The sequence below is a fragment of the Streptomyces gamaensis genome, assembly GCF_042656465.1.
Classification (GTDB): Bacteria; Actinomycetota; Actinomycetes; order Streptomycetales; family Streptomycetaceae; genus Streptomyces; species Streptomyces gamaensis.
On record NZ_JBHSPB010000007.1, the window covers coordinates 341,995 to 386,668 of the forward strand.

Sequence of the window (44,674 nt, forward strand, 5' to 3'; positions counted from 1 at the left end):
CGACTCGCGCAGCGGCCGCACCAGCGGGATGGCGCCGGCGACCGCGGCCTCGTAGTACAGGTCCGCCCCGTGCTCCTCGGCCTTGGCGTGCAGCGCGGCGCCGTCCTCGGCGAGCAGGGCCTTGTTGGCGGAGACCACGCTCGCGCCGTGCTCGAAGGCGGTCGAGATCAGCGCGCGGGCGGGCTCCAGGCCGCCGATGACCTCGACGACCACATCGATGTCACCGCGCTTGACGAGCGCGGTGGCGTCCGTGGTGATCAGGTCGGCGGGCACCCCGGCCCGCACCCGGCCGGGACGGCGGACGGCGATGCCGGCGAGCTCGACCGGCGCCCCGATGCGCGCCGTGAGGTCGTCAGCGTGCGTCGTCATGATGCGCGCCACCTCTGAGCCGACCACACCACAGCCCAGCAGCGCCACTTTCAGCGGACGCGTACGCATCATCCGACCCCTGCTTTTCATGAGAGACAGCCCCAATACATCGTGGGTAGTGCACCAGTCTCACTCACTGGACGGGGGTTTCCCTCCCCCGTCCAGTATCCGAGACCCATTTCTCCACCTGCCGGCGGCCGTGCGGCAGGCCCGGGCCGCCGGCGGGCAGAGCGTCAGCCGACGTCGAGACGGAGCAGGTCCTCCTCCGTCTCGCGCCGGACGATCACCCGTGCCGCGCCGTCCTTGACCGCCACCACCGGCGGCCGCAGCGCGTGGTTGTAATTGCTCGCCATGGAGCGGCAGTAGGCGCCGGTGGCAGGCACGGCGAGCAGGTCGCCGGGGGCCAGGTCGGCGGGGAGGAAGGCGTCGCGCACGACGATGTCGCCCGACTCGCAGTGCTTGCCGACGACGCGCGCGAGCATCGGCTCGGCGTCCGAGGTGCGGGAGGCCAGCGTGACGGAGTACTCGGCGTCGTAGAGCGCGGTGCGGATGTTGTCCGACATGCCGCCGTCGACGCTGACGTAAGTCCGCAGCCCGGGAAGCTCCTTGACGGTGCCGACCTCGTAGAGCGTGCAGGTCGTGGGACCGGCGATGGCCCGCCCCGGCTCGACGGACAGCCTCGGCACGGCGAGCCCGGCCGCGGCGCACTCGCGGGTGACGATCTGGCGCAGCCCCTCGGCGATCTCGCGCGGCTCCCGCGGGTCGTCGTGCTCGGTGTAGGCGATGCCGAGCCCGCCGCCCAGGTCGATCTCGGGCAGTTCGACGCCGTGCTCATCGCGGATCTCCTTCAGCAGGCCGACGACGCGGTGGGCCGCGACCTCGAAGCCGGAGGTGTCGAAGATCTGCGAGCCGATGTGCGAGTGCAGACCGACCAGTTCCAGCCCGTCGAGCTTGAGCGCCCGCCGCACCGCCTCGGCGGCCTGGCCGTCGGCCAGCGCGAGACCGAACTTCTGGTCCTCGTGGGCCGTGGCGATGAACTCGTGGGTGTGCGCCTCGACACCGACGGTGACCCGCAGCTGCACGCGCTGGCGCTTGCCGAGGCGCTCCGCGACGTGCGCGACGCGCACGATCTCCTGCATGGAGTCCAGGACGATCCGGCCGACGCCGGCCTCGACGGCGCGGGTGATCTCCTCGGTGGTCTTGTTGTTGCCGTGCAGGGCGATGCGCTCGGCGGGCATCCCGGCGTCCAGCGCGGTGGCCAGCTCTCCCGGGGAGCACACGTCGAGGTTGAGGCCCTCCTCGTGCAGCCAGCGCACAACGGCCCGGCACAGGAACGCCTTGCCCGCGTAGAAGACGTCCGCGTCGTCGCCGAACGCCTCCTTCCAGGCGCGGCAGCGGGCCCGGAAGTCGTCCTCGTCGAGCAGATAGGCGGGGGTGCCGAACTCCTCGGCGAGCTTCTTGACGTCCAGCCCGCCGACGGTGACGACGCCGTCGGCGTCGCGCACGGCCGTACGGGACCAGACCTTCGGCGCAAGGGCGTTGAGGTCCTCGGGCGGGGCGGTCCAGCCGGTCTCGGGCAGCACGTCGGCGTGGCGGGGTCCGGCGGGGTGGGCGGAGCGGCTCATGGCGCGGATCTCCTCTTGCGGCTCTTACAGGCGGTCGGGGGCGGTGATGCCGAGCTGGTGCAGGCCGTCGGCCAGCACCGCTCCCGTGGCCTCGGCGAGGGCCAGACGGGCGCGGTGGACGGCCGAGGGTTTCTCGTCCCCGCGGGGCAGCGTGGCGCAGCGGGCCTGCCAGCGCAGAAAGGCGTCGGCGAGGCGTTCCAGGTGCCGGGCGAGCCGGTCCGGATCACGGCGGGCCGTGATCCGGGGGTGGTCGGCGAGGAGGGCGAGGAGCGGTCCGGAGCCGGGGCCGTACGGGCCGGGGTGCTGGCGTGCTTGGTCGGTGCCGGCTTGGTCCGTACTGGCGCTGTCTGTTGCGGGTCTGTCCGTACCGGCGTTGCCTGTACCGGCCGTGTCCGTACGGGCAGCGCCCGTACGGGCGTTGCCCGTACCGGTGGCCGGGCACGGGCCGAACCCGAGGTCGGCGGCGTTGCGCAGCAGGGCCCGGCAGCGGGAGTGCGCGTAGCGGACCTTGAACAGCGGATTGCTCTCACGCTGCACGAGCAGCCCGGCCCGGTCGAACCCGGGCGGGCAGAGCAGACTCCAGCGGGCGGCGTCGGGGCCGAGCCGTACGACGGTCTGCGGGTCCGGCTCGTCGAGGGGCAGCGGCTCTGCGGGGTGGTCCCGCAGCCGCAGCGCGCTCCGTACGACCTCTTCGTGGGAGGCGGCCACGTCCGCGAGCGTGATGTTGAGGAATCCGGGCCCCGCGATGTCGACCCGGGCGATCCCGGGCTCACGGACCAGTCGGCGCCGCAGCACTTCGGCGACCTCCCTGGCGGGCCGCCCGGCCGCCTTGGCCAGCGGCAGCGCGACGCTCGTCGCGTAATCCCCGCACCCCGGGTGCGGAGGCACCCGCACACCGACCCGCGCCGGCACGTCGGCACGCAGCTCATCGGCCTCGACGGCACGGCGCACGGTGTGCAACACGGTGCGCGAGAGATCGGCGGGGGTCACAGGGGCAAGCCTAGGCGGTTTCCTGTACGGGCGTGGGGGCTGCCCCACCCCGAGATCTCCCGGAACGCCCGGAAACCGCGAATTCCCGGAACAAATCCGCGAAATCCCGGATCGAACCCGCGGAACGAACCCGTAGAACGAGCCCCGGTAACGGACCCGTGGAACGAGCCTCCGAAACGAGCCCGCAGCACGCCCCCGGGAACAAAGCCCCGGAATCCCGGAACCGGCTCCTCCGCGCTCTCCCCCGCTCTCCCCCTCGCTCGCTACTCCACCCCGTGACCGGACTCCGCGCCGCAGACCGCTTCCGGGCCCCGCCCGGCCACCGCGTCACCGGGGGCCTCGGCCCCCGCCAGGCCGTCGTCACCGTCTCCCCTGCGGTGCCGCATCAGCCTGCGCACCAGCCGCACCATCTCGGCCGGCTCGAACGGCTTCGCCAGGAACGCGTCGACCCCCGCGGACCTGCCGCTGTCGACCTCCAGCTGCGTACAGGCGCTGATGATCGCGATGGGTATGTTCCGCGTACGGGCGTCGGCCCGCAGCCGGGCAGCCGTGTGCAAGCCGTCGAGCCGGGGCATCACGACATCCAGAGTCACCACATCGGGCCGCACGCGGTGCACGACCTCCAGGCACTCGGCACCATCGGCCGCGGTCACGACCTCGAAGCCCTCAAGCTCCAGGTTGACCCTGATCAGCTGCCGGATGACCTTGTTGTCGTCGACGACAAGGACCCGGCCGGACAAGCCAGGCACACCCCGAGGGTAAGCGTGCCCACCACGCTGCGTCCGGGTTTTCCCCACTTCCACCCCCAGCGAGCGAGCCCTCCCCGCACGCCCGCGCACGCCGCCCCAGGCCACGGCCCGCAAGCGCGTTGCAGAACACCCTTCTGGAGCTGGTAGTGTTCTACCCGTCGCCGCGAGAGAGCGGAAGACACGCCCCCGTAGCTCAGGGGATAGAGCAACGGCCTCCGGAGCCGTGTGCGCAGGTTCGAATCCTGCCGGGGGCACTTCGCAGGAAGTGCCGTGAGAACCCCGCCCAGTGACAACTGAGGCGGGGTTCTGGCGTAGACCCCCACCGGAGGGCACCGTGAGCGCACAGCCCGAAGACCCCTACGGGCCCCTGATCCCGATGCCCGAACCCACCCCCGACGCCCTGCGCGCCGCCGTCGCCCGGATCGCCCCCAGCCAGATCCCCGCACTCACCCAGCACCTCTTCGAAGCGACCACGAACGCCCAGCAGACCCAGAGCCTCGCCCCCCTGAGAGCCTTCGTCCACTCCTGGGCCGTCTTCGTCGCCGTCCACCGCCACCCCGAACGCGCCGCCCGCCTCCGCACGCTGGAACGGACCGTCGACTCGGGAGAGGGAGACGTGACCGCGGCCATCACCGAGATCCGCGAAATCCGCGAAGCGGCCGAGACAGAGGCCGGACTGTGACCGATTGGTCCTGGGAGTACAACCCGAGCGAGGAGCACGTCGCCGACGGCCTCCCGCTCGGTGTCATCGCGGAAGTGGAGCGGCTGGCCACCGAGATCGCCGCACTCGGATACGACGCGACGAAGATCGGCAGGCCCATCGACCGGGCGGGCGGATTAAGGGAGTTCGACATCCTGGGTGGGCGCGGCTTCATCAATTTCCTGGCCGTACCGCGTCATCAGTGTATTTACGTCTGCAACATCACGTGGTACGGCTGACGATCCATCGGATGCCCCGTCCTGAAACTGCTTGTTGCGCACCGCTGTTGATTGACGCCTCGCTCAGCGGCACCGAACTCTTGTGTATCGCAAGGAAAGGAACTCCCGGAACTCCCGTTTCGAGCACAGGAGGCGCACATGCAACGCCGGAAACGGAACAGATCCCGCTGGGCCCTCGCCGCGGTCGGCACTGCCCTGGCTCTGGGGGCAGGTGTCGTCACCCCCGCGTCCGCCGCGCCATCCGCGGCCTCCGCGGCCGACGGGCGGTACGTCGCGCTCGGTGATTCCTACACGTCCGGGCCTCTCATCCCCCGCCAGGTGCACCGCAAGTGCGCCCGGTCCGACGTCAACTACCCTTCGCTGACGCGCGCGGCGCTGGGCTTCACGGACTTCGCCGACGTCAGCTGCGGCGGTGCCACGACGGACGACATGTGGGAGCCGCAGTCCGGCAAGGACAACCCCGCGCAGTTCGAGGCGCTCAGTGAGGACACCTCCCTGGTCACCATAGGCATCGGCGGCAACGACATCGGGTTCGGCGAGATCCTCGTCAAGTGCTCGACCGCGCTGGCCAAGCCTGTCCCCCGCGACAACCCCTGTGAGCGGTACTACACGCAGAGCGGCGCCGACGAGCTCCAGCGGCGCATCGATGCCACCGCCCCGAAGATCGCCGCCGTTCTGGAGGCCGTTCACCAGCGGGCCAAGCACGCCCGCGTCGTGCTCGTCGGGTACCCGGTCGTGGTCGGCGACGACACCGAGGGCTGCCGCCAGTCCCTGCGCATCGCCGACGGCGACCAGCCCTACCTGCGGCGCACTCTGCACCGTCTCGACGCCATGCTGCACCGCGAGGCGGACACGCACGGTGCCCTCTACGTCGACACCACCGCCGTCACCACCGGCCATGATGCTTGCCAGCCGTTCGACGACCGCTATGTCGAAGGCCTCTTCCCCCGGTTGACCCGCCCGGCCGTCGCCGTGCACCCCAACGCCAACGGCGAACGGGCCATGGCCGAGGCCGTGCTCGACGCTCTCCAGGACGGTCCCCGGACCCGGCGCTGACGGCGCCCGTCAGCCCCTCACACCTCCCCCCGCAACACCTCCCTCCGCATGCACACCCTCCCCCACCTCTCCAGCCCCGCTTCCGCCTCCCTCCTCCGCACTTCCCTCAGCCCCTCCGTCCACTCCGTCTCCCCCAGGACCCGGAAGCCGCAGCGCTCGTAGTAGGGGGCGTTCCAGGGGACGTGGGGGAAGGTGGTGAGGGTGAGGGCGGTGAGGCCCTGGGTGCGGGACCAGTGGGCGAGGTGGTCGATCAAGGAGCGGCCGATGGAGCGGCGGGCGTGGGACGGGTGGACGGTGACCTGTTCGATGTGGGCGGCGCCGTCGACGATGTCGGCCAGGAGGTAGGCGACGGGGTGGTCGGCGGGGGTCGTGGCGGTCCAGGCGCGGCCCGACCGCTGGTAGCCGGTCAGGACGGGCAGGGACGGCGGGGCGTCGTCGGCGATCGCGTCCATGCCGAGGGCGCGGAACGCCTCGCCCGCCGCGCGCTCGATGTCCTGCAGGACGGGCAGGTCGTCGGGCGTGCACAGGCGGATCTTGGTGGGCATGCGGGGATGGTAGGGGTGGTTTCGTTCCCGGCGCCTCCGGATATCCGCGCCTCCGGATATCCGCACCCCCGGATATCCGCACTCCGGATGTCCGCGCCTCCGGGTATTGCACCTCCCGATGTCCGCGCCTCCGGACAGACCTCACGCCTTCGGATAGCTGAAGGCGTAGCCCTGCTGCTTCAGCCACGGCAGGAGTTCGCCCAGCGCCGCCACCGTCTGGCTGCGGTCGCCGCCGCCGTCGTGGAAGAGGATGGTGGGGCCCTCGCGCAGTCCGCTTTTGACCGTGGCGATGATGCGGTCGGCGCCGGGGCGGGTCCAGTCGCGGGTGTCGATGTTCCAGCCGAGCGGGCGCATGCCGTGGGAGGCGGCGAGTTGCCGGCTGTAGGGGGTGAACGCGCCGCCGGGGGCCCGGTAGTAGCGGACCTTCGTGCCGCCGGCCGCGTCCTCGATCATTTTCTGGGCGTCCAGTATCTGCTGCCGCTGATAGTCCTCGGGGCGTTTGTCCATGGCGGTGTTGTGGTCGACGGAGTGGTCGCAGAGGCGGTGTCCGGCGGCGACGACCTTCTTGACGAGGTCGGGTTGCGCTTTCGCCTGGGGCCCGATCATGCAGAAGGTGGCGTGGGCCTGGTACTTCTGCAGGAGATCCAGGACTTTGGGGGTCCAGGTCGGGTCCGGTCCGTCGTCGATGGTGAGGTTGACCGCTGTGCCGGGGCTCTCGCTCTCGTGCGAGATGTCGGGCGAGACGTTCGCCGGGGGCGTGGGTGATACGGGGGGCGCGGTGGGTCGGCCGCTCGTGGGTGGTGCCGGGGTGCGCGAGCCGTCCCCGGGCCGTTCGTTGTCGCTTTTCCCCTTGTTCCCGGGAGCGTTCCCCGGAGTGTTCCCCGGGCTGTTTCCCCGGGTGTTTCCCGGGGCGCCGGCCGACGCCCCCTCGGAGGCGTTTCCTTGATTCCTCGTGGCGGGCTTCTGCCCGCTGTCCGGGTCCTCGGTGGCCTGGGCCACGCAGCCCGGTACGGCGGCGGCGAGCGTCAGCAGCGATGCCGTCACGATCACAAGGCGCCGTCGCCTGGCGGTCGTTGGAGTCATCGGTTTTCCCCTCCCTCGGTGCGGGTCCCCGATGCGTGCCTACCCACGGACGCTCCCGAAGACGTCCATACCGAAAGGAAGGTTCCGAGGAAGTACAAGACCGTTCAAGCCCACCGCCTCGGCGGCAACTCCTCCGCTTCTCTGCGAAAGGCCATGGATGGCTATGGAAACGGTAAATCGCGACAACTTTGCGGGAGTTGTGTCGGCAGTGGTTTCTCAGCCCTCGCCGGGAGACCCTCCGTCCGCCTTCTCCACCTCCTCCGCCGTCTCGTTCTCCGCTGCCCCGCCCGCCTCGATCACCGCTGCCACCTCGGCCCTGCGGGCCGCCTCCTCCCGTGCGAAGCGCTGCGCGTCGAGCTGTTCCGCGAGCTCCTCGTCCTGCGCCATGAGCCGGTCCAGGCTGGAGTCGCCGAGTTCGAGGACGCCCAGATCGACGTAGGCGCGCTGCAGCCGTTCGCCCCACAGGCCGATGTCCTTCACACACGGAACGATGCGGCTGAAAAGGAGTTTGCGGAAGAGTTTGAGGTTGTCGGAGTGCTCGCTGAGTTCCGCCGCTTCCTTGGCCGGAATGCCGAGATCGGTCAGGACGATCTCGCCGCGCAGCCGGTCGCGCATCAAGTAGCAGCCCTCGATGACGAATTCCTCCCGCTCGCGCAGTTCGGCCTGGCTCAGCTGCCGGTAGTAGTCGCGCAACGCCATACGGCCGAAGGCGACATGGCGGGCCTCGTCCTGCATGACGTAGGCGAGGATCTGTTTCGGCAGCGGTTTGCTCGTGGAGTCGCGGAGCATGCCGAAGGCGGCGAGGGCGAGTCCCTCGATGAGCACCTGCATGCCGAGGTAGGGCATGTCCCAGCGGGAGTCGCGCAGGGTGTCGTCCAGCAGCGACCGGAGATTGTCGTCGACCGGGTAGCCGACGCCGAGCTTCTCGCGCAGGAAGCGGCTGAAGAGTTCGGTGTGCCGGGCCTCGTCCATGGTCTGGGTGGCGGAGTAGAACTTCGCGTCCAGATCGGGCACGGACTCCACGATGCGGGCCGCGCAGACCATGGCGCCCTGTTCCCCGTGCAGGAACTGACTGAACTGCCAGGCGGCGTAGTTGCGGCGCAGTTCGCGTTTGTTGCGCTCGTTCATACGGTGCCAGTAGGGGGTGTCGTGCACGGGGAGGTGCTCGTCGGACACCCCGAGCGGGTCGTAGGGGTCGACGGGCAGGTCCCAGTCGATGCGGGTGACCGCGTCCCACTGCTTGTCCTTGCCTTTTTGATAGAGGGCCAGCAGTCGCTCGCGCCCGTCGGCGTAGTCCCAGGTGAAGCGGGCCGCCCCGGTCGCCGGTACCTGCCACCCGGGACTGCCGGGTTCGTGTGCGTAGAACTTCCGCGTCCGTGCCGACGCCATCGTCCTCACCATCCTCACCGTCCCTCGCCGTACACAACGCCCGCACTCAACTCCCGTACTCAACTCCCGTACGGCGCCCCGCCGCGCGGGCACGGCCGGGCATGCGGCAGGGTCACACGCTGGTTACCGCCGGGTCAATGACCGCTGCGCGGGCTGCGACGGCCGTTCACCGGGCCGCGGGCGCCGGGGGATTGACGAGCTTGCTGACAAGCAGTCTCATAAGACGGTGACCGCGGGTAATCCGACCGGCGTCCCCCACGAGGTGTCCACCGCCATGACGACCGTGACCCAGCACCAGCCGCTCTCGGACGCGCTCGGCCCGCTCAAGGACCGCGAGCTCGTCGCCGAGAGACTGCTCGCGTCCTCCGCCCGGCACTCCTTCGACCCGGACGCCGAACTCGACTGGGACGCCCCGCTCGTGGACGGCAAGTGGTTCTGGCCGCCGGAGCTGATATCCCTCTACGGCACGCCGCTGTGGCGGCGGATGTCCGAGGAGCAGCGCATCGAGCTGTCCCGGCACGAGGCGGCCGCGCTCGCCTCCCTGGGCATCTGGTTCGAGACGATCCTGATCCAGCTGCTGGTCCGGCACATCTACGACAAGCCGGCGACCAGCGCGCACGTGCGCTACGCGCTCACCGAGATCGCGGACGAGTGCCGGCACTCGAAGATGTTCGCCCGGCTGATCACCAAGGGCGGCGCCCCCGCGTACCCGGTCTCCCGGCTGCACCACAATCTCGCGCGCGTCCTCAAGACCGCCTCGACGACGCCCGGTTCCTTCGCGTGCACCCTGCTCGGCGAGGAGATCCTCGACTGGATGCAGCGGCTCACCTTCCCCGACGAGCGGGTGCAGCCGCTGGTGCGCGGCGTGACCCGCATCCACGTCGTGGAGGAGGCGCGCCACGTGCGCTACGCGCGCGAGGAGCTGCGCCGGCAGATGGTGAACTGCCCGCGCTGGCAGGCCGCGTACACCCGCTTCGGCTCCGGCGAGGCGGCCCGCGTGTTCTCGCTCGCGTTCGTCAACCCGGCCGTCTACACCAACGTGGGACTGGACCGGCGGGAGGCCGTCGCCCAGGTACGGGCCAGCGGCCACCGCCGTGAGGTCATGCAGACGGGCGCCAAGCGGCTGACGGACTTCCTGGACGACGTGGGGGTGCTGCGCGGGGTGGGGCGGCGGCTGTGGCGCCGCTCGGGGCTGCTGGCCTGAGGCGCCTGAGGCCGGCCTGCCCTGCGTTGCGACTGCCGTCGCGCTTTCGTGGCCGCGGTCCCGTAAGGGTGGTGGCCCGTTCCGCGCGGGGTACGCGCTCGACGGTACGGCGGCGCACGGCCGTTGACCGACAGGGGGCGGGCGTACGCGCCCCACGGCGCGCGCCCGTCCTCCGGGCGCCGGGAACCCGTCGCCCCGCTCCGCTCCCCCGCCCGGCGCGGCTACGCTGCCCCGCATGAAGCGCAGCGGAACCGCCCCGGCAGGCCCGCCCGCGCCGTCCCGTGCCGCGTACCGCAGGCTGAGCGTGGAGGAGCGCCGCGCGCAGCTGATCGCCACCGCGCTGGGGCTCCTCGCGCACCGGGCTCCCGAGGACGTCTCGCTCGACGACGTCGCGGCGGCCGCCTCGGTCTCCCGGCCTCTGGTCTACCGCTACTTTCCCGGCGGCAAGCCGCAGTTGTACGAGGCGGCGCTGCGCAGCGCCGCCGACGATCTCCAGCTGTGCTTCGCCGAGCCGCAGTCGGGCCCGGCCACGGTGCGGCTCGCGGCCGCGCTCGACCGCTATCTGGCGTTCGTCGACGAGCACGACGCGGGTTTCGCGGCCCTGTTGCAGGGTGGCAGCGTGGCCGAGACCTCCCGTACGGGCGCCATCGTCGACGGGGTGCGGCGCGGGGCGGCGGCGCAGGTCCTCAAGCACCTTCAGGTCCCGGACCCGGGGCCCCGGCTGCGCCTGATGGTGCGCACGTGGCTCGCGGCGGTCGAGGCGGCCTCGCTGATCTGGCTGGACGAGGGCAAGCGGCCGCCGGCGGCGGAGCTGCGGGACTGGCTCGTCGACCACTTCCTGGCACTGCTGGTGGCGACGGCGGCGAGCGATCCGCAGACGCGGACGGTGGCGGAGGCCGTCTTCGCGCTGGAGCGGCCGGACGGGGCGGCGGGACGGCTGGTGCGCGGGGTGACACCGGTGGTCGCGGGGGCGGAGCACCTGCGGTGAGCGGCGTGACGTACGGGCCCCGAGCCACGCACCCCGCCCGCCACGGAATCCGGGCAACGCGCCCCCACGTTCCGCGCACCCCGGCGACGTACCCACCCCGTCCGCCCCTGGCGCAGACTGGACCCGTGAGAAGCGAGAACACGCCCTTCGTGGGCGGCCCCCTGGACGGGCGGGTGCTGCCCGTGCTGGTCGGTCCCACCGGGCATCCGCCGAAGGTCTACGAGGTGCCGGTGCCCGACGGCGCGGGCGGTCCGCCCCACGTGCTCGTCTACCGCCGGGAGCCCGCGGGCGCAACCCGGCGGCTCGGCCTGCCGAAGGGCTGGCGGTACGTCCACGACCCGCGCGGCCGGGGCCCCGCCCGGGGCCCGAAGTGGCCCTTCACCCGGCGCGGGCCCGGCCGGAACACCCCTCGGGAGGCCCGTGGAACGGGCCGGAGCGCGGGTGAAGAGGAAGCAACCAAGGGGTGAGCGGGTTAGGCGGATCCGACCACAGCACTGCCATTGGCCCGACCGTCATGGCACGATTCCTCCTTGGGCGGACCGATCACGCCCCTTTACCGGAGGTGAGCCCGTGTCAGGACGGTTCGTGCGCCAGATATGCACGGCGGCGCTGATAGCCGGCGCCGTGTCGCTCGTACTGCCCGCGCCGCAGGCGGGGGCCGCGCCGGCCGACCCGCCCGACCAGTCCGTCAGTGCCCTGCTCTCGCAGCTGCAGACGCTCTACCGGAAGGCCGAGGAGGCCACCGAGAGATACAACGCGACCGACGAGAGACTCAAGCAGCAGCGCGAGAAGGCCGGCAAGCTCGGCGACGACCTCGCGACGACCCGGATCGCCCTCGCCGACGCCCGCAAGGCCATCGGGCAGCTCGCCCGCGAGCAGTACCAGGGGGGCTCGGGCGCCGCGCTCTCCCCGTACCTGGGCGTCATGCTCAGCGACAACCCGCAGCAGGCCCTCGACCAGGGCCACCAGATCTCGCGGGCCGCCGGCCAGCAGGCCGCGACGGTCAAGCGGCTGGAGGACAACGAGAAGAAGGCCTCCGCGCTCGCCGCCCAGGCCCGCGACGCCCTCAACGAACAGCAGGCCCTCGCCGCGCGGCAGAAGCAGGAGCGCGACACCGTCGTCAAGAGCCTGGACCAGGTCGAGAAGATGCTGGCCTCGCTGAACGAGCGGCAGCTCGCCGAGTTGCAGCGGCAGGAGGCCAAGGACGTCGGCCAGGCCCAGGACAAGCTCCTCGCCTCGGGGCGGCTGAGCGGCGCGAAGGCCCCGTCCTCGATCGGCAGCAAGGCCGTCGAGTTCGCCTACCAGCAGCTCGGCAAGCCGTACGTGTGGGGGGCGGCGGGCCCGGACTCCTTCGACTGCTCGGGGCTGACCTCGCAGGCGTGGGCGCGCGCGGGCGCCGCCATTCCGCGCACCAGCCAGGAGCAGTGGCAGTCGCTGCCGAAGGTCGGCCTGGACGAGCTGCGCCCCGGCGACCTGGTGATCTATTTCGAGGGGGCCACGCACGTCGCGCTGTACATCGGGGACGGCCTGGTGATCCAGGCGCCGCGCCCGGGCGCGTACGTGAAGGTCTCGCCGATCGCCTCGAACCCGCTGCTGGGTGCGGTACGGCCGGACGCGGGCCGGCCCGCGCTGTCCGGCTATGTGCCGCCGCGGCTGCCGGAGGGGGCCCGGTCCGGTTCGGACGCCGGGTACGGCTCGGCGAGCGCGCCCGGCCGGTGAGTACGGGGCCGGGGCGGTCCGTCGCGTACCGGTGACGCCCGTCCCGGCTCAGGCGCGGCCCGCCGCGACCCGGGAGACGTAGGCGGCGGCCCGCCGGGGGTCGTAGAACCAGTCCCCGAAGTCCGAGGGGTCGTCGTAGCCGTTGGCGATGCGGTCGGCCACGCTCTGGTGGTCGGCGGCGGCCGTCATCAGGCCCAGGACGTGCGGACGCAGCGGCGCGAGCATGGTGTTGGTCCACTCGGTGACGTGCCGGGCGCGGGCCTCCCAGTGGTGCTCGAAGAGGGAGCGCATCCAGCGGGCGTCGAAGGGCCGCTCGGCCCGTTCCACTATCGCCGCGAGGTAGGCGGCGGCGCATTTGGCGGCCGAGTTGGCGGTCTGTCCGGTGACCGGGTCGTCGGTGACGACGACGTCGGCGGCGCCGAGGACGATGCCGCCCGACGGCAGCCGGCCCACGGGTCTGCGGACGACGGGGGTGGCGCGGCCGGTGAGCGTGGCGCCCGCGTCGGTGAGCTCGACGTGGGTGGCGCGCGCGTACACCCAGGGCGCGTAGCGCTCCAGCAGCTCCAGGGTGCGCGCGAGGTGCTCGGCGGGGGTGCGGGGGTCCTGGAAGACGTCGAGGGGGCCGCCGGGTATGCCTTCCCAGAAGAGGATGTCGGCGGGCCCGGAGGCCGTCAGGGTCGGGATGACCAGGAGCTCTCCGGCGCCGGGGACGAGCGTGCAGTGGACGGTCTCCAGCCCGGGATGGCTGTGGCCGGGGCCGAGCCCGTGCACGTAGGAGACGGCCAGAGCGCGCTGCGGGGCGGCGTACGGGGAGCGGGCGGGGTCGCGTTCGAAGAGGGAGGCGAGCTCGCCCCGGCCGGTGGCGACGATGACGAGGTCGTAGCGGCTCGCGAAGAAGTCCAGGTCGGAGACGGTGGCGCCGTGGATGACGAGCCGGCCGCCGCGTTCGGTGAAGGTGTCCAGCCAGCCGGCGGTCTGCACCCGCTGGTCGACGGACCGGGCGCGGCCGGCGAGCCGGCCCACCCAGTGCGCGGCGGGCGCCGCTCCGCCGGCGCCGGGACCGGCCACGCAGATCCCGAGGCCCTCGATGCCGGGGGCGTGGCCGGACCAGAAGTCGAGGCCGAGGGCGCGCTCGTGGGCCAGGGCGGTGCGGAAGGCGCACGGGGCGGACATGACGCGGCCCCCGCGTATCTCGTCGGCGGTGCGGTGGGACATCAGCGTCACGTCGTAGCCCCGGGTCTGCAGTCCGAGGGCGAGCAGGAGCCCGGACTGGCCGGCTCCGACGATGAGGATGCGTCGCATGGGAGTGCTCTTCGTGTCCTTCTCGGGGGTACGGCCCAGGGGTTCGGGCCGCTACACGGGGGTGTCGTCCAGGGCCCGGCCGACAAGGGCGAGCAGGGTGTCGACGACGGAGACCCGTTCCCGGGCGTCCATGGTCAGCACGGGCACGTGGGCGGCGACACACAGGGCCTCGCGCACGTCCTCCGTCGCGTAACCGCGGGTGCCCTCGAAGCGGTTGACGGCGACGACGTACGGCAGGCCGGAGCTCTCGAAGTAGTCGAGGGCGGGGAAGCCGTCGGCGAGGCGGCGGGTGTCGACGAGGACGACCGCGCCGATCGCGCCGCGCACCAGGTCGTCCCACATGAACCAGAATCGTTTCTGACCCGGGGTGCCGAACAGGTAGAGCACCAGGTCGGATTCGAGGGTGATGCGCCCGAAGTCCATGGCGACCGTGGTGGTCTCCTTCTCCGGGATGGCGGTGGCGTCGTCGACGCTCTCGCCGGCGACGGTCATGACCGCCTCGGTGCGCAGCGGGGTGATCTCCGAGACGGAGCCCACGAAGGTGGTCTTGCCGACGCCGAAACCGCCCGCCACGACGATCTTCGTGGCGTGGGGGGCGCGGGAGCGGTCGGTCTGCCAGCCGCGCACCTCGCCGTCGACGGCCGGGGGCGGGGGCATCCGGTCGGTGGGCGCGGTGCTGCGCTCGCCCGGGGCGGGCCGGCGGCCGCTGCCGCGCCGCTCGGGGCGTTTCTGCTTGCGGCCGGTGGTACGGGCGGCGGCCCGCTCCAGGGGGTCCGTCCCCTTCGTCCGGGGCGGCTCGGGGGCCGACGGGCCCGACGGGCCTTTCAGTGTGGTCGGTTCAGAGCCTGTGGAGTCCACCCCGCACCCTTTCCAAGGTCACGCGGTCGGGCCGGCCGGGGGCGTGTCCGCTGTCGAAGAGGCGGATACGGCCCTGGTCGGCGAGTTCGAGAAGCAGGACGCGCACGACGCCCAGGGGCATCTTCAGCAGTGCGGCGATCTCCGCGACGGAGCGCAGCCGACGGCACAGTTCGACGATGGCCCGGCCCTCCGGCAGCAGCCGGGCGGCCGCCGCGGCGGGCCCGGCGGGCGGCTGCGGTCCGCCGAGGGCGCCCCGCGCGCGCGGCGGGGCCGTGGCGCGGGGGTCGTCGAGGGCGGCGACGAAGGTCTCCAGGAGCAGCACCGTGCAGCGGCGGGGGCCGGGGCCCGCGCAGGGACCGGTGAGGGAGTACGGGCGTACGCGCGCGGGCCTGCGGCGGTGGGCGGCGACCGCGCCCGGGTGGAAGGTCATTCGGCGGCCTCCACCGACTGGCGCAGCTCCCTGCGGAGTTCGGGGGTCAGGACGTGGCCGGCGCGGCCGACGAAGAGGGCCATGTGGTAGGCGACGACGCTCATGTCGCAGGCCGGGTCGGCGTGGACGCCGAGCAGGGAGCCGTCGCTGATGGTCATGACGAACAGGCTGCCCCCGTCCATCGCGACCATCGTCTGTTTGACGAATCCGCCGTCCATGAGGGCCGCGGCGCCCGTGGTGAGGCTGCCCAGGCCGGCGACGATGGTGGCGAGATCGGCGGTCGAGCCGCGCGGGCCCGGGGGCCGGCCGGTGCCGTCGGGGGCGGGGTGCTCCGGCTCGGAGGACAGCAGCAGCAGTCCGTCGGAGGAGACGACGGCGACCGAGCGCACTCCGGGGACCTCCTCGACCAGATCGGTCAACAGCCAGCGCAGATTGCGGGCTTCGTCGCTCAGCCCGAACGCGGCGGGGCCGACAGGGGTGACGGGGGTGGCCCCCCGGGACATTGCAGTCAACCGCGTGCCTCCTCGACAGTGCCGCCGTCGGCCGGCGACCCCGCTTGGTTCCGGGATGGGTTCCGGTCTGTGGTGCCTGCCGCCCACTCGGCCTCGGCGGCACGCCGTCCGTCACGTGCGCCCTGCTGGAATCCGGCGAGCTTGTCCCGCAGGGCCTGCGCGTCGACACCCTGACGCGGCCGGGCCGGCTCCGGGCGCGGGGGGACGGGCTGCGGGATGCGCCGGGGCAGGCCCTGCCCGGTGAGATCGACGCGCTCCCAGCCGGGGGGCTGCGCCCCGGGGGAGGCGGACGTCTGCGGGCGGGCGTGGCGTCCTTTGGGCGACGCCCCGGAGGGCTCCCCCGCCCAGGGAGGCCGGACACGGCCGGGCCGGACGGGATCGATGGGCTGGAACGGCGGCGCGGAGGGGCTCTGCCCGGTGCCGGTGCCTGTGCCTGTGCCGGGGAAGATGCCGAGCCGCATCGTCGTGTCGACGGACCACTCCGTCGGCGAGGTCCCGGCAACACCGGGCAGCCCGACGGGCCGGAAGCGGGGCGGCTGCGGCTTTCCGGTACGGCCGGGGGTGCCGATGGCGCCGGGGGCGCCGGGATATCCGGGGGAACCCGGGGTCGCGGTCGGGCCGTTACCGCCCGAGGCACCGGGCAGGCCACCGGCTCCGGCGGAACCTCCGGCGCCGCCGGTAGTGCCGGGATATCCGGGGGAACCCGGGGGCCCAGTAGGGCCGTTACCGCCTGGGCCGCCCGAAGCACCGAGCACGCCACCGGCTCCGGCCGAACCTCCGGCGCCGCCGGAAGCACCGGGGTATCCGGACGAACCCGGAGCCCCAGCAGGGATGTTGCCCGGATCGCCAGGCGTGCCGCGGGTCCCGGCGGAACTCCCGGTGCGGGTGGGGGCGCCGGGAAATCTGCCGGTGGGGCCGTTGCTTCCCGGCGCACCGGGATACCCAGGCGACCCCAAGGTCCCAGGGCCGTCGCCGGAACCATCGGGGGCGCCGGGCAGGCCGGGCGTCCCGGCAGAATTCCCGGCGAGGCCGGAGGCACCGGAATACTCGGACGAACCCGGAGTCCCGGTAGGGCCGGTGCCGCCCGCGCCGCCCGAAGCACCGAGCAAGCCACCAGCTCCGGCCGAACCTCCGGTGCCGCCGGAAGCACCCGGGTATCCGGGCGAACCCGAAGCCCCAGCGCGACCGTTACCGGAACCGCCAGAGCCGGCAGAACCCCCGCCGCCGCCAGAGGCGCCGGAGTATCCGGACGAACCCGGAGTCCCAGCAGCACCGTTACCGGAACCGCCGGCAGGGCCGATGGCTCCCGGCTCACCCGTACCGTTTCCCGGGGCATCGGGGTGTCCGAGCGAACCAGGCGGGCCCGTGGGGCCCGTACCGCCGCCGGTCAGGCCGTCGGGCGCCCCGGACGCCCAGCCGCCGCCGAACCCCGGGGATGACGCCCCAGCGCCGCCAGGCGCCCCCGCATGCGTTCCGGAGCCGCGGCGTGAACGCCCTCGCGGTGCGTAGGAGTCGGACTCGGCGAGGGAGCCGGGGAGGTGGAGGGGGCGGACGGCGGCGCCGGGGACGGGTGGGGTGTCGCCGAGGCCCGTGACCACGGGCGGGCCCGCGACGTGGAGGGTGTCGGGGAGGATGACGACGGCCGTGATGCCGCCGGCGGGCTGCTCGCGCAGTTCGACGTGGATGCCGTGCCGGGCGGCGAGCCGGGCGACCACGTGGAGGCCGAGGCCGGCCGCGGGGCGCCCCGCGCCCGTACCCGTACCCGCGGCGGGCCCGGAGCCGAAGGCGCCCGGCCGGCCGCGTGCCCCGTCCTCCCCCGTGGCCTGCGCGGGCAGGAACAGGGGCAGGGGTCGGCCGTCCGTTCCCGCGTCGGCGAGCAGGGAGTTGAGCTCGGCGAGTCTGTCGGGGGCGACGCCGATGCCCTCGTCCTGGACGGAGAGCATGATCTCGCCGCCTTCCAGGAGCCAGCCGGAGACCTGCACCTGCGCGTCGGCGGGCGAGAACGCGGTGGCGTTCTCCAGCAGTTCGGCGATGAGGTGGCTGACGTCCTCGGAGGCGTGCCCCTGGATGCGCGCGTGCTGCGGCAGCGACTGGATGCGCACTCTCGGATACTGCTCGATCTCGCCGGCCGAGGCCCGCAGCACGTCGAGGAGCGCGACGGGCCCGGGGTGTCCGGGGCCGTGGCCGGCGCCCGCGAGGACGAGGAGGTTCTCGCTGTTGCGGCGCATGCGGGTGGCGAAGTGGTCGAGCCGGAAGAGGTTCTCCAGGCGTTCGGGGTCGGCCTCGTGGGCCTCCAGGCCCTCGATGAGGGCGAGTTGGCGGTCGACGAGGCCGAGGGTGCGCCGGGACAGGCCGACGCACAGGCCGTGCGCGGGCTCCTCGGGGGTCTCCTGCGGGTGTCCGGTGGCGGACAGCCGGGAGGGGTGGCTGCTGAGGCGCTCCTCCGTCTCCCGCAGGAGCGCTTCGTGCCGCTCGCGCAGGGCGTCGCGTTCCTCGGCGATCTCCTGGCCGGAGGCGGCGAGCCGGTTGCGCTCGGCTTCGAGGACGGCGATGCGCTCCCGGTCCCGTACGGCCGCCTGTCGCAGGATGTTGACGCAGCGGGCGGTCTCGGCGAACTCGTCGTCGCAGCCCCGGAAGCCGCGGTCGCCGAGGGGGACGGGCTGCGCGCCGGCCGGGTCCGCGCACACGCGGCGGGCGCCGAGCCGGAGCGCGCCGAGCGGCCGGGTCATGGAACGGGCGCTGCGCACTCCGAGGAGCACGGCGAGCAGCAGGCACAGCGCGGCGGCGCCGGCACGGATCGCGAGCGCGGTCAGGGCGGCGCCGCGCTGCCGGTCGAGGCTCCCGGCGGCCGTGTCGGTGAGGCCGGTCTCGACGGTGCGCATCCGGTCGAGGCGGGCGGTGAGCGCGGTGTGGACGGGCTGGGCGGGCTGTTCCAGGTCGGCGGTGCCGGCCTGCGGTCCGGTGAGGCGGGCGATCTGTCCTTCGGCGGTGGTGACGTCGCCGCCGCGCACGGTACGGGCGTAGGTGTCGCGGGGGCCGGCGGGGGCGAGCCGGCCGAAGTCGGCGAGGGCGGCCTGCTCGCCGGCCACGGCGCGCTGGGCGGCGGCGGTCAGCGGGGGCTGGGTGCCGTGCGCGGCGAGGGCGGCGAGGAGCAGGGCGCGGGTGGCGGAGGCCTCCTCGACGGCGCGGCCGAGCGGCGGCAGGGCCGCGGCCGCCCCGATGCCGGGGCCGGCGCCGGCGCCCGGGACGGGCGGCACGATCGGCACGGACGGCGCGGGGGCGAGCGCTCCGGCGGCATTCCGCAGGGTCTGGAGGGTGCCGGTGTAGGCGGTGAGGACGGCGATGGCGTCGGCGCCGCCGGCGCCGAGGGCCTGCCGCCGGGTGGCGGGCAGCGCGTCGAGGGCCTTGAGCGCGTCACCGAACCGGCTCGCGGAACCCGCGGAACCCGCGGAACTCCCCGAAGCGGACGGCGCGGCGGCACGCCGGAACTCGGTGATCTGCCGGTCCACGCGGGCGCGTTGGGCTGCGGAGGCGGCCGGGGCGCGGTCCTCCGCGCGGCCGCCCGCGACGAACGGGGTCATCGCGTCGCGCTCGTCCTCCAGCGCGTGCGCGAGGGCGACGGCCGCGACCGCGGCCCGGGCGGAGCCCGCGGCGCGGTCCGCGTCGTCGAGGCCGCGCAGGGCGTCGAGCACGCCGAAGGCGCTCGCGCCGAGCACGGTCAGGGCCATGGCCGCGACGGACGCGGTCAGCCGCTTGCGCACGCGGACGGTGCGCTCCGGCACTGCCGGCACCGCCGTGGACGGCCGTTCTCGCTCCCCGCCCCGAAGCCGCTTCTTCCGCACCGGTGCTCACAATCTTCTCTCGTCCCACCCCTGGTACTGATTTGACCCTTTCAGCACCTCCGAAGGGCGGGTGCCCTTCGACCGCCTGACTCGCTCGAAGGAGTGAAGATCAAGCGGAAGTTGACCTTCGACTTGTGTCACTCCGCGCACATGGGCCAGGTCAGCACGTCGCCTTGAGAACGCCGCGGGCCGCCCGCAGGATGCGCACCCGTCTCCGGAGATTTCCGGTGTCAGGCACACTGGCCACATGCGTATCGAACTTGCCACCCTGGCGGGGGACCCGCGCCACCCGAACGAGGACTTCACCTCCGTGGCGCTGCCGGCGTCGGGGCGGGGCGGCGCGCTGGTCCTGCTGGACGGAGTGACACCTCCGCCCTCCGGCACGACGGGCTGTACGCACGGGGTGCCGTGGTTCACGGCACGGCTGGGCGGTGCGCTGCTCGAACTGTCCGTCTCCGCGCCGGAGATGACCTTGCGGCAGTGCCTGGCGGAGGCGGTCGCGCGGACCGCCGAGGCACACCGGGACACGTGCGACCTGCGGCACCGGCGCACTCCGCAGGCCACGGTGGTGCTCGCGCGCTGGGACGACGAGCGGGTGGAGCACCTGGTGCTCTCCGACTCGGTCCTGCTGATCGAGACGCCCGACGGGGCGGTCACGCCCGTCCTGGACGACCGCATCGCCCGCCTCGCGGCACGCGGTCCGGTCACCGACGATCAGCGCAACGCGGAGGGCGGCTTCTTCACGGCGGCCGCGGACCCCTCGGTCGCCGACCGCGCGGTCGTCGGGGCCACACCCCGTACGGGCGTCCGCGCACTGGCCGCCCTCAGCGACGGCGCGGCCCGCTGGGTGGAGGTCTTCCGCGAAGGGGACTGGCCGGCGTGCGTGTCCCTTCTGTCGAAGGAGGGCCCGCAGTCCCTCATCGACCGCGTCCGCGCGGCGGAGTCGGCGGACCCGGAGGGACGACGGTTCCGGCGGGGCAAGCCGTTCGATGATGCGGCGGCGGTGTACGCGGAGCTGTGACCGGGGCTCCGCCCCGGGCCCCGGTCCTCAAGGGCCCCCTCAGGCCTCCTCCGTGCTCTCGTTCAGCTGCCGCAGCAGACGCGCCAGTTCCGCGATCTCCATGCGATCCCACCCGGCAAGGCGGCACGCATACCGCTCCCGCCGAGCATCCCGCACCCGCGTGAAGCGCGCGCGCCCCTCGTCGGTGATGCTGACCTGGGAGGCGCGGCCGTCGGCCGGGTCGGGGGTGCGGGTGAGCAGGCCGAGTTCCTCCAGGGCGCGCAGCTGACGGCTCATCGTGGCCTTGCCGACGCCGAAGTACGCGGCGAGGTCGGTGGCCCGCTGCGGGCCGGCGTCCTCCAGGCGTACGAGCAGGCCGTACGCGGCCGGCTCCAGGTCGGGGTGGACGGCGCGGGCCATCTCGCCGGACTGGGCGCGGGCCCGGCGCAGGAAGACGGACAGTTCGCGCTCCAGGCAGAGGTAGGCCTGGTCCACTCCCCTGGCGCGCCCGTCGTCCGGCCCGCCCTCCCCGGGCTGCGGCGTCGTCGTCTGCTGCACTGAAGACCCTCTTCCGGATGTCCGGCTACTAACACTTCGCTCTCACTGCGGGCCGCGCCCCGTCACCGCGGCTCCTGCCAGTATTTCGCAGGATTGGACCGAAAGCTGACCCGCACCCGGCCAGTACCGGACAGAGCCGGGCGCGCGCCCGGGCCCGGCTTCCGGCGGGCTTTCGGACAACGCCGCGCCCCCGGCGCGTTTATGACATGGCCACATCAGGGCATTCCCTCAGCGATCCCCCGGTCCCCCCGGCCCGGATCCCCTCCCCCACCCCCACGATCCACGGCCCCGCGGAGGAACGCATGCGCCGCTTCGCCACCCCCCACCACCCCCGCCTCACTTCCTTACTGGCCGTCCTCACCCTCCTCCTCGCGCCCCTCGCCGCGCTCGTGGCCCTCGCGGGTGCCGCGCACGCGGCCGACCCGCACCGTCCCGGCCACCCCGAACGCGACTGGATGGGTTCGACGATCCGCGCGCACGAGCCCCAGGGGCCGGGCCCGGGGACACCGCCGCCCGCGCCGCTGGCCTCCGTCGAGGGGGTGGACGTCAGCAGCCACAACGGGAACGTTCCCTGGTCGACGCTGTGGAACCGCGGCGCGCGGTTCGCCTATGTCAAGGCCACCGAGGGCACGGGCTACACCAACCCCTACTTCGCCCAGCAGTACAACGGCTCCTACAAGGCCGGGATGATCCGCGGCTCGTACCACTTCGCCCTGCCGAACCGTTCCAGCGGCAGCGCCCAGGCCGACTACTTCGTCGACCACGGCGGCGGCTGGTCCGGCGACGGCAGGACGCTGCCGGGCACGCTGGACATGGAGTACAACCCCTACGGGTCCACCTGTTACGGCATGAGCGCGAGCGCGCTCGTCAACTGGATCGCGGACTTCTTCGCCGAGTACCAGGCCCGGACGGGGCGCGACGCCGTCATCTACACCTCCACCACCTGGTGGAAGAAGTGCACCGGCAACCACGACGGCTTCGGTGACGCCAACCCGCTGTGGGTGCCGCGCTACGGCTCCTCGCCCGGCGCGCTGCCGGCGGGCTGGGGGTTCCACACGTTCTGGCAGTACACCGACACCGGCCCGACGGTCGGTGACCACAACCGTTTCAACGGCGCGTACAGCAGGCTGCAGGCACTCGCCAACGGCTGAGCGCCCGCGCACACGAGCGGGTCCCCGGTACATCGGCGCCGGGGACCCGCCGCGGTTCACCAGCCGTTCGTTCAGCCAGCTCACCAGCCGCTTGTTCAGCCGCAGTTGCCCGCGGGCCGCGTCCGGGTCACGAGATCCGTGTGTCCGGTGGTGCCGTCGATCCACACGACCTGCCTGCCGCCGGCCGCCGCGGCCGACGACTGCTCACCGCGGTTGCAGGAGACACGCGCCCGGCCCGAGCCGTCCGCCGCGAACTGCCACAGCTTGGGCAGGGTCTCGTTGCGGTACGCGGTGTCCGGCACCAGCGCCGTGACCGTCACCGCGCTCTCGGAGGCGGTCAGGTCGTAGGCGTGCAGCGCGTCCGGACCGGTCTGCGCGCCGAGGTCGACCGGGTGCGACCCGTCGAGGTCCGCGCGCCGCACCGCCGCGTGGCCCGCGTTCGTCCCCTCGTCCACGAGCCAGAAGACGTGGGTGCCGTTGATGCCGGTCTGCCCGATGCCCTGCGGGGTGCCGAGCTGGGCGGCGAGTGTCCGTGCACCGGTCCTCAGATCCAGTACCTCGGTACCGAAGCGGGTCGTGCCGCCCTCCGGGTACAGCTTGGCGTACGCGATACGGCCGCCGCTGATCGACGGCAGCGCGGTCGCCTGCTCGTAGCGGCCGCCGTCGACCCACGTGGGCTCCTTGTCGCCCTTGCGCAGATAGCCGACGTGCCGGCTGCCGTAGGGGTCCGTCGTCTCGAAGACGACGGTGTCGCCCTCCACCCGCAGTCCACTCACCCCGCCCTCGGTGCTGTACAGCTTCTTCGCCAGTCCGCCGGTGAGGGGCCGCTGCAGGATGTCCACGCTCGTCGGCCCGTACGCGGCCCAGACGACCGTCTTCCCGTCGGTCGCCGGATAGACGTGGAAGCGGCCGTCGTTGGGGCTGATCGGCTTCGGCGCGCCCGTGCCGTCGGTACGTCCGGCCCAGACCGAGTACGCCTCGGAGCCGTCGTCGTTCGACCTGGCCGTGGCCCACCAGCCGCCGCCCGCGCCCGCGCCCGTACCGGCGGTGTTGAGCCGGTCCAGCAGCGGATCGCTGTCGACGCCGAGCGCGAGCTCCCAGTTCGGCACGATGCCGTGCGCGTTGAACGCGCGGGTCACGGAGCGCAGTTCGCTCCCGGAGACGCCGAGCGCCTTCGCGGCGGCGATGACCGCGTCACGGCCCTCGGTGAAGCCGTCCAGTGGCGTCATGTACTCGGTCAGCGCCTTGTACGCGACGCGGTCGGCGAGGCTGCGGCCCAGGTCCTTGCGGATGTCCCACAACGCGCCCGAGAAGATCGTCGAGTTGAGGTGCACCCCGCCGTTGTCCGAGCCGAAGGTCACGCCGAGGAAGTTCTTCGCCGTGGTGTGCCCGTCGTTCAGGTCGCGGAACGCGCACTCGCGCGGACCCTTCGTACGGCACAGGTGCGCGCCCAGCAGCCCCGCTTCCGGGTCGTCCATGGACTTGCCGGCGGCGTCCAGGGCGATGGCACGGCCGAAGTAGTCGGCGAGTGCCTCGTTGAGCGCGCCGGACTGACCTGCGTAGACGAGATTGGCGCTGTTCTCGACCACCCCGTGGGTCATCTCGTGCCCGACGACGTCGAGGTCGGCGGACAGGGTCCGGTACTCCTTGTCGCCCTGCCCGTAGACCATCTTGGAGCCGTCCCAGAAGGCGTTGACGTACGGCCCGCCGAACTGGGTCGCGCCCACCAGGGAGTTGATGGCCATGCCGCGCCCGTCGAGGCTGTCGCGGCCGTGGACCTTCTTGTAGTAGTCGTAGACCTTGCCCGCCGCCCAGTGCGCGTCGACCGCGCCCGCCTCGGTGAACTCCGGCCCGAACTGCGGCGTCGGCGAACCGAACTCCTTGATGCCGTCGGGCCAGCGGCCGGAGACCTCGCCGATGTCCTTGCCGCGCGCGTCCCAGGTGGAGATCAGGTTCTTGCTGCTGCCCCACATACGGGAGTAGTCCGTCATGACGTACTCGTTGCGGGCGGTGTCCTTGTACACGCCGAGCTCGACAGTGGTCCCGTCGTACTTGACGCCGGAGCCGGGGACGCCGGGGTGGGGTGCCTCGGTGTCCACTGCCCGCGCGGATTCCGCACTGCCCGTACGGGCGGTCTGCTGCGGCCCCCCGAACGTCTTGATCCCGCTGTACTGCAACACCGGGAAACCGGCCTTGGCATCGACGTACACCTCACGCAGGACCGGCTGCCCGGTGAGCGGGTCCTTGCCCCGCACGGTGACGTGGTGGGTGAGGACACCCGCCCCCTTGGGCAGCACGACGAGCCCGCGCGAGACCCCTTGCAGGGAGCGCGCCGACTCGTTCTTGATCCCCTTCTTCGCGGGGATGTCCGTCGAGTCGAGCCGGTGCCCGGCCAGGTCGCGCAGCGTCGCGATGACGGCGCGCTCGACGGCGACATCCTCGCTGACGTCCGCTTTCAGGTCGGTGTCGAGACCGGTGAAGTACCGCCCGGAGGTGCCGGTGACGACGCGCTTGCCGTCGTTCCGCTTCTCCATGCGGACCAGGTACTCGCCGCCGAGGACGTCGACGCCCTTGTGCTTCTGCTGGAGGCGGACGGTCTCGGTGCGGTCGGTGACCGTGGTCCGCGTGGGCCGCAGGTCGCGCTGCGGATCGGCGATCCGGTAGCGGTCCTTGTGGCCGGCGAGGTGGCCACGGGCGGCGTCGGCGGCGTTCCCGCCCGCCGGGGCCGCCTCCTTGATGCCCTCGACGAGGGCGGGGGTGGCGGTGCCCTTGCCGGGGACGAGGTCGCCGGGGCCGTCGGCGGGTGCCGCCGCCGCGTGCGCGGGCACTGCGGAAACGACGAGCGCGGCAGCGCCGAGAAGCGCTGCCGCGCCCGCGATTCCGCGTCCCGCGTGGTGGGTTGCTCTCAGTCTGTCCGAACGCGCTCTGGACTCGGTCTTGCGCAAGGTTCCCCCTCCGTACGTGCCTGGTCGGAGCCGTGACTGCGCCGCTCTCCCGGAATCATTGGGCAGAGGTATGCAAGCGGTAGCGGTTCCGGGTGGGCAATGGGGTGGGGGTGGCGGGGGGCAACTTTCGGCCGGGCGTGCGGGGTTGGGAGCCGCAGGTTCTGTATGCGCTGTGGCGCGTTCGTGTGAGCTCTCCGGGAACGGCGCGGCTCGTGCGTCGAGTTGGGCCTAGGGTGGGTGCCGGTTCCACCGGGGCGAGCGCTTCCCGTCCCTACACCCCGGCTCGGAGGGCACCGTGAGTTACCTGCGGCTGCTTCGGCAGCGGTCCGTCCTCGTGCTGTGGCTCGCACAGAGCCTGTCGGTGCTCGGGGACCGGTTGTACGCGCTCGCGGTGATGTGGGTCGTGTACGCCGCGACCGGCTCGGCCTCGCTCATGGGGCTGGTCGCGGTCGTCGAGTCGCTGCCGTATGTGGTGCTCGGCACCGTTGGGCGGCATGTGGTCGCAAGGTTCTCGTCGTTCGGGCGCCTGGCGTGGGTCGACGCGATCCGGGCGCTGGTCGCGGTCGCGTTGCCCTTCCTGTGGTCACCGGACGTGGGGGGTGTGGCGCTGCTGCTCGTCGGGGTGTTGCTGCTCGGCACCCTCGGGGCCCTCTTCGACCCCAACCTCGGTGCCCTGGTGCCCGATCTCGTCGAGCCGGAGCGGGTGCAGCAGGTCACGGGGCTGTTCGACCTCACGGGCCGCATGGCCCGGATCGCGGGTCCGGCCGGTATCGGTTTGCTGCTGCTGGCGTTCTCCGAGGTGCAGTTGTTCGCGCTGAACGGCGTGACATTCGCGGTGTCGGCGGTGGCGCTCGGGTGGCTGGCACGCCGGTGTGCGGTGGCGGCCGGCGGGGAAGCGGTCGGGCATCCCGGCGAAGTGCGGTCGGCGGTCCGTGCGTGGCCGGTGCTGCGAGCGCATCCCCGTGTCGGGCTGGCGGTCGGACTGCACGGGGTCGCACTGTTCTGCTCGGCTGTCACGGCGGTGGGGATGCCCGCGCTGCTCGCCACCCGGTACGGCGCCGGGGCGGCCGTCTACGGGCTGGTGACGGCGGCTGCGGGCGTCGGGGCGCTGCTGGGCAACCCGCTGGCCGGTAACCGTCGTTCGGGCGGCTGGCTGAGCGTCTACTGCGGTGCGTGGGCCGTGCAGGGTCTCGCGACGGCGTGCATGGGGCTGGTGCTGAACCTTCCGGCGCTGGTGTTGCTCGCCCTGCTGACCGGCCTGGTCACCCCGGCGACGAGCGTTACCCTCAGGGCGCACCTCGGCGCGTTCGCGCCCGACGAGCGGCTGTGTCTGATGTCCGTGGACCAGACCGTCATCCGTGCCGGTGGCACGGCCGGGATGCTGCTGCTGCCGTTCCTGGTGGATGCCTCGCCGCGCGGCGCGTTCGTGGCAGGCGGGGCAATGGTGGCGGGCTCGGCGCTCGCAGCACTGGTCGTCGCTTCGCGGTTGTCGCGCCCCGACGCCGCCTTGCCGCTGCCCGCAGCGTCCCGGGGGCGCGCCATGACCGCCGAGTAACGGCGGACGTGCCTCGGCCCCCGCCGCATGGTGCGGAAACGGCGGGGGCCGAGGGGCTTCAGTTGCAGGAGCGCCGCGTTTCGGACTCAGGATGCTCTGACCATCCGCATGGTTTCGACTACCCAGTGGCACTCCATCGGCGAGTTGTCGCCTTGTGATCGCCTTCACCCGGAACGCCACGGCCGAGCAGTTGCCCGGCTCGGCGCTGGAGCGGTCCGGCGAGGGCGAGGTTTTCGCCCTGGGCCACGCTGTGGAGGAGTTGGGTGAGGGCGGCCAGCTCGGCGAACCGGCCTGCGGGGGTGTCCAAGATGTGCGCAAGCTCGTGGCGGACTTGGGCGGCGAGTGGGGGAACGGCCAGGCTGTGGCAGTGGAGGACGGCGGCGTCGTAGCCGGTTGGGGCGAGCCCCCAGCCTTCCCAGTCGAGTATGCGGAGCGTGGGGCCACAGATGTTGGCCCAATGGAAGTCGCCGTGTGCGGTGGACCAGGACTGCGCGTAGGTGCTGACAGGAGCGCCGAGAAGCCGGGGCATGGCGCGTTCGAGGAAGGGCTGGTGAACGGTGGAGCGGTGAGTCGGGACCTGGGCGATCTCGTCCAGGGCGGTCCGGAGCGCTGCCCACCAGCTTGGCGTCAGGGCAGGCGGTTGCGTCACGGTCGGCGAGTCGGAGATCGGTTGAGTTGTTTCGCGATCGTACAATTCGGCGCGATATGCCAGCAGTTGATCGTTCCAGTCGTAGCAGGCACGTAGACGGGGGCGCGGCACGGAAGCGGGGATGTGTCGTTCCGCATCGAGGGAGCCGCCCCACCAGAAGGTGCGGTCGGTCTGGCCGACCGGGAGGCAGGCGATACGGAGCCAGGAGGGTCCATCAGCCGAGGTGACGGGCTGGCTCAGGGTCCGGCCGCGCCAGCCCCACACCTCGCATGGTTCGGGGTCGGTCAGGACGCCGAGCGCAGTCTGGGCCCGGTCCTGGGCGGCGCGCATCCGCCGCGTCGTCGTCGGGTCTTCAGGCTCGGGCCACATCGCTGATCCCCATCACAGTGTCGGTCGCGGCCCGCGCGAGGATGGCTTGCGTGCGGGCGTTCAGGCCCAAGCGGTTCCAGTGGAAGATCACGTGATGCGCGAGGACGTCCCTGACACCCCGCAGGAGGGTGCCGTCGTGCGCTCCGGCTCCAAGCTCACGGCCTGCGTCGTTGAAGGCGGCGGCCCAGGGGGCAACGAACGCCAGGGCCCCGGTGGTGTTGAGGAGCGCGCTCGTCGGGCTCGCGTCCACGGTCATGAGGCATGCCAGCCCGGCGGTCAGGTCCCGCAGCCGGTCTGTGGGTGTGTCGCGTGGTGTGGGCCGCATCCGGGCGACGCGGTGCCAGATGTCCCCCTGTTCGTGCCATTCCTGTCCGGCGCTGTGGAACAGGGCGCTGCAAAGCAAGACCGATAGTTCGCGGCGGCCGATTACCGGTTCCCGGCGGAGGAAATCGAGGATGCCGACACTGTCGGCGTGGAACAGGCGGTGTGCGGCGTCCATTCCGGGAGGGCCGCCGAAGGCGAGCGTTTCGGGCTCGTAGACGGTCTCCCACCAGTGGAGCGTCACGCCGTCCGTGGTGAGCTTGTCCAGGAGGGGCGCGATGGCTTTGCGTACGTCGGCGTGGGAGGCGCCGGGACCGGGGCGGAACCTCAGCCGCCAGCAGGGGTGTTTGCGGATGAACCACCAGCCGGTGAACGGCCCCGTGTTCTGGGCGCGTTCGAGCTGGGGACCGAGCAGGATCGCCGCAGCGTGCTCCGCCGTGTGCCAGTCGGCGAACTCGATACGGACTTGGTACCAGTCACGATCAGCTTCCTGGGCTTTGAGTGCTGCTCTCCCGGCGTTCTGGAACAGCTCGATGGCGTCAGCGAGATCGGCGGGGTCCAGGCCGGACCGGACGGCGGCCTGACGGAGCGGGGCGCCGCTCAGAACCGCCAGGACGCTGTCCACGATGCTGCTTGCCATGGGTGTGTTCCCCATCTCTGGTCAGTGGAGGAGCAGGAAGGCGTCCCATCCGGATACCGGGGGTTTGTCGCGGGCGGCGGTGTGCAGGGCGAGAGCGGCCCCGGCGGCACCTTCGAGAAGACCGAGGCCCTCGTGTTGTCCGGCGCGGCAAGTTAATTGCTCAGCAAGATAGGAGAGTTGAACGCCGATCGCGGGGGTGAGCGCGTCCTGAGCGGTACGCCAGGCGGTCTGGTACAGGCCGGCCCATCCGTGGCAGAGGCCGGTGTCCGTGATGCTGCCGAGTCGGGCCGGGTCGGACAGGCACTCGGCCATGGCGCGCTCGGCGTCCTTCTGGCGCGCCGTGTTGTTGGTGGCGATGGCGGCGAGCTGCTGCGCACGTGCGATGCCGGGGGTGCCGTAGCACCAGCTCGGCCGGTGTGCGCGGCGCTGGCTCGGCTGTCCGGTGACCAGGTCGTCTCGGGTGATCCACTGGGGCCACCATGCTCCGGTGCCGGTGTCCTGCTGCCAGACGTCGAGCCAGGCGCAGATGGTGTTGATTGCCTCGGTGTGCCCGTCGACGATGATGTGCCGGCGTGCTGCTGCGGCGAGGAGCGCGAGGGGCCCGGTGATGCCGTGAGCGAGACCGAGGTTTGCGTGTCCGCCCGGGAAGCCGGGCGAGTTCTTGACGTTCGGGTCGTGGTGGACCCACCACCCGGGCAGCGTCTCGCCGTCGGTGCGCAGGGGATCAGTGAGGCGGACCAGGTATGCCAGCACCCGGGCCAGTGCATCGCTGCCGGGGGCGTGGTGGAGGAGGTACGCGCCGATCCCGGTGAGGCCGTGGAGGACGTCGTACTCGGCGAACGCCGGGAGGTCGCCCCGGTCCATGCGGGCCAAGGCTGCGTCGACACGGCGGTGGGTGAGCGTGGTGACGTGACGGTCCAGTGTGGCCAGAGCGGTCCGGTAGCGGTGGTCGCCGTCTGCCTGGGCTGCGTGGAGCACGAACGACAGCGCAGGCGCGCCGAAGTGCAAGCCGCTGTCATCGGCCGCGCTGATGCCGCCGTCGGCCGCCGCCGTGACCCAGGTGTGCACGTCCTGCCAAGTTCCTGCACCGACGTGGGCACGCTCGATATGCAGCAGCGCACATCCGGCCGTGCCTTTGGTGAGGGACTGGGCGCGCCAGCCTTGGCCAGTGGGATACGGCCGAGGTACGGCCAGTTGCCGAGCGAGGTCATCCGCGGCCTCGGCCGGGGTAGGGCCCTGCGCGGTCAATGCTCCCCCTTCCGGCTGTGGGCGATCTGGCGCAGGGCCGCCGCGCGGGCCAGTCGCTGGACGATGCGCTCCCGGTCCGGGCTGACGCCGATACTGCGAACGTGGTGCATGTGGAGCAGGGACCGCAACACTGGGTCGGGGGCGCGCTGGTGGGCTATCTGCTCCCGGTAGGCAGCGAGTGCGGTGCGCCGCTGCTCCCAGGCTCGTGCCACGAGTTCGCCGCCTGGCCGGGCCCGTATCTGCGCCCAGTCGTTGCTCGGGTCGGTCAGCCGCAGCGCAGTTTTCCGCAGGTGCTGGTCCAGCTTGCCCTGCTCCCGTGAAAAGGAGTCGGTGATCCATCGCAGCCCGTCCTCGGGCGTTGAAGCATAGGCAACAGCAGTGCCGACCAGGCTGGCGGCCGTAATGGCCTCCGAGGGAAGCCCGGTTCGCGTCGCCATTGCGATCTGGGCCAGGGCGGCGGCGGAGTCGGCGGCGAAGACTGCCTCTGCTGCCCGCATGGCATTTCCGTGGCCGTATCGTCCGGTCTCGGGATGGTGGGTGGCGAGCGTGACCTGCGAGACAAGTCCGGCTCGGCGGAGGTTGTTTGCCCAGGCATGGAAAGCGCCGGCGGCGAGGCCGTATTGGTCAGGTGAGGGGAGACGCAGGTACAGGTCGAGGTGTTGTTCGCGGTCGGGGCGGGTTACATCTCGGTGTCGCCGGAACCACCAGAGGGGTAAGTCGCACAAGCCTTCAATGAGTCGGTGTAGGTGGTCAGTCAGGATCTCGTCCTGGCGGACGGGGTGGCCGTAGATCTGGGCATACAGCCATGAGGAATGCCCCGGCAGGTGTCCGGCGTCGCGTTCGACGGGGCGCGGCCGTCCTGATGGCCCTGACTGTCGCGCGGCGGACTGGGAGTGGGCGACGTGCAGGGGCAGGAGAAATTCATGGGCACGCCCCACGAAGGCCAGGTCGTCAGGGGCAGGAGCTTCGCGCAGTTCGACGTGATCGGTACGGGCGAGGCGGGCTCGCAGCAACTCCCGGTGCAGAGCGTTGCGAAGATCCAGGCGCATCCGCAGATCGGTCTCGCACAACATGACCGTCAGCGGAACCCGTAGCCGTCGACACCAGGTGTCCAGGGATGCCTCCCATTCCGGCATTGATGCCGCGCGCACGGGGAGATCGGCGGCGGTCAGCATCCACCGGGCCGGGGACAGTACGGTCCGGCCGGACCGCAGGCGCGGCAGGTACGGCAGGCGGACTGCGGCACCCCAGTCGAACGCCTTGTATACGGCGCACCGAGCGGTGGTGACCTCGGCGAGGAAGCGGGCGAGCGGTGGGGTGAGTGTTCCGGCCTCCAACGCGTGCAGGACACGCGGTTCCAGGTGTCGCCCGGTCGAGAGCTGCACCAGTTGAAACTCACGGGAGTCGGCACTGACTGCCAGGTCGCGCACGGCGATGACATCGCGGTGGGGGCCGCGGTGCTCCGCCAGGGGGATCGTCTGCTCCAGCAGCTGTGGCGTACGCGCCACGTTCTCGCTGCGTCGCCGACGTGGCGCGAACGACAGCTGTGCCGCGATCGCGCCACGGCCACCCGTGCTGGCGGTGGCGTAACTGCGCGCCAGGGCCCTGCGGTCGGCGTCGGGAAGGAGGCCCGCGAACCGCCCGGCCATGCTGCTGCCGGGTCGTGGCACGCCGGTGACCTGGAGCCGGAAGTCGCCTCGCCGCACAGCTTCGGGCGAGGTGGCGTGAAGCTGGAAGGCCAGCTCGACACGTGGCGGCAGCAGCGTCTCGGCGGGGTCACCGACCACCAGTTCGCGGATGATGCCTTCGGTCAGAACGATCTCTTCATCGCCGGCCATCACGGCCTTCTGCACCATGGCAAGAAGGACATCGTCACGAGCCGTCATCGTCCGCGCGTCAGTGCCCAGCGGAGAACCCAGGTATCCGGCGGGCATCCCCAACCCGCTGTCGGCCAGCAGATCTTGGACGGGCACGACAGCCCCCGGCCCATACCGCTGCCGAAACCGGACATGGAAGTCTTTCCACCGCGGGTACCCGAACGGGTAAGGCGTCAGCCGCAGAAGCGTGGACGCGGCGGCCTCCGCCTCGCCCAGGACTGTCTCCGGGAGCCGGACCTCGCAGTCCAGGCCCAGGTCGGTGATCAACGGTTGCTCCGTGACGTCGCACACCGCCCTCATACGATCGGCAACCATGGGCCGGGCCGCCGCGTGGACGGGTGCCGGGTCCGGGCCGGTGTTTTGACGTAAGAGCTCGTCGTGAATGGCGCCCAGCTCCTGCACCAGTCCAGCGAGATCGGGCAGTTCCTCGGCGGCGTCGACCATCCCAAGCTGTTCGCGCAGGTGCCCCAAGGCGTCGGGTCGGGCCATCGGGGCACGAAGGGAAGTGATCAAGAAATGTTGGGAGACGAGCTCACCCAACAAGGTCGTGATCTGCTCCGGCTGCGCGGCCGGGTAAGCCACAGCCAGCACCTTGGCGAGATCCCCGAACCGTATGGGCTCGCCGGCCGCGTCCATCGCGGTGCGCACCGGGCCGGTGCAGCGCACGGACACTTCCAGCGGCGCCAGCGCCTCCAGTTCGTCCTCAGTCGCATGACCGGGAACAACCAGTCGGTCACCGCGTACGAACGCGGTGCTGTTCGCAACCACTGACAGTCGTTCCAGGAGACCCCGGTGCTGTTCCAGACGGCCGATGACCCCGTCGAGCCATTGCATGTCCGCTCGGAGCACCACCCGGTGGCTGTCTCCCCAGCGAACCAGCGGCTCATCGCCCACCTTGGCCGCCCCGACTCCTGCGAACAGGCCGAACGGAGTGGCCCTGCCCCTCCAGCGCAGCAGATATGACGCCACCGAGCGCACCATGCGGCGCACCTGGCGAGCATCCACCCGTGCCCCGGTCAGTACATCGTGGACCTGCCGGGACAGCACCGGGCTGGCAACTTCTACAGCCAAACGGAACGCGCTGCACTGCCAGACCTTCGCCAGCCACGCGGATCCCTGCTCCACGGCCACACCCGCGTCAGCGGACAGCTTCACGTCTTCGCACGCGACCCGGCCGCCCGGGTAGGTCGTGGCACGTACCAAGAGCACCCCTGCTTCCCGGTACAACAGCCGGTCCGCTCCTCCCGCCATCGCTTCCCCTCCCTTGATTGCGAAGTCCCGCAACGGAAATTGGTGCTGGGCGTGCTGGGCGGGTGATCCGCTCAGCACGCCCAGCAGCGGGGCGCCCGTGTCAGGACGGGTCGCCGACGAACGACACGCAGGCGGTGCCCGAGCAACTGGAGCCGCAGTTGTCGCTGGTGTCCCGCAGCAGGTCACGTACCGGCAGGCCAGCCTCGACCACGCGCACGTCGAGCGTGAATTCATCAGCCACGGCGGGAGCGCCCGTGATGTTCTCAGCCATGCGAATCACTCCTTCTCTTCCGTCGGGTGGTGCATTGCGCCCTGGCCCTCGCGGGGCCAGGAGATGATGATGCGGACGTGCCGCTTGGTGACGACCCGGCCCTCGGGCAACCCGGTCTCCGGGGTCTCGACGGGGAAGGCCCAGATGCGCGGACCGGGGCCGCCCCGATGGTCTCGGTCCCACGCACGGATCTGGTCCGCCATCGTCCCGGCCAGAGTGGGAGCGTCCGGGCCGAAGGCGTGGACCCCGAACTCGAACGTCGGCCGGTCAGGTTCGTCGCCGGTCTTCCGCACGGCGAGGTAGGCGAAGCTGCCGCCGTCGACCACAGCCGGGCAGGCCATCTTGTTCTGCGGAGCGACCAGACCGGTGTCAAGCTTCGAATCCACCGTGAGGAGGCAGAACCCGTCCAGGGCAGTAGCCAGCCACATCTGGAGTGTGTCGAACGGCTCTCCCGGCTCGATCGTCACGCCCGTCCAGGATTCCGCCCGGTCGGTTTCCAGCGCACCGTTCAGCAGATCGGGGTCCGCCGGCCAGTCGTCGTCGAACCGCAGGCCGATCTCCTTGCCGTGAAGGAGCAGCAGACGCTCCTGGTGTTCCCCGGCGCCCTGCATGGTGACGAAGCCGCAGATCTCCGCCGACCGGCTGACCAGGTGGTCGTCCTCCTTCTCGAAGGCCACCGACCGGGTCAGCCCCCGCATCCGCAAGGGAACGACAAGACGCCCACCGTCGGCGAGTTGGTCCACCCAAGCGGGCGGGACGTCCCAGCTCCCGACCGTGACGACGATCCGGTCATAGAGGGCGTGCTCGGCGCACCCCTTCTCGCCGTCCGCCGTCACCACGTTGACGCGCCCGTACCCGGCCTCTGCCAGGAACCTCCTTGCGCGGTCGGTGACATCCGCGTCGATGTCGATGGTCGTGACCTCGCCGTGCCCGCCGACCAACTCCGCCATCAGTGCGGCGTTCACGCCACCGGACCCGATCTCCGCCACGTGCATCCCAGGGCGCAGCTCAGCCTGTTCAAGCTGCATTGCCTGAATCTGCGGCGCGGAGACCGAGCTGACGGTGATGCCGTGTTCGTTCCGCTTGGTCACCACGATGTTCAGGGCGTATGCCTCCTCCAGCGGCACCTCGGGGGCGAACACATGCCGGGGGACGGCCAGGAACGCCTCGGCCACCCGGTCGGTGCGGATCGCGCTCTGCTGACGCAGCTTGGCGACGAGAGCCGACCGCAGGGAGTCGGCAGTAGCGGTGTTGTTGGTGTCCATCTGCGGGAGGTTAGACACGTCGAGGGGGCTCCTTCCGGCCTTGTGGTTCTTCTGCGCCAATTACGTGAAAGCAGGGCGGGGTGTTTACGCCGGTCCAGGTCGCGACGTCCGGGCGGCCCGGGAAGTCGCCGTGCCGGATGACGGTGGTCACGGGCCCCGGGGCGCGCTGTTGGCGGAACTCGGCTGAATACCGGAGCAGGAGGTCGACGGACTTGGCGAGGAGACGCAACGAGGCTGCCGGGTCATGCACTGGGTCCTGTGCGACGGCGCGGGCGTGCCGGACAGTGTTCTGTGCGATGTCTTTCGCCCGCGAGTCCTCCAGGGCGTTGGCGTACCTCTCTGCCGGACCGGCGAGCAGACCGATGTACTGGCGCAGGCGTCGGCGCAGGGCGTCGGCGGCCTCGCCGGTCGGCCTGCCGCTGGCGAGCGCGAGCGCCAGCGCGCTGTCGCCGGCCATGTCGTAGCCAGTCGGCGTCTGTTGCATGGCGGTCACTGTCCTGTCTCCGGGGGCGGAGTCGGCTCGTACCCCTTCGGGATCTCGCAATGGTCCCGGAAGGCGTCCCAACCGTGGGAGGCCCTGGCGACGAGCCGGGCCGAAGGGTGGCCCGGGTTGGTTCCCTCGCCGGGAACGCGGACGGGAAGGGGCCTACTCTCCGGCTGACTGGTCATCTCAGGTCTCCGAAGCACGCTCTCGTGGGAGTCGCCGCCGAGACCGCCCGTGTGATGGCGGGCAGCGGCGTTACGGGGGCTCAGCCACCGCGGGATGGAGGAACGGGCCCCGGTGACGGCGCCACGCCACAGTCCACCGCCGCGACGGCCGCCGCTCCAGGACGCCGAGCGGCCGTTCAGCGGCCATTCAGCGGCCCCACTCCGGGGAGCCCCCACGTGATTCCCACCACCACACACCGCCCTCCGCCGTTGCCGCATACGGTGAGCGAAGAATTCGGATCAGGGGGCAGTCGGATGAGGACTCCGGCCAATCAGATGCTGTTCGCCGCCCGCGTGGCCAAGGGCTGGTTCAGCCAGGAAGCGGCAGCTCAGGGGGTCAGCGAGGCGGGTAAGTCGGTGTTGCGGGACTCCGGCTACGAGGTCAGCGTCCGTACGTACCGGCGCTGGGAATCAGCGAACCCGGGCTGGCCCAGGCCGGACCAGGCGACCGCCCTACGGGCAGCGTTCGGGCGCGGCCCGGAACACTTGGGATTCGTCGCAGGCCCCGCGACACTGATTGACATCCAGCCCCCGGCCTTGGACAGGATCCCGCCCGTGAAACGCCGCGAAGCCCTTGCCACCGGGGCCGCCGTCATCGGCCTGCCCTGGCTCAGCCCGTCCCCCGCCCGTGCCGCCACTGACCTACGTGTAGGGCGTGAGGAGATCGACCTGCTCCACGCCACCGCTACCGACCTTGATGCCATCGACCAGCAGTTCGGCGGCGACCGGCTGTGGCGCTCCGCCCGCATGCAGCTGATGTGGGTGCACCACGTGATAGACCACGGTGTTTACAACGATGACATCAGCCAGGAACTGCACACCATCGCTGGTCAACTCACCACATCGCTCGGCTGGTTCTGCTACGACGCCGAGCAACAGACCGAAGCCCGCGTGTACTTCGCCGAAGCGCTCAACACCGCGATGATCTCCGACGATCATCCGCTGGCCACCAGGACACTGTCGAACATGGCCCGCCAGTCCGTCGATCTCGGCAAGCCCCGTGAGGCCATCCGGTTCGCGCGCACCGCTGAACGGCACACCGCCCAGTGGGATGCCCCACCGCGTGTGGCCGCATTACTGGCCATCCGCACAGCACAGGGCTACGCCCGGCTCGGCGACGAGATGAACACCTCCCACGCCATCAAACGGGCCTGGCGCGCGTTCGACCAAGGAATCACCGACCGCGACCCGGAGTGGACCCGTTTCCTCAACGAGGCCGAACTGATCTGCCTGGAGGGCATGTGCCGCTCCGATCTCGGGCAGCACAAGCGAGCCGTGCGGCTCCTGGAACGGTCCTCCGGGCTCCAGGACGTCGAGCACTCCCGTAACCGAGGTATGTGCCTCGCCCGACTCGCGCACGCCGCTGTCCAGGACCACGACCTGGACCGCACCACGGCCGTCACCAAGGAGTCGCTACGCCTCATCGAGGGCGGACAGTCCTCCACCCGCAACCGGCGCCAGCTCGCGCTCGTCCGGGACAGCCTCCAGCCACACGCCAAGAGCCCACAGGCCCGCGACACCATCGAACTACTGACAGCACATATCGCCTGACCAGAAAGGGATCCTGGACCCTATGCCCGCCCGCACCCTGCCCGACCTCACCTTCACCCGGCACATTCCCGACGCCGCGCGGAAGATCTCTCCCGAGCTGACCGATGTCTACGCCGAGGTCTACAGCGTCCCCCCGTACACCGGCGACCCGTTCTTCTCCGTCGCCGCCTTCACCGACCGGCTCACCGCCGCGTTCGGCATGAACGGCTTCGAGGTGGTCACCGCGCACCTCGCCGACGGCACCCTCGCCGGATACGTACACGGCGTCACCCTCTCCCCGGACCGCGCCTGGTGGGTTTCCCTCGCTGGCCAACTTCCCGCCGACGCCAAGAAGGCAGCCGAGGCCGCCCAGGTGTTCTGGCTCCGCGAACTCATGGTCCTGCCCAAGCTCACCAACCAGGGAATCGGCCGGGCCCTGCACGACCAGATGGTCACCGGCCGCACCGAGCCCTGGACCACCCTCACCTGCATCGCCGACAACGAACCCGCCCGCTCCGCCTACCCGCGCTGGGGCTACGAGGTGGTCGGCCGCATCAAGCACGCTCCCGAGTCCCCGGTGTACGACGCGATGCTTCTCCGGCCCTGAGGGGACTGACCGCTCGCCTGTACGTGCGCCGACACGGCGGCGCGTTTCCGACGCGGGCCGGGGAGGGCGAGGCTGGGTGACGGTACCAGCTACCGGCCGGCTACGAAGGTGCCCTTCGCGGGCAGCGTGACCAGGAGCCCGCGCTCGCGAAGCTCCCGCACCGCGCGGCGCGCCGTCCCGACCGCGACGCCGTACTGCTCCGCGAGGTCACGCTCCCCGGGGAGCCGGGCACCCTGCTTCAGCCGCCCTGCCGCGATACGGGCAGCGATGTGGTCCGCGACCTGGACGTAGACGTAGACCGGCGCTTCCGGGTCGACGATCGGGGCGAGCTGCTCGGGTGCCATGGAGGTCACCGTAGGGCAGGACACGGGGGCGGCGCCCAGGAGTTGGGGCGCCGCTGCCCGACCGCGCCGACTATTGCTTCGCGACGAACGACCCCATGCCGGGCGTGGTGACGATCAGCCCTTCTTCGCGGAGGGCAGCCGTCACCTTGCGGACCGTCCCACGCGCGACACCGAATTCCTGCTCCATCCGCACCTCGGAAATCTTGTGGTGCACCGGGTACTCGCCGCTCGCGATACGCCGCCGGATCTCATCTGCGATCTGCGCCCACTTGGGCTGCGTGGGGTCGTACTCCATCACGCGGGTGACTGTATGCACTGATATCCGACTGCTCATAGACAAGAGTATCCCTGCCTAGGGATGGACAGGATTGAATAGGTCCCCTAGCGTGGCGGTCACAAAGGACCCCCGCGACCGTAGTGGCGGCCCGGGGGCATGGCCAACAGCCAACAGGAGCTGCTGACATGACGAACCCTATCGCGCGCTTACTCGCCCGAGTGAAGACCCTTTTCGCGCCCAGAACCCGCACCGGCCCCGCTGCCCGCCGAGGGGCGCACTCCCCCACGTTCCCGGAACAGCGGTGCCCGTACGTGTACCTCTGGATCGGGGCGCACGGCATCAACTTCGTCCCCCGCGAGCCGGAGGAGGCCGCCAAGTGACCCCGGAACCCGGAACGTTCGTCATGGACACCCGCACCGGCAACGTCGGACAGGTCATGGGCCACCAAGGCCCGTACCTCCAGCTCCGCCCGCCCGCCGGCGGCCGCGAGTGGGACGCGGAACCCGACGCCGTACGCCCCGTCACCGACGCGGAACGTCTCAGCGCACAGGTCCGCGCGGTCAACCACCGCAGCCAGAGCCGCGCATGAGCGCGCACACGGTGATCCGGTACGCGGACTGGACCATCGGCCCGGACCCGGGGCCGGTCACGTTCGTGATGCGGTGCGCGGCGTGCGCCGCATCGTCCGCGCCGGACGAGGACTTCGAAACGGTTCGCGAGTGGGCCTTCCGGCATGCGGGACGCAACCCGTCGCACACCGCCTACCGCGAGGTGATCCACCGCCACTGGCGGGCAACGCTCGTCCGCTGACGCCGAACACAAGCCGCCCCGGCCGCTCCTCGCGGAGTGGCCGGGGCGGCTTGGCGGAGCAGAGCTCACTCCCGGGGAAACTCATCCGTTTCCAGCGTCATCCCCAGCACCGTGTCGGTGAGGTCGATCGGCTCGCCGAAATCGATGGTCGAATAGCCGTGGTACTCACCATCCTTCGGCAGCGTGTAGACGTGACACTTGCCGGTGTACGGGTCGGCGATGACGTACACCGCGATCTCAGCAACCGCGTAGGTGTCCTTCTTCACGCCGTAGTCGTTGCGCGCAGTCCCGCGGGACACCACTTCGAGGACGAACTCCACGTCCTGGTAACGCCACTTCCCCTTCTTGTCGGGCTTGGCTCCGGCGGCGGGCTTAAACAGATCGGGACAGAACACGTTGCCGCCGCCCGGAAGGTCGAGGCCTACGTCCATGGGGAACCTGTTCCCCTTCCGGCCGAAGCGCTCCAACATCTGGCCGCGAACGTCCTCGATGATGGCCGAACGCGCACCCGACTTCGGCGACATCGTGATGCGCCCCTCAACGAGCTCGCCCCTGTAGACCTGGGGGACGATCTCGTAGAGCAGCTCGAACATCTCGTCCGGACTCGGCTCATCACTGTCGGCCATCTCGATCCCGTCTCGATGCGCACGGCACGCGGGATACGCCCGGAGCCGAGCCCGTGGCGGCGTCGGCGGCCCAGCCCGCTCAGCCTCCATGGAAGCCATCACCGTCCCGGGGAAACCCGTCCGTCATCAGCATCATCCCCAGCACCGTATCGGTCAGGTCGATCGGATCGCCGAAGTCCACGCTCATCCTGCTGCGGTACACGCCGTCCTTCGGCATGGTGTGTGCGTGGCACAGACCCGTGAACGGGTCGGCGATGACATACACCGGAATCCCACCCGCCGCGTACGCCGCCTTCTTCGGGCCGTAGTCGCTGCCAGCAGTCGCCCGCGAGATCACTTCCAGGACGAACTCCACATCCTGGTACCGCCAGTTGCCCTCCCCCGCCGAATCGGCACCGTCGGAGACCTTGCAGATGTCTGGACAGAACATGTTGCCGTACCCAGGAAGGTCGAGGCGGACATCCACCATGAGGCGGCTGTCCGGCCCGAAGCGGTTGCCCAGCTGGAACAGCACATTCCTGATCACATCCCAGTGCGAGTGCCGCTTCGGCACCATCTGCACGACCCCGCCGACGATTTCCGCATGACAGCCACCCGGCGTGATGTCGTAAAGAAGCTCGAACAGCTCCTCCAGGCTCGGCCCACAGTCACCCAACGCCATCCCCTCCCCACACCTCAACGAGGGAAAGGGCCTCCGGACCCGGTCCGCACGCGTTCGCTGTAAGCGTACATACGGAGGGGCAGGGAGTCCGTCGAAGAAGTCCGGCGGGATCAGCTTTCGCGTACGCGAACGGCGTCGCGCAGTACCGGCCAGCAGCCCATGCCCAGCAGCAGGGCCACCGGGTGGCCCCAGCTGGCCAGCGGGTCCGCGAACTCGACGAGGTCGGCGGCGCACATCAGGCCGGCCACGCCCAGCAGCGCGGCCTTCACCCCGCGCGGCACGAATCCGGCGAGCGCGCCCACGCAGGCCATGACGCCGAAGCTGACGCCGTAGTCGAGGCGGTGCAGCGACGCCTCGGGCAGCCGGCCGGCCGCGACGGCGCCCGCGACCGGCAGTTCGGTGGCGAGGGTGGCCACGATGTGGCCGAAGAGGAAGACGCCGGCCGTGCGCAGTCCGCCGACGCGGCGCTCCAGGGCACCCAGGACGAACGGGAAGGCCAGCCCGTACGCCGTGAAGACGCCGCCGGCTATCCACAGGGCGCTCGCGATCAGGACGAGCAGCGGGCGCTCGGCGAGGTGCGCGGCGTCGGTGCTGGAGTCGCGCAGGAGCTGGTTGACGGTGGCCTCGTCGCCGAGGTCGCCGTAGATCGCGGTGCCGAGCAGGACCATCGCGTACGCGAAGGTGAAGGGGGTGCCGGTGGGACTGGGCAGGGCCCGGCGCAGCGCGCGCAGGGCACCGGCGAGCGCCGGGCCGGCGCCGCGGCGCGGCCGGGTCCGTGTCCCGGCGGACGGCATCCCGGCGGACGGCACCTCGGTGGCCGGTACGCCGCGCGCGGGCGCGTCGGCCGCCGGTGCTTCGGTGGGGTCAGCGACACTCACGCGCCCAAGCCCCTTTCCTGTGCCCTCCATCGGCTGTCGGGCGGCAGGCTCCCGCCGTACCGCCCCACACCGTGAACATTAAGGTGCGCAGATGTACGGCAAATCAACTGCCGCCTGTGAGACCTGTCACCTTCGTCAACCCCTGCCCCAGCCGGCGCGTCCCCCGAGCGATCACATCTTCTGGAGGCCCGTCTTGACCGTCTCGACCACGCTTCCCGACCCCCCGGCGGCCCCCGTCACCCTCGACCGCCGCGACGGCCCGTACGGCGAGGTGGTGCTGCGCCGGCGGGGGGAGGTCCTGGAGATCATCGCCAACGGCTGTTTCCTGATGGACACTTCGGACGGCCGCTCCGAGCGGCTGCTCGTCGACGCCGCGCTCGCGGCCCTGCCGGCGGACCGCTGCGCGCCCGCCGTGCTGATCGGCGGACTGGGCGTCGGCTTCTCGCTCGTACAGGCGGCGCGGGAGCCGCGCTGGGGCCGGATCACCGTCGTCGAACGCGAGCAGGCCGTCGTCGACTGGCACCGCTCCGGGCCGCTCGCGGAGATCTCGGGGCGGGCCCTGGCCGACCCGCGCACCGAGGTCGCGCACGCCGATCTGCTGGACCGACTGCGCGCCGCCGAGGGCGAGTTCGACGCCTTGTGCCTGGACATCGACAACGGGCCGGAGTGGACCGTCACCGACGGCAACGCGGGGCTGTACTCCCCCGCCGGTCTCGCCGTCTGCCGTACGGCGCTGACGCCCGGCGGCGTGCTCGCCGTGTGGTCCGCGCGGCCCTCGGAAAAGTTCGAACAGGCCCTCCGGAATGCCGGGTTCGCCGGGGTAAGAACCGAAGAGATCGCCGTTGCCCGGGGCGTCCCCGACGTCGTCCACCTCGCGCTCCGCCCGCCCCTCGACGCCGCGTAGCCGTCCCCTGCCACCTGCCCGTACCCTGCTTGCCACAGCCGCAGGTTCGTAGGCGAAGCACGCTACGGGAAGACGCTAGGGGCGGGGCGCATGGAGCAGACACACATCGGCCCGAACGGCGCCTCGGCCTCCGCCGGGGCGCAGCGTCGGGTCCTCGTCGTCGAGGACGACCGCACGATCGTCGACGCCATCGCCGCCCGGCTGCGGGCCGAGGGTTTCCACGTCCGTACGGCCGGGGACGGGCCCGCCGCCGTGGACGCCGCCGAGGCCTGGCAGCCGGATCTGCTGGTGCTCGACGTGATGCTGCCGGGCTTCGACGGGCTGGAGGTGTGCCGGCGGGTGCAGGCGCAGCGGCCGGTGCCCGTGCTGATGCTCACCGCCCGCGACGACGAGACCGACATGCTCGTCGGTCTGGGCGTGGGCGCGGACGACTACATGACCAAGCCTTTCTCGATGCGGGAGTTGGCGGCGCGCGTGCATGTGCTGCTGCGTCGCGTGGAGCGGGCGGCCCTGGCCGCGCACACCCCGCGCAGCGGCATCCTGCGCCTGGGCGAGCTGGAGATCGACCACGCGCAGCGGCGGGTGCGGGTGCGCGGCGAGGACGTGCACCTGACGCCCACCGAGTTCGATCTGCTGGTGTGTCTGGCGAACACGCCCCGGGCCGTGCTCTCCCGCGAGCAGTTGCTCGCGGAGGTGTGGGACTGGGCGGACGCCTCCGGGACCCGCACCGTCGACAGCCACATCAAGGCCCTGCGGCGGAAGATCGGCGCCGAGCGCATCCGTACGGTCCACGGTGTGGGCTACGCGCTGGAGACCCCGGCGGCATGACCGGCGGCGCCGGTCGGCCCCGGTCCGCCGCGCGGCCCGGGATCGGGGCGCGGGTCTGGGAGGCGCTGCGGCCGCTGGACCCCTACCGTTCGGTCAAGGCGGCGCTGGGCGCGCTGGTGATCGGCTCGGTCGTCATAACGACGTTCCTGGTGTTCGTCGCGATCCACTCGGCGACCGAGCTGCGGGTCATCACGGTCTTCTCGATCATCGCCTCGCTGCTGATCACGCAGTTCGTGGCGCACGGGCTGACGGCTCCGCTCGACGAGATGACCGAGGTGACCCGGGCGATGGCCCAGGGTGACTACACGCGGCGGGTGGGGGCCGGGCGGCGGGACGAGTTCGGGGCCCTGGCCGAGGCCTTCAACCGCATGGCCGCCGATCTGGAGGCGGTGGACACCCATCGCAAGGAGCTCGTCGCCAACGTCTCGCACGAGCTGCGCACTCCCATCGCGGGGCTGCGGGCGGTGCTGGAGAACGTCGTGGACGGCGTCTCGACCGCCGACCCCGAGACGATGCGTACGGCCCTGCGGCAGACCGAGCGGCTGGGGCGGCTGGTGGAGCAGTTGCTGGATCTGTCCCGGCTGGACAACGGGGTCGTGCCGCTGCACGCCCGCCGCTTCGAGGTGTGGCCGTATCTGGCGGGGATCCTCAAGGAGGCGAGCATGGCCAACGGCTCCGGGTCGGGTCCGGGCGCCCGTAAGGACGTCCATCTGCACCTGGACGTCTTCCCGCCGGAGCTGACCGCGCACGCGGACGCGGAGCGGCTGCACCAGGTGGTCGCGAACCTCGTGGACAACGCGGTCAAGCACAGTCCGCCGCACGGCCGGGTCACGGTGCGGGCGCGGCGCGGCGAGGGCGCCCAGTCCCTCGCCCTGGAGGTGCTCGACGAGGGGCCGGGCATCCCGGAGGCCGAGCGGGACCGGGTCTTCGAGCGCTTCAACCGGGGCCCGGCCGGTCAGCACGGGCCGGACAGCGACGGCGGTACGGGCCTGGGCCTGGCCATCGCGCGGTGGGCGGTCGATCTGCACGGCGGCGGTATCGGGGTGGCCGAATCCCCGCGGGGGTGCCGGATCCGCGTCACTCTTCCGGGCGGACCTCGTGATCAGCTTTGACGTAGGGTCGGGCCCGGAGGCGCGCATTCTCAGGAGTGCGGGCGCGCTTCGGCGAACCCGGGAAACCCCGGCCGATGCGGAACCGGGTGTGTTTCCCGCCAAGTCATGCCCCGAAACCCGTCGACGAATGTGACTTGCGCGACTGCTGGCCGGGGTGGCCTGCAGGAACCGCGTGGACAGGCGTAGCCTTTATTCCCGCTGTCCACCACCTTAGGAAGCGGAAGAGGGCGGTTGCCGCCGTGTCGCCACAGTCCCCCAACACTTCGAGCGTCTCGACCGAGCAAGACGGGCCGGGCAAGAGCCCCGCTGACGTATTCGGTCCCAATGAGTGGCTCGTCGACGAGATCTACCAGCAGTACCTCCAGGACCCGAACTCGGTCGACCGAGCCTGGTGGGACTTCTTCGCCGACTACAAGCCGGGCACTGCGGCGGCCGCGCCGCCGCAGGCAGTGACCGGGGGCGGCGCCCCCGCCGCGCAGGCCCCGGCCGACCGGGCTCCGGCTGCTCCTGCCGTGCAGCCGGCCCCTGCCGTCGCGAAGCCCGCCGCGCAGGCTCCGGCTGCCCCCGCTGCCGCGAAGCCGGCTCCCGCCGCCCCGGCCGCCGCGCGCGGCACCCCGACCGCAGGCGGTCAGGCTGCGGCCCCGGCGCCCGCCGCGCAGGCCCCCGCTGCCGCGCCCGCCGCTCCAGGA

45 protein-coding genes and 1 tRNA gene (1 of these 46 cut by a window edge) are annotated in these 44,674 nt (G+C 71.7%); 20 read left to right on the plus strand and 26 right to left on the minus strand.

Going from position 1 to position 44,674, the window contains the following annotated elements; all coding sequences use genetic code 11:
- From ACFP1Z_RS14460 to ACFP1Z_RS14475, 4 genes are all read right to left on the minus strand, one after another.
- A protein-coding gene (locus ACFP1Z_RS14460) for a homoserine dehydrogenase (protein WP_390316630.1) crosses the window boundary here: on the minus strand, window positions 1-441 show its start. The gene continues 852 nt to the left of window position 1, outside the view; 441 of the gene's 1,293 nt are visible here — the first part of the coding sequence; its start codon is at window positions 439-441; its stop codon lies beyond the left edge, outside the window.
- 161 nt (window positions 442-602) lie between these two features.
- Entirely contained in the window at window positions 603-1,994 is a 1,392-nt protein-coding gene (gene lysA, locus ACFP1Z_RS14465; protein WP_390316632.1) for a diaminopimelate decarboxylase, read from the minus strand.
- A 24-nt stretch (window positions 1,995-2,018) separates the two neighbouring features.
- Entirely contained in the window at window positions 2,019-2,984 is a 966-nt protein-coding gene (gene nrtL / locus ACFP1Z_RS14470; protein WP_390316633.1) for an ArgS-related anticodon-binding protein NrtL, read from the minus strand.
- A 263-nt stretch (window positions 2,985-3,247) separates the two neighbouring features.
- Window positions 3,248-3,787 carry a response regulator gene (locus ACFP1Z_RS14475; protein WP_390316635.1) on the minus strand — a complete coding sequence of 180 codons (540 nt, stop codon included), beginning with the start codon at window positions 3,785-3,787 and terminating at the stop codon, window positions 3,248-3,250.
- A 128-nt stretch (window positions 3,788-3,915) separates the two neighbouring features.
- Between ACFP1Z_RS14475 and ACFP1Z_RS14480 the strand changes: the two genes are divergently transcribed.
- The 4 genes from ACFP1Z_RS14480 (at window position 3,916) to ACFP1Z_RS14495 (ending at window position 5,728) form a co-directional block, all read left to right on the plus strand.
- Window positions 3,916-3,987, plus strand: a tRNA-Arg gene (locus ACFP1Z_RS14480).
- Between the two features lie 80 nt (window positions 3,988-4,067).
- On the plus strand, window positions 4,068-4,415 hold the full coding sequence (locus ACFP1Z_RS14485) for a DUF6247 family protein (protein ID WP_390316636.1): 348 nt from the start codon (window positions 4,068-4,070) through the stop codon (window positions 4,413-4,415).
- Complete coding sequence (locus tag ACFP1Z_RS14490; protein ID WP_390316638.1) at window positions 4,412-4,672, plus strand: hypothetical protein; 261 nt, start codon at window positions 4,412-4,414, stop codon at window positions 4,670-4,672. Before ACFP1Z_RS14485 ends, ACFP1Z_RS14490 begins: the two co-directional genes overlap by 4 nt.
- 138 nt (window positions 4,673-4,810) lie before the next feature.
- The gene (locus ACFP1Z_RS14495; RefSeq protein WP_390316640.1) at window positions 4,811-5,728 is read left to right on the plus strand and encodes an SGNH/GDSL hydrolase family protein; all 918 of its coding nucleotides are present in this window, start codon (window positions 4,811-4,813) and stop codon (window positions 5,726-5,728) included.
- A 17-nt stretch (window positions 5,729-5,745) separates the two neighbouring features.
- Here ACFP1Z_RS14495 and ACFP1Z_RS14500 read toward each other — a convergent pair whose 3' ends face one another.
- From ACFP1Z_RS14500 to ACFP1Z_RS14510, 3 genes are all read right to left on the minus strand, one after another.
- On the minus strand, window positions 5,746-6,273 hold the full coding sequence (locus ACFP1Z_RS14500) for a GNAT family N-acetyltransferase (RefSeq protein ID WP_390316642.1): 528 nt from the start codon (window positions 6,271-6,273) through the stop codon (window positions 5,746-5,748).
- Between the two features lie 141 nt (window positions 6,274-6,414).
- The gene (locus tag ACFP1Z_RS14505; protein ID WP_390316643.1) at window positions 6,415-7,356 is read right to left on the minus strand and encodes a polysaccharide deacetylase family protein; all 942 of its coding nucleotides are present in this window, start codon (window positions 7,354-7,356) and stop codon (window positions 6,415-6,417) included.
- A gap of 216 nt (window positions 7,357-7,572) precedes the next feature.
- Window positions 7,573-8,745, minus strand: a complete 1,173-nt coding sequence (locus ACFP1Z_RS14510; protein WP_390316644.1) for a ferritin-like domain-containing protein — start codon at window positions 8,743-8,745, stop codon at window positions 7,573-7,575.
- 274 nt (window positions 8,746-9,019) lie between these two features.
- Between ACFP1Z_RS14510 and ACFP1Z_RS14515 the strand changes: the two genes are divergently transcribed.
- The 4 genes from ACFP1Z_RS14515 to ACFP1Z_RS14530 all read left to right on the plus strand — a co-directional run bounded on the left by ACFP1Z_RS14515 (window position 9,020) and on the right by ACFP1Z_RS14530 (window position 12,656).
- The gene (locus ACFP1Z_RS14515; protein ID WP_390316646.1) at window positions 9,020-9,949 is read left to right on the plus strand and encodes an AurF N-oxygenase family protein; all 930 of its coding nucleotides are present in this window, start codon (window positions 9,020-9,022) and stop codon (window positions 9,947-9,949) included.
- A 235-nt stretch (window positions 9,950-10,184) separates the two neighbouring features.
- The gene (locus ACFP1Z_RS14520; protein ID WP_390316647.1) at window positions 10,185-10,937 is read left to right on the plus strand and encodes a TetR/AcrR family transcriptional regulator; all 753 of its coding nucleotides are present in this window, start codon (window positions 10,185-10,187) and stop codon (window positions 10,935-10,937) included.
- A 125-nt stretch (window positions 10,938-11,062) separates the two neighbouring features.
- Window positions 11,063-11,404, plus strand: coding sequence for a hypothetical protein (locus ACFP1Z_RS14525; RefSeq protein ID WP_390316648.1), 342 nt, complete (start codon window positions 11,063-11,065; stop codon window positions 11,402-11,404).
- Window positions 11,405-11,507: 103 nt separating this feature from the next.
- Window positions 11,508-12,656 (plus strand): C40 family peptidase, encoded by a 1,149-nt coding sequence (locus tag ACFP1Z_RS14530; RefSeq protein ID WP_390316649.1) that lies wholly within the window; start codon window positions 11,508-11,510, stop codon window positions 12,654-12,656.
- 48 nt (window positions 12,657-12,704) lie between these two features.
- Here ACFP1Z_RS14530 and ACFP1Z_RS14535 read toward each other — a convergent pair whose 3' ends face one another.
- From ACFP1Z_RS14535 to ACFP1Z_RS14555, 5 genes are all read right to left on the minus strand, one after another.
- The gene (locus ACFP1Z_RS14535) at window positions 12,705-13,958 is read right to left on the minus strand and encodes a styrene monooxygenase/indole monooxygenase family protein (protein WP_390316650.1); all 1,254 of its coding nucleotides are present in this window, start codon (window positions 13,956-13,958) and stop codon (window positions 12,705-12,707) included.
- Window positions 13,959-14,009: 51 nt separating this feature from the next.
- Window positions 14,010-14,615, minus strand: a complete 606-nt coding sequence (locus ACFP1Z_RS14540) for a GTP-binding protein (protein ID WP_390316697.1) — start codon at window positions 14,613-14,615, stop codon at window positions 14,010-14,012.
- A 181-nt stretch (window positions 14,616-14,796) separates the two neighbouring features.
- Window positions 14,797-15,246, minus strand: a complete 450-nt coding sequence (locus tag ACFP1Z_RS14545) for a DUF742 domain-containing protein (protein ID WP_390316651.1) — start codon at window positions 15,244-15,246, stop codon at window positions 14,797-14,799.
- Window positions 15,243-15,749: a roadblock/LC7 domain-containing protein gene (locus tag ACFP1Z_RS14550; protein WP_390316698.1), complete on the minus strand. Its 507-nt coding sequence runs from the start codon at window positions 15,747-15,749 to the stop codon at window positions 15,243-15,245. The genes ACFP1Z_RS14545 and ACFP1Z_RS14550 overlap by 4 nt, the downstream gene beginning before the upstream one ends.
- Before the next feature lie 5 nt (window positions 15,750-15,754).
- Window positions 15,755-19,540, minus strand: coding sequence for a sensor histidine kinase (locus ACFP1Z_RS14555; RefSeq protein WP_390316653.1), 3,786 nt, complete (start codon window positions 19,538-19,540; stop codon window positions 15,755-15,757).
- Between the two features lie 307 nt (window positions 19,541-19,847).
- Here ACFP1Z_RS14555 and ACFP1Z_RS14560 point away from each other — a divergent pair, with 307 nt between their 5' ends.
- Window positions 19,848-20,621, plus strand: a complete 774-nt coding sequence (locus ACFP1Z_RS14560; RefSeq protein ID WP_390316654.1) for a hypothetical protein — start codon at window positions 19,848-19,850, stop codon at window positions 20,619-20,621.
- Window positions 20,622-20,660: 39 nt separating this feature from the next.
- Here the strand turns inward: ACFP1Z_RS14560 and ACFP1Z_RS14565 are convergent, their stop codons facing one another.
- Complete coding sequence (locus ACFP1Z_RS14565) at window positions 20,661-21,158, minus strand: MarR family winged helix-turn-helix transcriptional regulator (RefSeq protein WP_390316655.1); 498 nt, start codon at window positions 21,156-21,158, stop codon at window positions 20,661-20,663.
- Between the two features lie 302 nt (window positions 21,159-21,460).
- Between ACFP1Z_RS14565 and ACFP1Z_RS14570 the strand changes: the two genes are divergently transcribed.
- Entirely contained in the window at window positions 21,461-22,309 is an 849-nt protein-coding gene (locus tag ACFP1Z_RS14570) for a lysozyme (RefSeq protein WP_390316656.1), read from the plus strand.
- Window positions 22,310-22,404: 95 nt separating this feature from the next.
- Here the strand turns inward: ACFP1Z_RS14570 and ACFP1Z_RS14575 are convergent, their stop codons facing one another.
- Window positions 22,405-25,137: a M4 family metallopeptidase gene (locus tag ACFP1Z_RS14575; protein ID WP_390316657.1), complete on the minus strand. Its 2,733-nt coding sequence runs from the start codon at window positions 25,135-25,137 to the stop codon at window positions 22,405-22,407.
- Between the two features lie 412 nt (window positions 25,138-25,549).
- Between ACFP1Z_RS14575 and ACFP1Z_RS14580 the strand changes: the two genes are divergently transcribed.
- Window positions 25,550-26,809 carry an MFS transporter gene (locus tag ACFP1Z_RS14580; RefSeq protein WP_390316658.1) on the plus strand — a complete coding sequence of 420 codons (1,260 nt, stop codon included), beginning with the start codon at window positions 25,550-25,552 and terminating at the stop codon, window positions 26,807-26,809.
- Between the two features lie 118 nt (window positions 26,810-26,927).
- On the opposite strand, the gene ACFP1Z_RS14585 is transcribed toward ACFP1Z_RS14580, so the two are convergent.
- The 7 genes from ACFP1Z_RS14585 to ACFP1Z_RS14615 all read right to left on the minus strand — a co-directional run bounded on the left by ACFP1Z_RS14585 (window position 26,928) and on the right by ACFP1Z_RS14615 (window position 35,184).
- A complete protein-coding gene (locus tag ACFP1Z_RS14585) occupies window positions 26,928-27,827 on the minus strand; it encodes a hypothetical protein (protein ID WP_390316659.1) in 900 nt (299 codons plus the stop codon).
- Window positions 27,811-28,788 carry a thiopeptide-type bacteriocin biosynthesis protein gene (locus ACFP1Z_RS14590; protein WP_390316660.1) on the minus strand — a complete coding sequence of 326 codons (978 nt, stop codon included), beginning with the start codon at window positions 28,786-28,788 and terminating at the stop codon, window positions 27,811-27,813. The genes ACFP1Z_RS14585 and ACFP1Z_RS14590 overlap by 17 nt, the downstream gene beginning before the upstream one ends.
- A 21-nt stretch (window positions 28,789-28,809) precedes the next feature.
- On the minus strand, window positions 28,810-30,036 hold the full coding sequence (locus ACFP1Z_RS14595; protein WP_390316662.1) for a lanthionine synthetase C family protein: 1,227 nt from the start codon (window positions 30,034-30,036) through the stop codon (window positions 28,810-28,812).
- A complete protein-coding gene (locus ACFP1Z_RS14600) occupies window positions 30,033-33,164 on the minus strand; it encodes a lantibiotic dehydratase (RefSeq protein WP_390316664.1) in 3,132 nt (1,043 codons plus the stop codon). Before ACFP1Z_RS14600 ends, ACFP1Z_RS14595 begins: the two co-directional genes overlap by 4 nt.
- 100 nt (window positions 33,165-33,264) lie before the next feature.
- Window positions 33,265-33,435, minus strand: a complete 171-nt coding sequence (locus ACFP1Z_RS14605; protein ID WP_390316665.1) for an FxLD family lanthipeptide — start codon at window positions 33,433-33,435, stop codon at window positions 33,265-33,267.
- 5 nt (window positions 33,436-33,440) lie between these two features.
- A complete protein-coding gene (gene fxlM / locus ACFP1Z_RS14610) occupies window positions 33,441-34,700 on the minus strand; it encodes a methyltransferase, FxLD system (RefSeq protein ID WP_390316699.1) in 1,260 nt (419 codons plus the stop codon).
- 10 nt (window positions 34,701-34,710) lie between these two features.
- Window positions 34,711-35,184 carry a DUF6415 family natural product biosynthesis protein gene (locus ACFP1Z_RS14615; RefSeq protein WP_390316666.1) on the minus strand — a complete coding sequence of 158 codons (474 nt, stop codon included), beginning with the start codon at window positions 35,182-35,184 and terminating at the stop codon, window positions 34,711-34,713.
- A gap of 479 nt (window positions 35,185-35,663) precedes the next feature.
- Here ACFP1Z_RS14615 and ACFP1Z_RS14620 point away from each other — a divergent pair, with 479 nt between their 5' ends.
- Both ACFP1Z_RS14620 and ACFP1Z_RS14625 read left to right on the plus strand, forming a co-directional pair.
- Entirely contained in the window at window positions 35,664-36,959 is a 1,296-nt protein-coding gene (locus ACFP1Z_RS14620) for a hypothetical protein (RefSeq protein ID WP_390316667.1), read from the plus strand.
- A 22-nt stretch (window positions 36,960-36,981) separates the two neighbouring features.
- Window positions 36,982-37,545, plus strand: a complete 564-nt coding sequence (locus ACFP1Z_RS14625) for a GNAT family N-acetyltransferase (protein WP_390316668.1) — start codon at window positions 36,982-36,984, stop codon at window positions 37,543-37,545.
- An 89-nt stretch (window positions 37,546-37,634) separates the two neighbouring features.
- Here the strand turns inward: ACFP1Z_RS14625 and ACFP1Z_RS14630 are convergent, their stop codons facing one another.
- The gene (locus tag ACFP1Z_RS14630; protein WP_390316669.1) at window positions 37,635-37,889 is read right to left on the minus strand and encodes a GntR family transcriptional regulator; all 255 of its coding nucleotides are present in this window, start codon (window positions 37,887-37,889) and stop codon (window positions 37,635-37,637) included.
- A gap of 70 nt (window positions 37,890-37,959) precedes the next feature.
- Complete coding sequence (locus tag ACFP1Z_RS14635) at window positions 37,960-38,184, minus strand: GntR family transcriptional regulator (protein ID WP_390316700.1); 225 nt, start codon at window positions 38,182-38,184, stop codon at window positions 37,960-37,962.
- 167 nt (window positions 38,185-38,351) lie between these two features.
- On the opposite strand from ACFP1Z_RS14635, the gene ACFP1Z_RS14640 reads away from it, so the two are divergent.
- Genes ACFP1Z_RS14640 through ACFP1Z_RS14650 form a run of 3 tightly spaced genes read left to right on the plus strand, consistent with a single transcriptional unit; the run spans window position 38,352 to window position 38,976 of the window.
- Window positions 38,352-38,546, plus strand: coding sequence for a hypothetical protein (locus ACFP1Z_RS14640; RefSeq protein ID WP_390316670.1), 195 nt, complete (start codon window positions 38,352-38,354; stop codon window positions 38,544-38,546).
- Window positions 38,543-38,755, plus strand: coding sequence for a hypothetical protein (locus ACFP1Z_RS14645; RefSeq protein ID WP_390316671.1), 213 nt, complete (start codon window positions 38,543-38,545; stop codon window positions 38,753-38,755). Before ACFP1Z_RS14640 ends, ACFP1Z_RS14645 begins: the two co-directional genes overlap by 4 nt.
- On the plus strand, window positions 38,752-38,976 hold the full coding sequence (locus ACFP1Z_RS14650; protein ID WP_390316672.1) for a DUF7848 domain-containing protein: 225 nt from the start codon (window positions 38,752-38,754) through the stop codon (window positions 38,974-38,976). The genes ACFP1Z_RS14645 and ACFP1Z_RS14650 overlap by 4 nt, the downstream gene beginning before the upstream one ends.
- A 65-nt stretch (window positions 38,977-39,041) precedes the next feature.
- Here ACFP1Z_RS14650 and ACFP1Z_RS14655 read toward each other — a convergent pair whose 3' ends face one another.
- The 3 genes from ACFP1Z_RS14655 to ACFP1Z_RS14665 form a co-directional block, all read right to left on the minus strand.
- Complete coding sequence (locus tag ACFP1Z_RS14655; protein ID WP_390316673.1) at window positions 39,042-39,602, minus strand: Uma2 family endonuclease; 561 nt, start codon at window positions 39,600-39,602, stop codon at window positions 39,042-39,044.
- A gap of 79 nt (window positions 39,603-39,681) precedes the next feature.
- Complete coding sequence (locus tag ACFP1Z_RS14660; protein ID WP_390316674.1) at window positions 39,682-40,263, minus strand: Uma2 family endonuclease; 582 nt, start codon at window positions 40,261-40,263, stop codon at window positions 39,682-39,684.
- A gap of 110 nt (window positions 40,264-40,373) precedes the next feature.
- A complete protein-coding gene (locus ACFP1Z_RS14665; RefSeq protein ID WP_390316675.1) occupies window positions 40,374-41,141 on the minus strand; it encodes a rhomboid-like protein in 768 nt (255 codons plus the stop codon).
- A 193-nt stretch (window positions 41,142-41,334) separates the two neighbouring features.
- Here ACFP1Z_RS14665 and ACFP1Z_RS14670 point away from each other — a divergent pair, with 193 nt between their 5' ends.
- The 4 genes from ACFP1Z_RS14670 to ACFP1Z_RS14685 form a co-directional block, all read left to right on the plus strand.
- Window positions 41,335-42,045, plus strand: a complete 711-nt coding sequence (locus tag ACFP1Z_RS14670; RefSeq protein ID WP_390316676.1) for a spermidine synthase family protein — start codon at window positions 41,335-41,337, stop codon at window positions 42,043-42,045.
- A 90-nt stretch (window positions 42,046-42,135) separates the two neighbouring features.
- Window positions 42,136-42,873: a response regulator transcription factor gene (locus ACFP1Z_RS14675; RefSeq protein ID WP_390316677.1), complete on the plus strand. Its 738-nt coding sequence runs from the start codon at window positions 42,136-42,138 to the stop codon at window positions 42,871-42,873.
- Window positions 42,870-43,985 carry a sensor histidine kinase gene (locus tag ACFP1Z_RS14680; RefSeq protein WP_390316678.1) on the plus strand — a complete coding sequence of 372 codons (1,116 nt, stop codon included), beginning with the start codon at window positions 42,870-42,872 and terminating at the stop codon, window positions 43,983-43,985. Before ACFP1Z_RS14675 ends, ACFP1Z_RS14680 begins: the two co-directional genes overlap by 4 nt.
- 239 nt (window positions 43,986-44,224) lie before the next feature.
- On the plus strand, window positions 44,225-44,674 hold a 450-nt coding region (locus ACFP1Z_RS14685), incomplete at its 3' end, for a 2-oxoglutarate dehydrogenase E1 subunit family protein (RefSeq protein WP_417801282.1).

What these genes read in the sequence shown, in the direction of transcription:
- ACFP1Z_RS14635 (WP_390316700.1), bottom strand. Translation starts at nt 38,184, where the DNA reads ATGGAGTACGACCCCACGCAGCCCAAGTGGGCGCAGATCGCAGATGAG.
- ACFP1Z_RS14515 (WP_390316646.1), top strand. Translation starts at nt 9,020, where the DNA reads ATGACGACCGTGACCCAGCACCAGCCGCTCTCGGACGCGCTCGGCCCG.
- ACFP1Z_RS14650 (WP_390316672.1), top strand. Translation starts at nt 38,752, where the DNA reads ATGAGCGCGCACACGGTGATCCGGTACGCGGACTGGACCATCGGCCCG.
- ACFP1Z_RS14605 (WP_390316665.1), bottom strand. Translation starts at nt 33,435, where the DNA reads ATGGCTGAGAACATCACGGGCGCTCCCGCCGTGGCTGATGAATTCACG.
- ACFP1Z_RS14655 (WP_390316673.1), bottom strand. Translation starts at nt 39,602, where the DNA reads ATGGCCGACAGTGATGAGCCGAGTCCGGACGAGATGTTCGAGCTGCTC.
- ACFP1Z_RS14520 (WP_390316647.1), top strand. Translation starts at nt 10,185, where the DNA reads ATGAAGCGCAGCGGAACCGCCCCGGCAGGCCCGCCCGCGCCGTCCCGT.
- ACFP1Z_RS14500 (WP_390316642.1), bottom strand. Translation starts at nt 6,273, where the DNA reads ATGCCCACCAAGATCCGCCTGTGCACGCCCGACGACCTGCCCGTCCTG.
- ACFP1Z_RS14615 (WP_390316666.1), bottom strand. Translation starts at nt 35,184, where the DNA reads ATGCAACAGACGCCGACTGGCTACGACATGGCCGGCGACAGCGCGCTG.
- ACFP1Z_RS14630 (WP_390316669.1), bottom strand. Translation starts at nt 37,889, where the DNA reads ATGGCACCCGAGCAGCTCGCCCCGATCGTCGACCCGGAAGCGCCGGTC.
- lysA (WP_390316632.1), bottom strand. Translation starts at nt 1,994, where the DNA reads ATGAGCCGCTCCGCCCACCCCGCCGGACCCCGCCACGCCGACGTGCTG.
- ACFP1Z_RS14505 (WP_390316643.1), bottom strand. Translation starts at nt 7,356, where the DNA reads ATGACTCCAACGACCGCCAGGCGACGGCGCCTTGTGATCGTGACGGCA.
- ACFP1Z_RS14660 (WP_390316674.1), bottom strand. Translation starts at nt 40,263, where the DNA reads ATGGCGTTGGGTGACTGTGGGCCGAGCCTGGAGGAGCTGTTCGAGCTT.
- ACFP1Z_RS14510 (WP_390316644.1), bottom strand. Translation starts at nt 8,745, where the DNA reads ATGGCGTCGGCACGGACGCGGAAGTTCTACGCACACGAACCCGGCAGT.
- ACFP1Z_RS14600 (WP_390316664.1), bottom strand. Translation starts at nt 33,164, where the DNA reads ATGGCGGGAGGAGCGGACCGGCTGTTGTACCGGGAAGCAGGGGTGCTC.
- ACFP1Z_RS14625 (WP_390316668.1), top strand. Translation starts at nt 36,982, where the DNA reads ATGCCCGCCCGCACCCTGCCCGACCTCACCTTCACCCGGCACATTCCC.
- ACFP1Z_RS14680 (WP_390316678.1), top strand. Translation starts at nt 42,870, where the DNA reads ATGACCGGCGGCGCCGGTCGGCCCCGGTCCGCCGCGCGGCCCGGGATC.
- ACFP1Z_RS14560 (WP_390316654.1), top strand. Translation starts at nt 19,848, where the DNA reads ATGCGTATCGAACTTGCCACCCTGGCGGGGGACCCGCGCCACCCGAAC.
- ACFP1Z_RS14590 (WP_390316660.1), bottom strand. Translation starts at nt 28,788, where the DNA reads ATGGCAAGCAGCATCGTGGACAGCGTCCTGGCGGTTCTGAGCGGCGCC.
- ACFP1Z_RS14640 (WP_390316670.1), top strand. Translation starts at nt 38,352, where the DNA reads ATGACGAACCCTATCGCGCGCTTACTCGCCCGAGTGAAGACCCTTTTC.
- ACFP1Z_RS14570 (WP_390316656.1), top strand. Translation starts at nt 21,461, where the DNA reads ATGCGCCGCTTCGCCACCCCCCACCACCCCCGCCTCACTTCCTTACTG.
- ACFP1Z_RS14585 (WP_390316659.1), bottom strand. Translation starts at nt 27,827, where the DNA reads ATGTGGCCCGAGCCTGAAGACCCGACGACGACGCGGCGGATGCGCGCC.
- ACFP1Z_RS14540 (WP_390316697.1), bottom strand. Translation starts at nt 14,615, where the DNA reads ATGCCCCCGCCCCCGGCCGTCGACGGCGAGGTGCGCGGCTGGCAGACC.
- ACFP1Z_RS14535 (WP_390316650.1), bottom strand. Translation starts at nt 13,958, where the DNA reads ATGCGACGCATCCTCATCGTCGGAGCCGGCCAGTCCGGGCTCCTGCTC.
- ACFP1Z_RS14620 (WP_390316667.1), top strand. Translation starts at nt 35,664, where the DNA reads ATGAGGACTCCGGCCAATCAGATGCTGTTCGCCGCCCGCGTGGCCAAG.
- fxlM (WP_390316699.1), bottom strand. Translation starts at nt 34,700, where the DNA reads ATGGACACCAACAACACCGCTACTGCCGACTCCCTGCGGTCGGCTCTC.
- ACFP1Z_RS14675 (WP_390316677.1), top strand. Translation starts at nt 42,136, where the DNA reads ATGGAGCAGACACACATCGGCCCGAACGGCGCCTCGGCCTCCGCCGGG.
- ACFP1Z_RS14495 (WP_390316640.1), top strand. Translation starts at nt 4,811, where the DNA reads ATGCAACGCCGGAAACGGAACAGATCCCGCTGGGCCCTCGCCGCGGTC.
- ACFP1Z_RS14545 (WP_390316651.1), bottom strand. Translation starts at nt 15,246, where the DNA reads ATGACCTTCCACCCGGGCGCGGTCGCCGCCCACCGCCGCAGGCCCGCG.
- ACFP1Z_RS14550 (WP_390316698.1), bottom strand. Translation starts at nt 15,749, where the DNA reads ATGTCCCGGGGGGCCACCCCCGTCACCCCTGTCGGCCCCGCCGCGTTC.